48 protein-coding genes, 1 tRNA gene and 1 pseudogene (2 of these 50 running past the window's edge) are annotated in these 57671 nt (G+C 50.3%); 35 read left to right on the top strand and 15 right to left on the bottom strand.

Going from position 1 to position 57671, the window contains the following annotated elements; genetic code table 11:
• Positions 1-912, bottom strand: partial view of a type IX secretion system plug protein gene (locus Q4E40_RS17435; RefSeq protein ID WP_303413956.1) — the 5' portion only. The gene continues 411 nt to the left of window position 1, outside the view; the window shows 912 of its 1323 coding nt (coding positions 1-912); it begins with the start codon at positions 910-912; the stop codon falls past the left edge of the window.
• A 92-nt stretch (positions 913-1004) separates the two neighbouring features.
• Here Q4E40_RS17435 and Q4E40_RS17430 point away from each other — a divergent pair, with 92 nt between their 5' ends.
• From Q4E40_RS17430 to Q4E40_RS17395, 8 genes are all read left to right on the top strand, one after another.
• Complete coding sequence (locus tag Q4E40_RS17430) at positions 1005-1955, top strand: SDR family oxidoreductase (RefSeq protein WP_303413955.1); 951 nt, start codon at positions 1005-1007, stop codon at positions 1953-1955.
• A 139-nt stretch (positions 1956-2094) separates the two neighbouring features.
• A tRNA-Glu gene (locus Q4E40_RS17425) sits at positions 2095-2166 on the top strand.
• Positions 2167-2381: 215 nt separating this feature from the next.
• Positions 2382-2942, top strand: coding sequence for a helix-turn-helix domain-containing protein (locus Q4E40_RS17420; protein WP_303413954.1), 561 nt, complete (start codon positions 2382-2384; stop codon positions 2940-2942).
• A 131-nt stretch (positions 2943-3073) separates the two neighbouring features.
• Positions 3074-4792 carry an Ig-like domain-containing protein gene (locus tag Q4E40_RS17415; RefSeq protein WP_303413953.1) on the top strand — a complete coding sequence of 573 codons (1719 nt, stop codon included), beginning with the start codon at positions 3074-3076 and terminating at the stop codon, positions 4790-4792.
• Between the two features lie 11 nt (positions 4793-4803).
• Positions 4804-6813: an OmpA family protein gene (locus Q4E40_RS17410; protein WP_303413952.1), complete on the top strand. Its 2010-nt coding sequence runs from the start codon at positions 4804-4806 to the stop codon at positions 6811-6813.
• Positions 6814-7000: 187 nt separating this feature from the next.
• Positions 7001-8149, top strand: a complete 1149-nt coding sequence (locus Q4E40_RS17405) for a hypothetical protein (protein WP_303413951.1) — start codon at positions 7001-7003, stop codon at positions 8147-8149.
• Positions 8150-8167: 18 nt separating this feature from the next.
• Positions 8168-9832 carry a BCCT family transporter gene (locus tag Q4E40_RS17400; RefSeq protein ID WP_303413949.1) on the top strand — a complete coding sequence of 555 codons (1665 nt, stop codon included), beginning with the start codon at positions 8168-8170 and terminating at the stop codon, positions 9830-9832.
• Positions 9829-10707, top strand: a complete 879-nt coding sequence (locus tag Q4E40_RS17395) for a universal stress protein (RefSeq protein WP_303413947.1) — start codon at positions 9829-9831, stop codon at positions 10705-10707. The genes Q4E40_RS17400 and Q4E40_RS17395 overlap by 4 nt, the downstream gene beginning before the upstream one ends.
• 32 nt (positions 10708-10739) lie before the next feature.
• Here the strand turns inward: Q4E40_RS17395 and Q4E40_RS17390 are convergent, their stop codons facing one another.
• On the bottom strand, positions 10740-11144 hold the full coding sequence (locus Q4E40_RS17390; protein WP_303413946.1) for a hypothetical protein: 405 nt from the start codon (positions 11142-11144) through the stop codon (positions 10740-10742).
• Positions 11145-11152: 8 nt separating this feature from the next.
• Positions 11153-11413, bottom strand: a complete 261-nt coding sequence (locus Q4E40_RS17385; RefSeq protein ID WP_303413945.1) for a hypothetical protein — start codon at positions 11411-11413, stop codon at positions 11153-11155.
• 209 nt (positions 11414-11622) lie between these two features.
• Here Q4E40_RS17385 and Q4E40_RS17380 point away from each other — a divergent pair, with 209 nt between their 5' ends.
• The 5 genes from Q4E40_RS17380 to Q4E40_RS17360 all read left to right on the top strand — a co-directional run bounded on the left by Q4E40_RS17380 (position 11623) and on the right by Q4E40_RS17360 (position 15283).
• Positions 11623-12063: an RrF2 family transcriptional regulator gene (locus Q4E40_RS17380; protein WP_303413944.1), complete on the top strand. Its 441-nt coding sequence runs from the start codon at positions 11623-11625 to the stop codon at positions 12061-12063.
• Between the two features lie 83 nt (positions 12064-12146).
• The gene (locus tag Q4E40_RS17375; RefSeq protein ID WP_303413942.1) at positions 12147-12437 is read left to right on the top strand and encodes a DUF2061 domain-containing protein; all 291 of its coding nucleotides are present in this window, start codon (positions 12147-12149) and stop codon (positions 12435-12437) included.
• A complete protein-coding gene (locus Q4E40_RS17370) occupies positions 12403-13125 on the top strand; it encodes a phosphoadenylyl-sulfate reductase (protein ID WP_303413941.1) in 723 nt (240 codons plus the stop codon). The genes Q4E40_RS17375 and Q4E40_RS17370 overlap by 35 nt, the downstream gene beginning before the upstream one ends.
• A gap of 1 nt (position 13126) precedes the next feature.
• A complete protein-coding gene (gene cysD, locus Q4E40_RS17365; protein WP_303413940.1) occupies positions 13127-14032 on the top strand; it encodes a sulfate adenylyltransferase subunit CysD in 906 nt (301 codons plus the stop codon).
• Positions 14033-14035: 3 nt separating this feature from the next.
• Positions 14036-15283, top strand: coding sequence for a sulfate adenylyltransferase subunit 1 (locus Q4E40_RS17360; protein WP_303413938.1), 1248 nt, complete (start codon positions 14036-14038; stop codon positions 15281-15283).
• A 71-nt stretch (positions 15284-15354) separates the two neighbouring features.
• On the opposite strand, the gene Q4E40_RS20430 is transcribed toward Q4E40_RS17360, so the two are convergent.
• The gene (locus Q4E40_RS20430) at positions 15355-17334 is read right to left on the bottom strand and encodes a prephenate dehydrogenase (protein WP_368411177.1); all 1980 of its coding nucleotides are present in this window, start codon (positions 17332-17334) and stop codon (positions 15355-15357) included.
• Positions 17331-18506 (bottom strand): pyridoxal phosphate-dependent aminotransferase, encoded by a 1176-nt coding sequence (locus tag Q4E40_RS17345; protein ID WP_303413937.1) that lies wholly within the window; start codon positions 18504-18506, stop codon positions 17331-17333. The genes Q4E40_RS20430 and Q4E40_RS17345 overlap by 4 nt, the downstream gene beginning before the upstream one ends.
• A gap of 484 nt (positions 18507-18990) precedes the next feature.
• Here Q4E40_RS17345 and Q4E40_RS17340 point away from each other — a divergent pair, with 484 nt between their 5' ends.
• The 3 genes from Q4E40_RS17340 to Q4E40_RS17330 all read left to right on the top strand — a co-directional run bounded on the left by Q4E40_RS17340 (position 18991) and on the right by Q4E40_RS17330 (position 24622).
• Entirely contained in the window at positions 18991-20877 is a 1887-nt protein-coding gene (locus tag Q4E40_RS17340; protein WP_303413935.1) for a gamma-glutamyltransferase family protein, read from the top strand.
• 262 nt (positions 20878-21139) lie between these two features.
• Entirely contained in the window at positions 21140-22669 is a 1530-nt protein-coding gene (locus Q4E40_RS17335) for a DUF5723 family protein (RefSeq protein ID WP_303413933.1), read from the top strand.
• A 618-nt stretch (positions 22670-23287) separates the two neighbouring features.
• Positions 23288-24622 carry a serine hydrolase domain-containing protein gene (locus Q4E40_RS17330; RefSeq protein WP_303413931.1) on the top strand — a complete coding sequence of 445 codons (1335 nt, stop codon included), beginning with the start codon at positions 23288-23290 and terminating at the stop codon, positions 24620-24622.
• Here Q4E40_RS17330 and Q4E40_RS17325 read toward each other — a convergent pair.
• A complete protein-coding gene (locus Q4E40_RS17325) occupies positions 24612-25505 on the bottom strand; it encodes an endonuclease/exonuclease/phosphatase family protein (RefSeq protein WP_303413930.1) in 894 nt (297 codons plus the stop codon). The two genes, Q4E40_RS17330 and Q4E40_RS17325, sit on opposite strands and share 11 nt — an antisense overlap.
• 88 nt (positions 25506-25593) lie before the next feature.
• On the opposite strand from Q4E40_RS17325, the pseudogene Q4E40_RS17320 reads away from it, so the two are divergent.
• A pseudogene (locus Q4E40_RS17320) lies at positions 25594-26289 on the top strand (SIMPL domain-containing protein).
• Between the two features lie 195 nt (positions 26290-26484).
• Here the strand turns inward: Q4E40_RS17320 and Q4E40_RS17315 are convergent.
• Complete coding sequence (locus tag Q4E40_RS17315; RefSeq protein ID WP_303413929.1) at positions 26485-27153, bottom strand: NAD(P)H-binding protein; 669 nt, start codon at positions 27151-27153, stop codon at positions 26485-26487.
• Positions 27154-27203: 50 nt separating this feature from the next.
• Positions 27204-28034 (bottom strand): SDR family NAD(P)-dependent oxidoreductase, encoded by an 831-nt coding sequence (locus Q4E40_RS17310; protein ID WP_303413928.1) that lies wholly within the window; start codon positions 28032-28034, stop codon positions 27204-27206.
• A gap of 778 nt (positions 28035-28812) precedes the next feature.
• On the opposite strand from Q4E40_RS17310, the gene Q4E40_RS17305 reads away from it, so the two are divergent.
• Together Q4E40_RS17305 and Q4E40_RS17300 are read left to right on the top strand one after the other, a co-directional pair.
• Positions 28813-29496, top strand: coding sequence for an OmpA family protein (locus Q4E40_RS17305; RefSeq protein ID WP_303413926.1), 684 nt, complete (start codon positions 28813-28815; stop codon positions 29494-29496).
• Between the two features lie 101 nt (positions 29497-29597).
• On the top strand, positions 29598-30590 hold the full coding sequence (locus Q4E40_RS17300; protein WP_303413924.1) for a PRC and DUF2382 domain-containing protein: 993 nt from the start codon (positions 29598-29600) through the stop codon (positions 30588-30590).
• An 80-nt stretch (positions 30591-30670) separates the two neighbouring features.
• Here the strand turns inward: Q4E40_RS17300 and Q4E40_RS17295 are convergent, their stop codons facing one another.
• Positions 30671-31348: a hypothetical protein gene (locus Q4E40_RS17295; RefSeq protein ID WP_303413923.1), complete on the bottom strand. Its 678-nt coding sequence runs from the start codon at positions 31346-31348 to the stop codon at positions 30671-30673.
• 189 nt (positions 31349-31537) lie between these two features.
• Between Q4E40_RS17295 and Q4E40_RS17290 the strand changes: the two genes are divergently transcribed.
• The 3 genes from Q4E40_RS17290 to Q4E40_RS17280 all read left to right on the top strand — a co-directional run bounded on the left by Q4E40_RS17290 (position 31538) and on the right by Q4E40_RS17280 (position 34258).
• A complete protein-coding gene (locus tag Q4E40_RS17290; protein WP_303413922.1) occupies positions 31538-31843 on the top strand; it encodes a hypothetical protein in 306 nt (101 codons plus the stop codon).
• Positions 31844-32112: 269 nt separating this feature from the next.
• Complete coding sequence (locus Q4E40_RS17285; protein ID WP_303413921.1) at positions 32113-32916, top strand: hypothetical protein; 804 nt, start codon at positions 32113-32115, stop codon at positions 32914-32916.
• 532 nt (positions 32917-33448) lie between these two features.
• Positions 33449-34258 carry a hypothetical protein gene (locus Q4E40_RS17280; RefSeq protein WP_303413920.1) on the top strand — a complete coding sequence of 270 codons (810 nt, stop codon included), beginning with the start codon at positions 33449-33451 and terminating at the stop codon, positions 34256-34258.
• 175 nt (positions 34259-34433) lie between these two features.
• On the opposite strand, the gene Q4E40_RS17275 is transcribed toward Q4E40_RS17280, so the two are convergent.
• Positions 34434-34961 carry a YcxB family protein gene (locus tag Q4E40_RS17275; protein WP_303413918.1) on the bottom strand — a complete coding sequence of 176 codons (528 nt, stop codon included), beginning with the start codon at positions 34959-34961 and terminating at the stop codon, positions 34434-34436.
• Positions 34962-35190: 229 nt separating this feature from the next.
• Here Q4E40_RS17275 and Q4E40_RS17270 point away from each other — a divergent pair, with 229 nt between their 5' ends.
• On the top strand, positions 35191-36114 hold the full coding sequence (locus Q4E40_RS17270; RefSeq protein ID WP_303413916.1) for a DUF2167 domain-containing protein: 924 nt from the start codon (positions 35191-35193) through the stop codon (positions 36112-36114).
• A gap of 138 nt (positions 36115-36252) precedes the next feature.
• Here Q4E40_RS17270 and Q4E40_RS17265 read toward each other — a convergent pair whose 3' ends face one another.
• Complete coding sequence (locus tag Q4E40_RS17265; protein WP_303413915.1) at positions 36253-37329, bottom strand: hypothetical protein; 1077 nt, start codon at positions 37327-37329, stop codon at positions 36253-36255.
• A gap of 217 nt (positions 37330-37546) precedes the next feature.
• Between Q4E40_RS17265 and Q4E40_RS17260 the strand changes: the two genes are divergently transcribed.
• Both Q4E40_RS17260 and Q4E40_RS17255 read left to right on the top strand, forming a co-directional pair.
• Positions 37547-39163, top strand: coding sequence for a type I restriction-modification system subunit M (locus Q4E40_RS17260; RefSeq protein WP_303413914.1), 1617 nt, complete (start codon positions 37547-37549; stop codon positions 39161-39163).
• Between the two features lie 28 nt (positions 39164-39191).
• Complete coding sequence (locus Q4E40_RS17255) at positions 39192-39701, top strand: hypothetical protein (protein ID WP_303413912.1); 510 nt, start codon at positions 39192-39194, stop codon at positions 39699-39701.
• Positions 39702-39774: 73 nt separating this feature from the next.
• Here the strand turns inward: Q4E40_RS17255 and Q4E40_RS17250 are convergent, their stop codons facing one another.
• Positions 39775-41340 (bottom strand): reverse transcriptase/maturase family protein, encoded by a 1566-nt coding sequence (locus Q4E40_RS17250; RefSeq protein WP_303413910.1) that lies wholly within the window; start codon positions 41338-41340, stop codon positions 39775-39777.
• A 240-nt stretch (positions 41341-41580) separates the two neighbouring features.
• Here Q4E40_RS17250 and Q4E40_RS17245 point away from each other — a divergent pair, with 240 nt between their 5' ends.
• The 4 genes from Q4E40_RS17245 (at position 41581) to Q4E40_RS17230 (ending at position 47246) form a co-directional block, all read left to right on the top strand.
• A complete protein-coding gene (locus Q4E40_RS17245) occupies positions 41581-41853 on the top strand; it encodes a hypothetical protein (RefSeq protein WP_303413908.1) in 273 nt (90 codons plus the stop codon).
• 276 nt (positions 41854-42129) lie between these two features.
• Positions 42130-43368, top strand: a complete 1239-nt coding sequence (locus tag Q4E40_RS17240) for a restriction endonuclease subunit S (RefSeq protein WP_303413906.1) — start codon at positions 42130-42132, stop codon at positions 43366-43368.
• Positions 43349-46474, top strand: coding sequence for a type I restriction endonuclease subunit R (locus Q4E40_RS17235; protein WP_303413904.1), 3126 nt, complete (start codon positions 43349-43351; stop codon positions 46472-46474). The genes Q4E40_RS17240 and Q4E40_RS17235 overlap by 20 nt, the downstream gene beginning before the upstream one ends.
• Positions 46475-46586: 112 nt before the next feature.
• Positions 46587-47246, top strand: coding sequence for an SOS response-associated peptidase (locus Q4E40_RS17230; RefSeq protein WP_303413902.1), 660 nt, complete (start codon positions 46587-46589; stop codon positions 47244-47246).
• A 330-nt stretch (positions 47247-47576) separates the two neighbouring features.
• Here Q4E40_RS17230 and Q4E40_RS17225 read toward each other — a convergent pair whose 3' ends face one another.
• Complete coding sequence (locus Q4E40_RS17225) at positions 47577-50132, bottom strand: family 20 glycosylhydrolase (protein ID WP_303413901.1); 2556 nt, start codon at positions 50130-50132, stop codon at positions 47577-47579.
• 218 nt (positions 50133-50350) lie between these two features.
• Between Q4E40_RS17225 and Q4E40_RS17220 the strand changes: the two genes are divergently transcribed.
• The 3 genes from Q4E40_RS17220 to Q4E40_RS17210 are packed head-to-tail and all read left to right on the top strand — an operon-like array spanning position 50351 to position 52209.
• Positions 50351-50737 (top strand): c-type cytochrome, encoded by a 387-nt coding sequence (locus Q4E40_RS17220; protein ID WP_303413899.1) that lies wholly within the window; start codon positions 50351-50353, stop codon positions 50735-50737.
• A gap of 9 nt (positions 50738-50746) precedes the next feature.
• Positions 50747-51313 (top strand): YceI family protein, encoded by a 567-nt coding sequence (locus Q4E40_RS17215; RefSeq protein WP_303413898.1) that lies wholly within the window; start codon positions 50747-50749, stop codon positions 51311-51313.
• Between the two features lie 2 nt (positions 51314-51315).
• Positions 51316-52209 carry a DUF5777 family beta-barrel protein gene (locus tag Q4E40_RS17210; protein ID WP_303413896.1) on the top strand — a complete coding sequence of 298 codons (894 nt, stop codon included), beginning with the start codon at positions 51316-51318 and terminating at the stop codon, positions 52207-52209.
• A gap of 3 nt (positions 52210-52212) precedes the next feature.
• On the opposite strand, the gene Q4E40_RS17205 is transcribed toward Q4E40_RS17210, so the two are convergent.
• Complete coding sequence (locus tag Q4E40_RS17205) at positions 52213-53184, bottom strand: aldo/keto reductase (RefSeq protein ID WP_303413894.1); 972 nt, start codon at positions 53182-53184, stop codon at positions 52213-52215.
• A gap of 198 nt (positions 53185-53382) precedes the next feature.
• On the opposite strand from Q4E40_RS17205, the gene Q4E40_RS17200 reads away from it, so the two are divergent.
• Positions 53383-54480: a serine hydrolase domain-containing protein gene (locus Q4E40_RS17200; protein ID WP_303413892.1), complete on the top strand. Its 1098-nt coding sequence runs from the start codon at positions 53383-53385 to the stop codon at positions 54478-54480.
• Between the two features lie 72 nt (positions 54481-54552).
• On the opposite strand, the gene ypfJ is transcribed toward Q4E40_RS17200, so the two are convergent.
• Complete coding sequence (gene ypfJ / locus Q4E40_RS17195; protein ID WP_303413890.1) at positions 54553-55452, bottom strand: KPN_02809 family neutral zinc metallopeptidase; 900 nt, start codon at positions 55450-55452, stop codon at positions 54553-54555.
• A 505-nt stretch (positions 55453-55957) separates the two neighbouring features.
• Between ypfJ and Q4E40_RS17190 the strand changes: the two genes are divergently transcribed.
• Together Q4E40_RS17190 and Q4E40_RS17185 are read left to right on the top strand one after the other, a co-directional pair.
• Positions 55958-57040 (top strand): sensor histidine kinase, encoded by a 1083-nt coding sequence (locus Q4E40_RS17190; protein WP_303413888.1) that lies wholly within the window; start codon positions 55958-55960, stop codon positions 57038-57040.
• A gap of 266 nt (positions 57041-57306) precedes the next feature.
• A protein-coding gene (locus Q4E40_RS17185; RefSeq protein WP_303414040.1) for an MATE family efflux transporter crosses the window boundary here: on the top strand, positions 57307-57671 show its 5' end (the start). 1030 nt of this gene lie beyond the right edge of the window; only the first 365 of its 1395 coding nucleotides appear in the window; it begins with the start codon at positions 57307-57309; its stop codon lies off the right edge, out of view.

Below are 57671 nucleotides of genomic sequence, written 5' to 3'. Positions count from 1 at the left end.
GTAGGCTAATCCGGCACGGCTACGCTCCGGTTGCAGCTTAATGTGCACCGGCACCGCTTCCAGGTTAATCTGCTCTATACCTAGCCCTTTGAAGCGGATACTGCGAGAATCAAAGGAACGGAACTCACTCAGTCCCAGAAAATGGTCCTTGGCGTCGAAGAACACGTACTCCAGGCGGCGCTGATCGTCACGCACGAAGGCGGGCTTCGGGTATACCTTGGCATTGTCCCAGCGGTGGTTCTGGCGCATCACGGCTTTTACTTCCTGCGCCGGATTTACCAGGGCGTAGTCTTTGTAGAATACATTGAACTCGACCGGCTGACGGGCAGCTCTTCCCTCGGGACCGGTTGGGGCACCTAGCTTGGCTGTCACGGCAACCAGGTTCTGGTATACAAGTATACGCCTGGTCAGCAACAGATTACCTCCCTCCTCACTTACCTGAAGCACATAATTTCCACTGAGTTTCACGCGCGGCACCCGAAAACGACAATGCACGTAGGGCACCCGGGTGTTAATGGAGTTCTGCACGTCCGTAATAAAGAACTCGTTAAAGTCGCTGAGAAACTGCGCGTCATTCAGACCGGAAGGTGTCCAGTCGGCATTGCAATGCACGAGCTTGGCTACTAAGCGCTGCGGACCGGCATTCAGGCGGTCGAACTCAAGCAGGATGGGTTGCTCCTGCCCTATGGAAACAACGGCAGGCTCCAGCACGGCTTCCGGTCCGCCGGTGCCGCGGTAGCACTGCACCGAGCGTATACTGGTGTCATATATAAAGTCTTCGTAGCGCACCGACTGCTGTGTCGTACTGCCCGTTGTGGCATACCCCTGTTGCTCGAGCGGAACACAGGCCGCCAACCCCAGGCAAATGGAAGCAAGCGCGAAGGCGTTGCTGAACTTACTTAAGCGCATCATTCAGTATTTTCAGTTGAATTGGGTTTGATTTCGTCCCACACAAAGCATAGCCGAAGATAGGAATTTTTGAACAAAGCAAGCGAAACAACGTAATGCAGCATTGTATTTTTCCTTTAATACACTGCAAATCAACTGATTATCACGTATATGAATTAACGCAAAACAAACACCCCTTCTATATGAAAAAAGTTCTACTGGCCGGCGCTACAGGGCACCTGGGGAGGCATATTTTCCGGGAACTGAAACAACAAGGGTATGAAGTGCGTGTACTGGCGCGCAATCTGAAAAAGGCACAGTCACTTTTCCCTGATCCGGAAGAGCTCGTACTCGCCGATGCGACGAAGCCACAAGAACTGGAAGGGTGCTGCGCGGGCGTTGAGGTGGTGATATCTGCGCTTGGCAAAAATCTGAGCCTGCGTCACAAGGGCATTGGTTCTTTTCACGACATTAATTACGAAGCAAATCTGCATTTACTTCAGGAAGCCGAACAGGCTGGTGTACAACAATTCGTTTATATATCCGCCTTCGGGGCAGGTCAATTTCCCCAGTTGGCTTATTTTGATGCACATGCTGATTTCGAAAAAGCGTTGCGATACAGTTCACTAACCCATACCATCTTAAAGCCGGTTGCTTTGTTTTCGATGTTAGAAGAAATGGCGATCATGGCGCGCAAAGGACATATCGGGCAGCTCGGACAGGGCGACAGACTCATTAACCCAATCTACGATGGCGATGTAGCGGGCTTTGCCGTTTCCTGCATCGGGAGTCCCAGTCAAACGCTTGAGTTAGGCGGACCAGCCACCTATACCCGGCAGGAGCTGGCGCAGCTCGTTTGTGAAGCTGCCAGCTACAGCGGCCGTGTTACCGAAATTCCGCTCGACTACGTGGAAACGCTTCTGCCGTTTGTGCGTCTGCTCAGCAGAAACCTCTATGATAAACTCGCTTTTATGGCCGCCGTAAGCAAAACAGACTGTGTAGCACCAACAGTTGGCCAGTTCAGTTTGGAAGCGTATTTTGAATTGGAGCCTCAGTTAAGCAACTAATGCACCAATGAAGGACAAAATTTAGTGATTATAAATGAACCAGTTAGCCGGAAATGGACTTTTTATTCAGTAAAAATTGCCGGTGACTGCTTGCAATATAAAAGCAAGACGCTATATTTGCATCACAGTACGACAGAATGGTCCGTTCGTCTAGGGGTTAGGACTCCAGATTTTCATTCTGGCAACAGGGGTTCGATTCCCCTACGGACTACATAGTAATTTAGAACCCGCATATTTAGCTAAATATGCGGGTTTTTTTATTCCTGGGAGTACATAAAACAACACAGGAATTTAAATTCTAAAAAGAACACGGTACTGTAAAACTAGTCGGTATATTTATAGACAAACATAGATGTACGAATCACCTCACATTTAAAAAAAGACGCTTAGTTTCAAGATAGCGCACTAAGAGACATAAGGATTGCTATGATACTGTATATTAAATACATGGTTAGCCTGCGCTGTAAAATGATGGTGAAGGAAGAATTAGCTAAACTGGGGTTGCAGTATGTGGTAGTAGATCTGGGTACTGTTGAGATACTCGAAGATATTACACAGGAGCAGCGCTTGTTACTGAAAAATAATCTGCTGGTATCGGGGCTGGAGTTGCTCGATGACAAACGCAGCATCCTAATCGAAAAAATAAAAAATGTGATCATTGACATGATCCATCATTCAGATGAATTCCCGAAAGCAAATTACTCAGACTTTATTAGTGATAAGCTTAACCACGATTATACCTATCTGGCTAATATTTTTTCTGAAGTAAAAGGGATTACGATTCAGCAATTCATCATTTTCCACAAAATAGAAAGAGTAAAAGAGCTGCTTTTATATAAAGAACTCAACCTTACCGAGATCGCGCACAGGCTCCATTACAGCAGTGTCGCGCATTTGTCGAATCAGTTCAAGAAAGTGACGGGCCTCTCCCCTTCCTATTACAAACAACTAAAGCAGAAAAGACTGGCAAACCTGGAAAACATGTGATATATGTAATATTCTTTATTTACTGTGTAACATAGTGCCGTTTGATTATCCCCACCTTTGTAAAATCAAATACTGCCGTGCATTATATAGGTGCACGCACCCGCCAGTAACGGAGAATTAATAATCACCCATTGAATTTAAGAAAACTAGTGACTTCCCTTGCCTTCGCATCGGTAGTTGTGATTGCCGGATGTAAAGAAGATACATTCATTGAAGATTTTGGGGTATGCCCCGTTGTTTTAAGTACTACTCCTTTAGATGGAGCCATAGAAGTTCCGCGTGAATCACAGGTTACCGTTACCTTTAACGAGGCAATGAACCCTGCCACCATCAACCAGACATCCTTCACCCTATTAGGTCCGGATAAAGCAGAAGGTGCTATCACCTACAACACTGAAAACCACACGCTGACCTTTGTTCCCAAAAGCAAGTTAAAGTATTCTACTACCTACACAGGCAGAGTTGCCACTTCCGTAAAGGACATGCTGGGGAATGCCCTTCAAAAAGAATACGTCTGGACATTCAGTACCGGTGATCTTGTATCGCCAGTCGTTATCTCTACTGACCCTGTCAACAATGCGACCGGTATCCTGCTGAATAAAGCCATAGCTGCTTCTTTTAGCGTACCCATGGACCCGTCAACGATTAATACGACAACTTATACCTTGAAGCAAGGTGCAACGGCAATAGCCGGAGTGGTCACGTACTCTGGCACGACAGCCGTCTTTACACCTACTGGCAACCTGACGGAAAACACGGTCTATACCGGCACCATTACAACGGGCGCCTTAAACAAGGAAGGTAATCCACTGCTCAGTCATCATGTGTGGTCCTTCACTACAGTAGCCCATACCACTCCTACGATTACCTCTACAGACCCTGCTCATCAGGCTACGGGCGTCGCCCTCAATAAAGTAATCAATGCCACTTTCAGCGAAATGATGAATCCTGCAACGATCACCGCAACGTCCTTTACTTTAAAAACAGGCACTACAACGGTGGTTGGCACAACAAGTTACACTGGCACCAAGGCAAGTTTCACACCTACTAATAACCTGGCTGCCAACACAACTTACACGGTTACTATAACGACTGCTGCTAAAAGCACAAACGATGTCGCGCTAGCAAAAAACCATGAATGGTCTTTCACAACGGCAGCCGAAAACCAGCAACCAGGTACGCCAACAGTGGGAGTTAACCTGAAAACAGCCGCACGCTTCGGCATCTTCGCAGGGGTAGGCATCAGTAACAATGCAGGCCCTAGTGTGATCCGTGACCTGGATGTAGGCATAACACCTGGTGTTCGCTCATCTGTAACCGGCTTCCCGCCAGCCATCGTTGAGAACGGCGCAATTTATGCATCCGATGACATTACACCTCCGGGCACTGCAGCCATGCTGTTACAAGCGAAGAAGGATCTGTTGGAAGCGTATCTTTTTGCTGAAGGCGCCTCTGCTCCGGCACCAGCCACAGTAGCAGGCGACCAGGGTGGCAAAACACTGGCACCAGGTATCTACAAATCTACTTCTACTTTATTAGTACAGGCCGGTAACCTGACACTGGATGCAAAAGGCGACCCGAATGCCGTCTGGATTTTCCAGATAGCCTCTGACTTTACCACCGTAGGTGGTGCAGGCGGTAACATCATACTGACCGGTGGTGCACAGGCTAAGAACATCTTCTGGCAAATCGGAAGCTCTGCCACGATCGGCGACGGTACTTCCTTCAAAGGAAACGTACTGGCCTACACGTCTATCACCATGAACTCAGGTGCCAGAGCTGTAGGTAGAATGCTTGCCTTGAATGGCGCGGTTGTCATGACCAACACAAACATCATCGAGAAGCCTTAATCAACACGAAAATGATCATCAAAAATAATAATACCGGATCGCGCAAAGCGTGGTCTGCCCCTAAGCTTGCGCTCAAAAGTTTAGTCTTCAGCACCATTATCTTCACTGGGATACAGGCGCCAGTACAGGCACAGGATGCTCCGTTCACAAAACCATCCTGGTGGATCGGTGCAGCAGCCGGTGCAAACTTTAACTTCTACAGAGGTTCCACGCAAAAGCTGAACGCACAATTAACGCCGCCAGTAGCATTCCATAATGGAAATGGCATAGGCCTGTTTGCATCTCCGCTGATAGAATACCGTCGTCCGGAATCCAGATGGGGGCTTATGCTGCAAACGGGTTACGATAGCCGCAGAGGTACATTCGACCAACAGATTACGCCTTGTGATTGCCCTGTAGACCTTAGCACCAAGCTTAGCTATATCACTGTCGAGCCAAGCCTGCGCTTCGCCCCATTTAAAGCATCTGGTTTCTATCTGATGGGTGGCCCGAGACTGGCTTTCAATGTAAAAAAAGAGTTTAGGTACGAACTCGGGATTAACCCGGCTTACCCGGATCAGCAAAAGAACCCTGTTGTTAAAGGTGACCTGAGTGATGTAAAAAAGACACTGCTCTCCATGCAGATTGGTGCCGGATACGACATTCCGCTTAACTCACAGGATAATCGCAACCAGTTCATACTTTCTCCTTTCGTGACGTACCAGCCATACTTTGGCCAGTCACCACGCACCATCGAATCCTGGACAGTAAACACCTTGCGCGTAGGCGCTTCCATAAAGTTCGGACGTGGAAAAGCGAACACGGCTACAGCTGTAAACGATGTACAGTTCTCTGTTAACTCCCCTACCAACATCACGGCAGACCGAAGAGTAAGAGAAACCTTCCCGCTTCGTAACTATGTGTTCTTTAACCAGGGCTCCACTACCATTCCGGATCGTTATGTGTTGCTAGATAAAAACCAGGTAAAAGATTTCAAAGAAGATCAACTGGAAGTGTTCACGCCTAAAACACTATCTGGCCGTTCGGAACGCGAAATGACGGTTTACTACAATGTGCTCAACATTCTCGGTGACCGTATGGGCAAGAATCCGGAATCCACGATTACCTTGGTTGGCTCGTCCGAAAATGGCCCGCAGGAAAGTAAAGTAATGGCTGAAACGGTGAAGAGTTACCTGGTGACCACATTCGGTATTGAAGCTACACGCATCAGCATAGAAGGACGTGACAAACCAAAGCTGCCTTCTGAACAACCGGGTGGTACCAAAGAACTGGAACTGCTCCGTGAAGGCGACCGTCGGGTGTCTATTGAAAGCAACGCACCGGCCTTGCTGATGGAGTTCCAGAGTGGCCCGGAAGCTGCCCTGAAGCCAGTGGAAATCACGGCAATACAGGAAGCACCGCTTGACAGCTATGTTACTTTTAACACAGTTGGCTCAGACGAGGCCTATACCTCCTGGTCTATGAACCTGACAGACGACAAAGGTACAGTCCAGAGTTTCGGACCGTTTATGCAGGAGAGTGTCAGCATGCCCGGCAAATCCATTTTAGGAGACCGACCGAAAGGCACTTACCTGGTCACCATGCTTGGTACGAAAGAAGATGGCACCATTGAGAAGATGGAAACTACTGTGAACATGGTACTCTGGACCCCGGCAAAAGACGAAGAAGGACAGCGCTACAGTGTGCTGTATGAGTTCAACGACTCCAAGACGATCAGCACCTATGAGAAATACCTGACTGAGATCGTGACGCCCAAAATACCCCAGGGCGGCAAGGTCATCATCCATGGTTATACAGACATCATCGGTGATGAAACCAATAACAGGAACCTGTCATTAGCAAGAGCCAATGATGTGAAAAGAATCATCGAAGCCAGCCTGGCGAAAGCAGGCAGAAAAGATGTGACTTTTGAAGTACAGGGGTTTGGCGAAGATCAATCCCTTGCCCCATTCGACAATAAATTTCCGGAAGAGCGCTTTTATAACCGTACCGTTATAATCGACATTATCCCCGGAAAATAGTTAAGCCGTATATTCATTGCTTAAAAGCTGCCTGGTTTATATCAGGCAGCTTTTTTGTTTCATACATAATACAAATGCCAGGCTGAATAGCTGCACTTGTCAGCCTTGCCTCAAACTGAGCAACGTTTCTGCCCTGAAACCGTCTAAATAGAAGGGATTCCTAAAGTTTCCAGTAGTCCCTTGATTTATGGTGAGAATATTTTTACTCTCAACTCTTCTCCTAATCAGTGCGAATTGCCGGGCACAAGCCCCGGAGGAAAAGCCTGAGGAGAAGCCATACCTGAAGCTGGGCGGTGCAGTGCGCTTTAACTATAACCTCTCTACCTGGAAGCAGGACCAGCTGGAACGCGGCGGCGATTTCGGGTTTGATATGTTCCGCATCAACGCCGAAGCTGAGTACAGGGGCATCAAGCTCAACGCCGAATTTCGTCACTACTCCCAGGCCTTTGGTGGTTCTTTTCTAAAACAAGCCTGGTTCCAGTACGACTTTTCAGAGCAATCGCAGCTACAGGTCGGGCTGAACCAGGTACCCTTTGGCATTCAGCAGTATAACTCCAACAACTGGTTCTTTAACATTACCTACTATGTTGGCTTTGAGGATGACCACGACATGGGCGTGAAGTATATCCTTGACTACGGCAAATGGCAATGGCAGGCGGCTTACTACAAAAGCGCAGAGGAGTTTGTCTTTGCCTTGACAGACCCGAGTCCCAACCGCTACTCCTATGATGTAACCGGGCGGAACAAGGAAAACAACCAACTCGACATTAAGGTAATACGGCGCCTGGGCGACAGCCTGGCCCATGAACTGGGAGTTTCGCTACAGGGCGGGCTGCTCTACAACTTGGACACTGAACGTAATGGCACCCACTACGCCGGGGCAGTCCACTACGAGTATAAAGCCGAACACAGCCCCTGGAACATCAAGCTGCAGGCCATGCTCTACCATTTCAATCCAAAGTATGCTGCCGGAGCCAATCTGGACTTCGTGGAAATGGGCGCTTACGGGGCCAACTATAACGTGGCCAATCAGGGAGAAATTTACACGGCAGGCGTCGCCTACCATATTCCTTTAAACACGCGCCTCGTACAAAGTATAGATATTTACAACAATTACGGCTTTTACCACAAAAGTATAAGCGGTTACGAAAACGCTCATATGAATGTGCTTGGAGCCCTCTTCACCGTAGGCCCAATGTACATATACACCGACGCAGCCTTAGGTTACAATCAACCCTGGCTGGGACCCGATTGGACGAACGCACTGGCCGCAGGCACGCCCGGCGACACCAAATGGCACATGCGCTTCAACATAAACATGGGGTACTATTTCTAAGCTTTGAAGACAGGATGTATGGGTAAAGTAGGAAATGTTGCAAAGAAATCATTCGGCCTGGACGTAAACGGCCCCGTGTTCTGGTCCTCCATTGTGTTCCTGGTGGTCAGTATAGGCCTCGTGCTACTTTTCAGGGAGGATGCGGAGGCGTTTTTCAGTGACGCGCAGTCAGCCATCACAGCCAACATGGGCTGGCTGTTCATCCTTAGTGCAAATATCTTCGTGGCTTATTGCCTGTACATGGCCTTCAGCCGGTTTGGTAAAATTAGACTCGGGGGCAAGGACGCCAAACCGGAGTTCAGCACCCCGGCCTGGTTTGCCATGCTGTTCAGTACAGGTATGGGCATCGGTCTGCTGTTCTGGAGTATCGCAGAACCCATCAATCATTTCCAAACCCCTCCGATCGAAGACCCCGGCACGCCTGCCGCCGCCCGGCAAGCCATGAACTTCACTTTTCTGCATTGGGGGCTACATGCCTGGGCTATCTATGGGTTGATGGCACTGGCGCTGGCTTACTTTACTTACAATCGGCATCTGCCCCTTACCGTGCGTTCGGCCTTTTACCCTTTCCTGGGGGAGCGCATCCATGGAATTGCGGGGCATGTGATCGATATTCTGGCCGTGATCGCAACGCTTTTTGGCCTGGCGACTTCGCTGGGGCTGGGTGTACAACAGGTAGCGGCAGGCCTGAACCATGTCTTCCCGGCCATTGCCAATAACATCACCACCCAGATCATCCTTATCGTGGTAATCACGGGAGTGGCGACGCTATCCGTTGTGAGCGGCGTGGATAAAGGCGTGCGTATCCTGAGTGAGTGGAACCTCCGCATCGCTTTGTTTATACTTGTTGCTGTCATTTTCCTGGGGCCAACTGTTTTTATACTGGGCTCCTTTGTACAGAACACCGGCTCCTATATCGGTAACTTCCTGCAGCTCGCGTTCTGGAACGAATCCTACACCACCCGGAACTGGCAGGGCAGCTGGACCGTTTTCTACTGGGCCTGGTGGATCTCCTGGGCGCCGTTTGTAGGCATTTTTATTGCGCGGGTTTCCAAAGGAAGGACCATAAAAGAATTTATACTTGGGGTGCTCATTGCCCCTTCCCTGCTCTGCTTTCTGTGGATGACGGCCTTCGGCAGCACCGCGCTGCGCGAGACATTGACTGGCAACACAGTTATCGCGGACGCCGTGGCATCGGATATGTCCACAGCGCTGTTTGTGTTCTTTGAGCAGCTCCCTTTTTCCATCGTCCTTAATGTGATCGGTATCATTCTGGTGGCCTGCTTCTTCGTCACCTCCGCCGACTCTGGTTCGCTGGTGGTGGTTAGCCTGACTTCCGGCGGCAAGCGCGACCCCTCGGTGGCCATCCGTTTATTCTGGGCGCTTGGGGGCGGGGCCATTGCAGCCGTCCTGTTGCTCGGCGGTGGTTTACAGGCGCTGCAGGCAGCTGTAATTATGACCGGCCTGCCGTTTGCCATCATCCTGCTGCTGATGTGCTACAGCCTCTACCTTGGCCTTGATGAGGAGGCCGAGCAGGAAACAAGACTCAGCAAGGCACAACAGCGCAAGGATTACCAGCAACTGGTAGCCGAAATGCTGGCCAGGCGCGCCCAGAGACAGGATTTAAGAGTAACTGAGAACAGAAAAGATAAGCCAGTATCACCAAATCCCGATGCGTTATGACCCCGATAGATGCCATGATGGTCTGCCTCGACCTGAGCGACCTCGACGAGAAACTCGTTGCTTTCTCCCGCTCCGTCTGCGAACGCCTGCAGGTGCGGAAAGTATACTTTGTTCACAACATCAGGCTCTATGAGCTGGCCGATGACTTCAGGGAGATGATCGGGGACCTGGACCTTAGCAAGGAGGTAGAAGGCAACATAACTGACATTGTAGCCGAGCAATTTGGAAACATCACCGACCACGAAATACTGGTAAGCGAGGAGCCCAACAGCGAGGTGATACTAGCGGACATAGTAAAGCGCTATGGCATAAAGCTGACGCTGCTGGGTAAGAAAATCAGCGACAGAGGCACCGGCGCTTTAGGCACAAAACTGTTGCGCATACTTCCCTGCAGCGTACTGGTCTTCCCCGAAACAGCAAGCTTCAACATCCGGAAAGTGCTCGTGCCAATTGACTTTTCGGATACTTCGCTGCACGCACTCCGGCTCAGCAAAGAACTGTCGGACCAGTTGGGGCTAGAGCTGGAGATCATGCACGTATACCGGCTCCCGACGCAGTTTTTCCCGCTCATATCGGAAGAGGAGGCCGTCCAAAAAGCACTGGAAGTAGTAAAGACTAGGTTTGCTGACCTGCAGAAGCGGTACCCGGAAATAGCCGGCATGCCGTATACGTTGGTGCGCGCGGCCAACAAAAGTATAGCCGAGCGCATTGCCCTGCACCTGGAGAAAGGCCGCCACGACCTGTTGGTGCTGGGCCTGAGAGGCACCAACCCGCTGCCTATGCTAAACATGGGCAGCGTGCCTACCGAAGTGTATAACTCAGATATTGACGTACCGCTGTGGCTGGTATACGCCGAAGGGACAATCCGAAAATAGAAGGTAGAGCATGAAGTGTGATTGGCTATGATTTATAACGGCACCCTGGGATAATTAAAAACTTCCACCTCTTCGCCGTTCTTCGTGTGAAGCAGTCGGCTCGGACGATGGCTTTCCGCTAATACGTGCGCACGGGCAAGTGCTTTATCCTCGTCATGAAAGGTTTCCACTACGTTTTTGTTATCCAGCACTTGCCACTGCTCTTTCTCTTTATTCCACTGTATGCGGTAAATATTCTCATCTAGGGGCCGGTTGCGAATCAGGCCGAGGATGTATTTGCCATCGCTGTAGCTGCCGTCCGGGTATGGCATGGGCAGCAGCGCAAAGAAGATGTAGTACATGGAGAAGTAGGTGAACTGGTAGGTGAGCATACCCGCCTCTACTGTACCCGCTTCCACCAAGTACATCACCGCCAGGGCTGATAGTGCGTTGAACAACACGCCCCCTAAAAGACAAGGATGTTGGCAATGCGTTGATTACGCTTCAGGTTATCAAAAGAACAGTGGCCGTACCAAAAGTAGTACTGCCGTACTTCCAGCATGCCCAGTCTAAAAAGCATATCGCCGGTGCCCACTGTGACCTTGATGTTTTTGCCGCCCATCAGCCAGGCAAAAAACACATGACCTCCCTCGTGCAGAAAGGAAATGACCGGAAGCACTACAAAGAAGGCCAGGAAAAACTTCGGTATATCCTGAAATCCAAACATGACTATACCTGTTACGGGAACTGAGAATTGAGTTGTGCTAGTCCTTAACGACAGGTATAGGCTAAAGTGGTGAAACTGAAATACAGTTTGTCACTGTCTTTTACTTTATCGCTTCCTTAGACCGTACCTTGTTGAAATACTTCTTAGTTTTGTATCGCAACCGGATCCATACCTTCGGATCTCTCCGGTTATTATAAATAATACGGTACATGCTATCGAAAAAGACAAAGTATGCGTTTCATGCCCTCTCCTACCTGGCCGAAAACCAGGATAAGGGCGCTGTGCTTATTCAGGAAATCGCATCCAGTAAGAATATCTCGCACAAATTCCTCGAAAACATTCTGCTCGAATTGAAGAAAGCAGGTATACTGGGAAGTAAAAAAGGTAAAGGCGGGGGCTATTACCTCATCAAAAAACCGGAAGAAATCACGCTGGCCAAAATCATCCGCCTACTTAACGGCCCGATTGCCTGGCTCCCCTGCGTGAGCCTGAACTATTACGAGAGATGCTCCGACTGTGCTGACGAGGCTACCTGCAACATGCACATCATCATGTGTCAGGTAAGAGATCAGACTTTGGCAGTTGTCGAGAACAAAACCCTGTCCGATCTCATCGCAAAAACCACTGATAAACAAGCTCTTAAATATTAGATATACAAAATTTTAGTTTTTTTTGATGCATTACCCTACTTAGTTTGTAGGTTTTATGTAGTTTTGATCCTCAAAGCAGCCCTATGCTATTAGATCAATACCTTCAAAAAGCTTTCAACAGGAAGCAGGGTCCCAAAAAGGACAGCAAGTTCAAGAGTGTCGCCAAGGCGTTTTCCTGGCGCATCCTGGGTACCCTGGATACCATTGTAATCTCTTACTTCATTACCGGTGAGCTGAAAATGGCCTTTTCGATCGGTTCCATTGAGGTCTTCAGCAAGATCCTGCTCTATTATGTGCACGAACGAATCTGGGAGAGATTCACTGTAAAAAAACACGCCCATGAACTTGAAAGATCAAATTCCGTCCCTGCTTGAGGAACTGGCGGACTTGTCGCTCTCCGAAGCGCTGGCCTGCATGGCGAACCGGTTTCCCGGTGGCATAGCATTTTCGACAGCACTGGGCCAGGAAGACCAAACCATCACCCACGCCATCTTTTCAGCTAGGCTTCCCATCCGCATCTTCTCCCTCGACACCGGGAGGCTGTTCCAGGAAACATACACCCTCTGGAGTGAGACGGAGCAAAAATATAACAGCAAAATTGAACCCTTCTTTCCGCAGGCCAGCGATGTAGAGGCCTACGTCGCCCACGATGGCATCAACGGTTTTTACGACTCTATCGATAGCCGGAAAGCCTGCTGCCATGTCCGCAAGGTACTTCCACTGACAAGAGCGCTGCAAGGGGTGGACGTCTGGGTAACCGGGCTGCGTTCGGGCCAAAGCGCCAACCGAAGCAGCTTCAACCTGCTGGAATGGGATGAAACTTTCCAGGTTATCAAGTTCAACCCGATCATTAACTGGTCTTTCGACGAGATGATCGCCTACTTGCAAGAGCACCAAGTTCCTTACAACAAGCTGCACGACCAGGGATTCGTCAGCATCGGCTGTGCGCCCTGCACCCGGGCCATACTGCCGGGTGAAGAACCACGCGCCGGCAGGTGGTGGTGGGAACAAACCCAGAAAGAGTGCGGACTTCATGCAAATTATTTCAACCAAAAAAATTAATATGGCTACTCACATCACGGCATTCCCCAGAGAACTGGAAGACGAGGCCATTTACATCCTGCGGGAAGTGGCCGCGCAATTCGAGAAACCGGTTCTCTTGTTCTCCGGCGGAAAAGACTCTATCACGCTGGTAAGGCTGGCCCAGAAAGCCTTCTACCCGGCCAGAATTCCCTTCCCCCTGCTGCACGTCGATACGGGGCATAATTTCGAGGAGACCATCCGCTTCAGAGATGAACTGGTGGAAGAGCTGGGTCTGGAGCTGATCGTGCGCTACGTGCAGGACAGCATCGACCAGCAGAAGGTGGTGGAAGAAACCGGAAAATACGCCAGCCGGAACGTGCTGCAAACCGTCACGCTGCTGGATGCCATCGAAGAGTTCGGCTTCGACGCCTGCATTGGCGGCGCCCGCCGCGACGAGGAAAAAGCCCGCGCCAAAGAGCGGATATTCTCAGTGAGAAACGATTTTGGCCAGTGGGATGCGAAGAAGCAGCGCCCGGAGCTCTTTGATATGCTGAACGGCAGAATCAACCTGGGCGAGAATGTGCGCGTCTTCCCGATCAGCAACTGGACCGAGCTGGATGTGTGGAATTACATCAGAGAAGAACAGTTGGCTATACCTAGCATCTACTACTCACACGAGCGCGAAACATTTGAGCGCGACGGACAGATTCTCCCCTATTCCAGCTTTATGATGGTGTCGGAGGACGAACCCGTGAACACCCGCATGGTCCGCTTCCGGACTGTGGGCGATATGACCTGCACCGCCGCTGTGGAATCTACAGCCGTTGCGATCGAGGACATCATAGCGGAAATACTGAGTGCCACGGTATCAGAAAGAGGTGCCCGCATAGACGACAAGCGCTCCGAGGCAGCCATGGAAAAAAGAAAACAGGCAGGATATTTTTAAGGTATGGACGTTCTAAAAATTGCAACCGCAGGAAGTGTGGACGATGGGAAAAGCACCCTGATCGGCCGCCTGCTTTTCGAAACCAACTCGATCACCACCGATAAGCTGGAAGCCATCATGGCCAGCAGCAAAAAGAAAGGCCTCGACTATGTGGATCTTTCACTGCTCACCGACGGCCTGATCGCCGAGCGTGAACAAGGCATCACGATCGATGTCGCGCACATCTACTTCTCCACCCCAAAGCGAAAGTTCATCATCGCCGATACGCCGGGGCACTTTGAGTATACCCGCAACATGGTGACGGGCGCATCCAATGCTAATGTTTCGATGATTTTGGTAGACGCCCGCAACGGTGTGGTGGAGCAAACGTTCCGGCACTTTTACATCTCCTGCCTGCTGCGCATTCCGAATGTGGTGGTGTGCGTGAACAAGATGGACCTGGTGGACTACGCGCAGGACGATTTTGAAGGTATACAGACTGCCTTCATGGCCTTTGCCGAAAAAGTGCGCTTCACAGGCCAGCAGATCAGCTTTATACCTGTGTCATCGCTCTACGGCGAAAACCTGGTGCGTCAGTCAGAGCACATGCCCTGGTACCAGGAGGCGACACTGCTTAGTCTGCTGGAGGCGATACCGTTGGAGCAGCAGTTGTCAGAGGAACCGAGTCGTTTCCCGGTGCAGTATGTGGTGCGGCCAAAGTCTGAGGAGTTCCATGATTACAGAGCCTATGCAGGCAAGGTAGCCAGCGGGCTGCTCCGTAAGGGTGAACGGGTAGTCGTGCTGCCAAGCGGCCAGGAAACCACCATTGCCCGCATCGAGAAGTTTGGCCGTGAGATAGAGGCGGCGCAGGCCAAAGAGTCTGTCAACGTACTGCTGCAGGATGACGTGGACATCAGCCGGGGCGACATGATCGTGCCTATTAGCCAGTTGCCACAGCAAAGCCGACAATTGGAAGCCACCATCTGCTGGATGGATAAAAAGCCGCTCCGCGCCGGTGGTACCTACCTGCTGCAGCATGGGGTAAACGTTGCCAGGGCGAAAGTAAGCGCCCTCACTAATTTAATTGATGTAGTAACGCTGGAAAACAACAGGCAAGTCAGCGAACTCAAGCTGAACGAGATTGCCGATGTACAGCTGAAGACAGCAAAGGAGTTCTTCTATGATGCCTTTGCTGAAAACAGAGCCAACGGGTCCTTTATCCTCATCGACGAGCAGACAAACTCAACAGTCGGGGTTGGCTTGATCAGGTAACACCTGGCTTTAACATAAAAAGGGCTTGGAGCGACAACTGGCCGCTTCAAGCCCTTTTTCAATTTCATCGCCTAGTGCGCATTCATAATGGCGCTTTGGTGGTTGATGGATTCCTGGTGCACAGCTTTGAGATATTTCTCAATAAAGTCCTTGCTAAGCCCCAGTTTCTCTCCCCGCTTAAAAGACTGCGCCAATACGTCGTTCCATCGGGAAGCCTGCAGAATGGTCAGCTTGTTTTCCTTTTTATACCTACCGATATGTTCCACCACCTGCATCCTCTGCGAGAGCAGGGTAAACAGCTCACTGTCGAACTGGTCTACCTGACTGCGAAGCTCCTGCAAGGTGTCGTCCACCTCCACTTTACCGGTATAGCCGTTTCGGAGCACCAGCCCGTCGATGATTTCCGCTAACCGCTCCGGCGTCACCTGCTGCTTGGCGTCGCTCCAGGCCTTGTCCGGGTCTATGTGGCTTTCCAGCATCAGACCGGTATAGTTCAGGTCCATCGCCTGTTGCGAAATTTCTGCCAGCAGCTCCCGGTTGCCACAGATATGGCTAGGGTCACAGATCATGGGCAGCTCGGGCATCCTCCTTTTCAGCTCGATGGGTAGTTGCCACTGCGGCGCATTGCGGAACCTGGTCTCGCCATACTTGGCAAAGCCGCGGTGGATGGCACCCAGTTTGGTGATGCCTGCCCCGCTTAAACGCTCCAGCGCCCCGATCCACAGCTCCAGGTCCGCGTTGATCGGGTTTTTTACCAAAACCGGCACATCTATACCTTGCAGTGCATCCGCTATTTCCTGCACCGAGAAGGGATTGACTGTCGTGCGTGCTCCGATCCACAGAATGTCCACGCCATATTTCAATGCTTCCTCCACATGCTGCCTGTTGGCTACCTCCACTGCTATTTTCATACCGGTTGCCTCCTTTGCTTTACGCAGCCACTCCAGGCCAATTGTGCCAATGCCTTCAAAATTATTGGGACGGGTACGTGGTTTCCAGATACCAGCTCGCAGCACATCCACCTTACCGGTTGCGGCCAGCTGTCGGCAGGTCTCCATCACCTGCTCCTCTGTTTCGGCGCTGCAAGGGCCGCTGATCACCAAAGGCCGTTGCAGATCAGGCAACCAAGTGGTGATCGGAGCAATCTCTAGTCTGTCTTTTCCGGCGAGAGGCTGAGCAAAGGGCTTCTGCCGGTTCTTGAGCTCGATACCATCAAGTATCCGGCTGATCTGGTTGGCGTTCGAGATCATGTCGTAGGTTTCGGAGCTGAGTCCCTCGTCAATCGTTTCTTTGAAGAGCAGCAGCTGCTCGATGTAGGCATCGAGTGCCGCCGATACGTGGCTGGCATTCTGCCCGAAGATGGGTGCCCACATATCCGGAGAGCTTTTCGCCAGTCGCACGGTAGACGCAAAACCACTGCCGGCCATGTTGAAAATGCTTTTCTCGTCTTTCTCGATCTTCAGCACCGTCAGACCAAGGGCAAAGGAAGTGATGTGGGATAAGTGCGAGACAAAGGCGATGTGCCGATCATGTTCGCGCGCCTCCATATACACCGTTTCCATTTTCAGGACGGCAAACATGGCCTCCGCTTTCCGTACTGCTTCCTCGCCTGACGCCTCTGCGTTGCAGATGATGTTCACTTTGTTGTCGAAGAGCTTGTGGTGCGCCGCTCCTGGACCGGTATTTTCTGTGCCGGCAATCGGGTGGCAAGCAATGAACTGCTTTCTGCGGGGATGGCTCGCGACGGCCTTGCAGATTTGCTCTTTGGTAGATCCCACGTCCAGCACGACAGTGTCGTCCTTTATCTGGTCTAAAAGTGCCAGCACGATGCCCGGGGCCACATCCACCGGCGTCGCGACGATGATGAGCTCACAATTGCCGGCCAGCTCTGCCAGACTGCCTTCTTCCTGTATAATGCCTGTACCTTTTGCTAGCTCAATGTGCTCCGGGTTATTGTCTACACCGATTACTTTACTGGCAAAACCACGCTGCCTGAGGTCCAGGGCCATGGAGCCCCCTATGAGTCCGGTACCTATTACGCCTACGATCATGTTGATTTTATTTTAGTATTTTTAAATGCTTTTATTCTTTCCAAAGCTGTTTGCAACTGTTCGGCGTCAGCACACAGCGACACCCGGATATAGCGATCCCCGTTCGATCCGAAAATGAAACCCGGCGTGATAAAGACACCTGCTTCATAGAGCAGTTCATCCACCAGCTGCCCTACTGCTACTCCTTCGCGTGTGCGACCCCAAACAAACAAACCGACCTGTTCGGTACTGTAGGCGCAATCCAGTGTGTCTAACAGCTGCCAGACAATGGATCTTCGTGCTGCATAGTGCGCATTCAGGTTATCAAACCACGTTTGGGTCTGTTTTAAAGCCTCTATAGCGGCCTGCTGTATCCCCAGGAACATGCCCGAGTCAACGTTGCTTTTAGCAACCAGCACATTCGATATATGACTACTATGCCCAGCCAGCATTCCAACACGCCATCCGGCCATGTTGTGGGATTTGCTCAAAGAGTTCAGTTCCAGCACATGCGCTGATACACCCTTAACCGATAAAATGCTTTCAGGATTGTCATTGAGGATAAAACTATAGGGATTGTCATGACAAAGCAGGATGTCGTTGCGCTCCGCAAAGTCCACCAATTGTGCCAAGGCGGCTTGGCTTGCCTTTGCCCCGGTAGGCATGTGCGGGTAGTTCACCCACATGAGCTTCACTTTGCGCAGGTCTTGCTGCTGCAGATACTCCAGGTCAGGCAGCCAGCCTGTCTCTTCCTGCAAGTCATAGTAGCGCACGACACCACCGGCCACTTTTGTCGCAGCGGCATAGGCCGGGTAACCGGGGTTTGGCACCAACACTTCATCCCCTTCATTCAGGTAGGCGTTGGAAATATAGGTGATGCCCTCTTTAGAACCCAGTAACGGCAATACTTCTGTTTCAGGGTCCAGAGCAACCGCATAGTAGTTGGCGTACCAGTCACTGAAGGCCTGCCGGAGTGCGGCTATACCTTTGTAGTTCTGGTAGCCATGTCCGCTGTCTTGTTGGGCGGCGGCGCACAGCGCCTCCACGGCTTCCTGGGGCGGTGCCATATCGGGACTGCCTATGCCAAGGTTGATAATGCTTTTGCCTGATGCGTTGAGCTGGGCGACCTCCCTTAGTTTGTGGGAGAAGTAGTACTCCTGTACATCCCCGTACCTGTTTGCTATGTTCACCATCTGCTTGTTTCAGAATGCTTTTTAATGCGTTTAGAATAAAAAAGAGTCCGCCGGTAGGGGGACTCTTTACTAGTGAAAAACAACAGCCTGTTTTTACCATAAAAATCCCGCCTGCTTCCAGCGATAGAAGTAGTAATAGTAAAAAGAATATGAGCTGTTTAATGTCATGATCATGTTATTACATAAAAAAAGCCTCCGATCGGGAGGCCTCTGATTTATAGCTGTTTATCAACCTATAGCATCGCCACCCTTATTTACATAAAGTAAAATAGTAATAGCTATAATAGGCGATATGAGTTTGTGCGATGTTCATTTCTGTGGGCTAATATCTGATATAATCCTTACAATCAAAAAATTATAGCCGGAAATATTTTTAAAGGTAATTTTTTTACCGTAGTCCATCTGGAAAACAGGACAAATGATGCCGGCCCCATGGGTCTCCTCTGAGAAAATTCACTAAATTGATCTCCTAAAACCTAAACGAATGAAACGACTCCTATCCCTTTGTCTGCTGGCCTTGCCCCTGTTCCCGGCAGCGGCGCAGCAGACCCAGAAGCCGGTGCTGCACGGCAAGAACTGGGTAGCCATTACAGGCAAACCGCTCGCTGCCACCGCCGGCGCCATGACCTTCCAGAAGGGCGGCAATGCCGTGGATGCGGCCTGTACCATGCTGGCGGCCACCTGCACTATGTGGGACGTGCTGAGCTGGGGCGGCGAAACGCAGGCGCTCATCTACAACCCAAAGACCAAAAAGGTAATCGCCCTCAATGCCCTGGGCGTAGCCCCTACCGGCGCTACTGCCAAATTCTTCAAAGACAAAGGCTATAATTTTCCGCCTGAAAACGGACCGCTGGCTGCTACCACACCCGGTACCCCGGGCGGACTGATGCACATGCTGGCCAATTACGGCACCCTGAGTCTGGAAGAGGTGCTTGCCCCTGCCATGGAAATGGCTGCCGGCTACCCGATCGAGGCGCAGACGGCCAACAGCATCGAGAAGAACAAGGCACTCATCAAGCAGTGGCCTTACAGCAAAAAGGTATTCCTGACGCATTTGGGCGAAGAACGCGAAGCGCCGGCAGCAGGCGAGATCTTCGTACAAAAGGACCTGCTGCAGACGCTCACCAAACTTGTGGAGACTGAAAGAGCAGCTCTTAAGCAAGGCAAAAGCCGGAAGGAGGCGATCATGGCCGCTTACGATCGTTTCTACAAAGGGGATATTGCCGAGGAGTTCGTGCGCGGCTCCAAAGAACAGGGTGGCCTGATCACCATGCAGGACCTGGCCAGGTGGAAGCCGATCGAGGAAGAGCCGATGATAGTGAATTACAAAGGCGTTGAGGTATACAAGATGCAGCAGTGGACGCAGGGCCCTGCCATGCTGCAGGCCCTCAACATCCTCGAGAACTTCGACCTGAAAGGCATGGGCTATAACAGCCCCCGCTACATTCATACCGTCTACCAGGCCATGAGCCTTTCCTTCGCCGACCGCGACTTCTATTACGGGGACCCTTATTTCAAACCGGAAGAGCCGATGAAAGGCCTGCTCAGCAAGGACTACGCCAGGCAACGGGCCAGCCTGATCCGCCAGGACAAAAACGACGCGACCATTGGACCCGGTGACCCCTACCCTTTTGAGGGCCGCAAGAACCCCTACCTGAAAATGCTGAAGAAAAGAGGCTACGAACCGGACACCGTGCGCCGCAACTTTGCCCCTACACACGACCAGCGCACCGGCTTATTGCAGGAAGAGGCCGAATACCAGGACCGGCTGTGGCGCGGCACCACCACCATCGAGGCGGCAGACAAAGAGGGATGGATCGTTTCCATCACACCGAGCGGGGGCTGGCTTCCGGCTACTATAGCGGGCAACACAGGCATCGGTATGAGCCAGCGCATGCAGAGTTTCGTGCTCGATGCGGAGCTCAATCCTTTTAATGTAGTGGAGCCGGGCAAGCGTCCGCGGGTAACCCTCACGCCTTCCATGGCGCTGAAAGACGGACGCCCCTACCTGTCCTTTGCGGTGCAGGGCGGCGATACGCAGGAGCAAAACCTGCTGCAGTTCTTCCTCAATGTGGTGGAGTTTGATATGAACGTGCAGAAAGCAGCCGAGGCGGCCAACTTCAACACCAACCAGCTCTGGCTCTCGCTCGGCGGTACCAAGACCGACGACCGCAAACCGAAGCACGGCCATATCCTGCTCAACGAAAGCACACCGGACTCGGTGCGCAACGAACTGAAGAAGATGGGCTATACTCTGAGTTTCGGCGACCGCACCAGCGGGCCGATCAACGCCATTTTCTTCGACTGGAAACACGGCAGCTTCTGGGGTGGCTCCAGCAACCACGGCGAAGACTACGGCATCGCCTGGTAAGGTATAGCGACTGCCTACTTATCTTCAAAGCCCCTTCCAAAAGAAGGGGCTTTTTTTGGCCAAATACCCACAACTAGGTATTGGCACAACTAATCCGGATTACTACCTTTGACGCCACTATATATGCCTAATCTAATTTATTTTATGATCTTTTATTGCAACCACCAGTTGCCTTAATTGATCAGCCTTGCTTGCACACGTCTCTTCATACTATGCTATACAAACCTGACACTTACCATCTCATCACCCTTATACACAACACATGACCCGAAACTTTTACGCATTGAAGATTGCCCTCGGCCTCTGCCTGCTCGCCATAACAATGCTGCCTGAAACAGCACAGGCACAACAGCTAGGTATAGCCAACAGCAATTATGCCGGCACCAACAGCCTCTATACCAACCCATCAGCTATTGCTGACTCACGCTATAAGTTCTACCTGAGCCTGTTCTCAGCTGAATTTGGCGCTACAAACAACTACCTGCGCTACGATGCACCGATGTCGCTTTTAAAGCTGGCTCGTCAGGGTAAGGAGTTTAAGAGCGAGTACATCCAGGAAAATCTAAACGGCAAGCAGAAGCTCGTGATGGCCGGTGCAGATTTCAGGGGTCCTGCGCTGATGCTGCAGCTAAGCCCGCTGCACAGCATTGCGGTAACAACCCGTGTACGTGCCGCTGCGCAAGCAAACAATCTGTCAGAGGAAGTGGCACGCCTGTATAAAGTAGCGGATGGCGAAGACGACAGCTACCTCTACAAACCGTATACCGGCAACAACATGAATCTGAATGCTAATGTGTTTTCGGAGTTTGGACTGAGCTACGCCCGAGTGGTGCTAGAGCAGGGGCCGCACTTTGTAAAGGCAGGTATAACCCTTAAGCGCCTCAACGGCGGCTCAGCCGCTTTCCTGAATCTGGAAGACACCGACCTGCAAGCCGAGGAAAGAATGGTGGAAGGCTCGGACGAAGCAGACTATGTAGTGAAACTGGATAAAGTGCATGCCCGCTACGGTTATGCCGCCATGCCAGCGTTTGATGCGGCTGAGAGCGGCGACCTGCTCGGTTTGTTGCTGGGAAGCAAAAGCGCTGGCAGCGGATGGGGCGCTGACATGGGCTTCACGTACGAGTACCGTACCAACAACACGGATTACCAAATCACGCGCAATGAACAACAGCTCACCGACCGGGAACAAAACAAGTACAAATACCGTGTGGCTGTTTCCCTGATGGATATTGGTAGCATCAACTACAATAACCCGGATCTGGTTTGGGCCTATGATGTGAAGCGAACCAACAAAGAAGTGAACCTCTCTGAAATAGGAGATGCTGAGACAACAGAGGACATGCTGGACTACCTGAACGGTCAGCTGGATGTGAGCGAAAACGAAAAGCAGACTTCTTTCCGCGCTGCCTTGCCTACTGCCCTGAACATCAATATAGATTACCGCCTGACGCGCCATCTCTATGCCAATGCCACTTTGACCCAGGGTGTACGTGGCCGCAATACAATTGGCATGCGTCAGAACTCACTGTTTGCCATTACTCCACGCGCTGAGTTCAAAAAGTTCGAGCTAGCGATGCCGGTGGCCTTGCAAAACAACTACTCGGTGCTGACGGTGGGTGCCATGGTACGTTTCATGAACTTTTACATCGGCTCCGATAACATCGGGGGCGCCCTTAACCTGGGCAAGCCCTACGGCGCCAATGCCTATATTGGCGTGTCGTTGCTGCCTATCCTACAGCGCAACCCAAAAGAGAGGAAATCGGCCCCTGCTACCGTCCAGCAGCCGAGCTAAGAACATCAGCATCTTATACCTTAAACCCCGTAGCCAAATTGGTACGGGGTTTTTTATTTACTGCTATCTTAATGAGCTGGTAGTACTCCCAATCCATAAATGTTCAATTGTATTTAACCCTAAAACTGATTTTTTTCAAGGCTACCAATATTTAAACATATAAAGATAATCCTACACATCAATTACTTCATTTATATATAGTCAGATCATTATTGAGGAGTGTAAGATAGGATCCCCAGTTCCAGATTGGCTTTGGAGATTTTATTGCAATCAGGCAGTTAAAAGCTAAATTTTCAATAATCAGACTCAGGTATACGCATCTTCATTTATGAATTAAAATCAAATCAACCGAAGCTTGTTGCTCAAGGCTGATGATTAAATTCACATATCAAACGTATTTTCAGTGGACTAACTCCATTGGAAAAGTGCAATTACGGTTTACAACATTTTTTGTTTCAGAAAAAAAGACAATTTAAATTAGCATCAGGATCATAGCATTTGCGCTGTCAGATCCTTGCTCCCATACCTGCACTATGAAAATCGGCTCAGCCCGGGTTCGTATTTCTTCCCAGTTGCGCTGCTTTAATGAATCTTTAGTACCTATTACCATTTTACAGGATGCACAGAAGGTTGTGTGTCGTATTGCTTCTGTTTTGCATCATCGCATGCCAGGCCGGAATCAAGCGACCTACAAATTCACAGATCAAACTACTGAAGGCGGGCTTTTTCACTTCATATATTTTCCCCGAGAGCACTTCGACGAAGCCCGTTGCCGCTACTACAGGGGGCGTAGTATCTCTCTCACCTGCCACTTCGCAACTTAGCAGTAGCGGAATCTCTGGGGGTGGCACCGAAAGCACAGTAACGGAACGTGGCATCTATTACAACGTGGTAGCGGCGGACGGAACCGTCGTACAGCAACAGGCAATCCCGGGGTCTGCTTACAGTGGTTTTGACGAGGCGCTCGACCATATCATGCAGCGCTACAACGTACCAGCTATGGCTGTCTCCATCACCCGAAATGGGGAGCCGGTTTTTGTCAGAAGCTATGGCCATGCTGACAAAGAAAAAGAAGAACTCGTGAGCGACCAGAGCCTGTTCCGGATTGCCAGCCTTTCCAAGCCCATCACCAGCGCCGGCATTCTCAAACTGGTACACGATGGGAAGCTTACGCTGGCAGACAAGGTTTTTGGTCCGGAGGGCATTCTCGCTGACGATTTTCCGGAGCCAGCTACTGACCCGAACATAGCACAGATCACCGTATACCATCTGCTCACGCACACTGCTGGCTGGTCCAGCGACGGAGCCGATCCAATGCTGGTCAAAGATTCTGTTACAGCCCGGGAAATCATAACTGATCAATTGCTAAACGGGGTCCTGGAGCACCAGCCCGGCTCCACCATGGCATACTCTAACCTGGGGTACAGCATTTTGGGCCGCATAATCGAAAAAGTGACAGGCAAAACGTACGAAGGTTTTATACAGGAAGAGATACTGCACCCGGCGAAGGTTTTCGGAATGCGGATAGCGGGCGACTCCGTAGAAGAACAGGCTTCGAAAGAGGTGAAATACTACCAGCAGCAATACGACCCCTACTCGTATAACATGGCACGTATGGATGCGCACGGCGGCTGGCTGGCAAGCACAGGCGACCTGATGCGCTTCATGGCCCTGATCGATCGCAATCCGGCTATACCTGATCTGATTGAGGACAACCTGCTGCAGGCCACTTATTTCGGTGGCGACACCTGGACCCACTATGGTTCCCTGCCCGGCACCACGGCCGTGCTATCCAGGGTCAACGACGAGTATAGCTTTGTCGTACTGGCCAACACCCGCTACAATCGCTCGCCTAACCGGATTGCAGATGAGGTAAGCGATGCCCTCAGGCAGAATATACTCTCTATGGAGAACTGGCCTAGCGGTGCGGAGCAACTGGCTGCTAACGACTAACAGGAGCTGCCGGAAGCTCAAACACCGCCAGCACGGGCCGATGGTCAGAGGCATAGCTTTCAGGCACCACCTGGTGCGACAGAACTTTCAGAATGGACGTGCGCGAAAAGACGATGTAATCGATGATGCGGTCCGGTGTGTCCTGCGGGAAGGTCGGTTCGCAATCGGTCTGGCAGGTGCGCTGGAACACCCGGTCGAGCGCCGCGATGGCGGGGCTGTCCGGAAAATCGTTGAAGTCGCCGGCCAGGATGAAGGGCACCTCATCAGCGGCGGCAATGGTGTTGATGGTTTGTACCTGCTGCAGCCGGTTGGCACTGCTCAGCACATCGAGGTGGGTGCTGCCGAAACGGATACGCTGCCCATTTGGTATTTGCACGGTGGCAAACGCTACGACTCGATCCTCTGCTTTCGGTTCGGCCTCCTCGGGGAGCGGCACTTTCCGGGCGTCAGTCAGCGGATAGCGCGACAGGATCGCCACGCCATACTCTCCTCCCCCAAAATCAATGGCCCTTGCAAAGTAGAAGTGCATCCCGAGCATCTTGGCCAGTGCTTCGGCCTGGTTGACATTTCCTGAACGTCCAATGTTCACATCCACCTCCTGTAAAGCCACCAGATCAACTGCTTCTTTTCTGATCACTGCCGCAATCGCTTCCAGGTCGATCACACCTTTTTTACTCGGTGGATTGGCGTGGTGAATGTTATAGCTCATGACGCGCAATTGCGTCTGGGCGGTTTCCGGTTGGCCATTCCCTATACCTTGCCGTGCAACAGGTGCGCAGGTTGTCAGCAGGAAGAGGCAGCCTAGTAAGAGAAGAATTGGGTTGAAATCGCTCATAGTTTCAGGTATAGCTTCGTAAATATAGTCATCTGCTGTTAAATGCATAACCTGCTTATCCCTTGTTTCCAGGTATAGCCTATCCCCAAAGGTCAATCCCGGCATATCGCATGGAAACTGTCAAAATATTCCACTTATGCTATATATTAGAGCTTTATTTCATCTAAGCTATACCTGCGCTATGAAACGCAAACTACAGATTACGGGCCGCGGCAAGCTTTCCGTTTCACCCGACATCATGATCCTTTCTTTCAGTGCCGTGGCGCAGGAATGGGAATATGACAAAACCGTTGATTCGCTCAACGCCAAAGTGGAAGACCTGCGCAGCCTCGTCGAAGCACAAGGTATAGCCCGGAGCAGTCTCAAGACAAAGGATTTTGGCGTGCGCAAAGAATCGAAGTGGAACCGCAAGACCGAAAAGTCGTAGTTTAATGGCTACAGTGCCACGCACCGCCTGGAGTTAGAGCTACCGCTCGAGAAAGCACTTATCAATACCCTGCTAGGCCAGGTTGCCAAAAAGCTTGACAACCTGGATTTCAGCATTTCCTTTGGTGTGAAAGACGCCAGCGGGCACCAGCAGCAATTGATCCTGCAGGCCATCGCCAAAGCCAAAGAAAATGCAGCGCTCATTACTGAAGCCACCGGTGTGGAGCTTCGCGAAATCCTCGATATCGACTATTCTTACCGTGAACTCACCATCCGGTCGCAGCACTACGACTACCCGGTATATGACAGCGAGGTGCTGATGGAGGCTTCCGCCCCTGCCCCCGACTTCGAACCCGATGACATTGACGTGTCCGAAACTGTAACGATCACCTGGCGGATCGGGTAAGCTACTCAGTAAAGCAAGCGCTATACCTGAGAGGTCCATACCTGTGGTGAACAGCCCGGTCAACGACCGGATACTAAACAAATGTGCCAGAACCCTAGATGAGTTCTGGCACATTTGTTTTATACCTTGCCCCACCCTTCCAGGCACGAACGATGACGCTCACCCCATGGGCTTTTACAAAAGTAGCGGCATTCACTACCGGCTCAAATGCTCTCTTTCCGCCAGCTTGAAGATTTCGCCCAAGGTATAGGTATGCACGCCGGGCTGGGCGGCTATACCTGCGTTGATCATGGCCTGCGCTACCACCTTGTCTTCGTAGGGTTTGTACTTGCCCGCTATACCTAGTTTATCCAGAAAGTGCATCACTTTATAGGCCACCTCCTCGCCGGTGCGGCTCTCTTTGCGGTCGCCGTGCAGCAGGCCGGGCTGGATGATGTTAATACTCTGGAAATCGAGCTTTTTCACGTTCTCCTCCAGCGTACCTTTCATGCGCGAGTAGAAGATCATGGAATCCTTGTTGGCCCCTGACGAGGAAACCAGCACATAGGCCGGCACCCCGTTCTGGGCGGCAGCTTCGGCGAACTTGTACTGGTAGTGGTAGTCTACCTTGTACTGCCCGTTCTGCCCGCCGGCCTGCTTAAGGGTGGTGCCCAGCGTGGAGAAGAGCACATCACCCTTCACCAGGTGCTGCCATGCTTCCGGCTGGTCAAAGTCGATCAGGTGTTCTTCCAGTTTGGTGTTGGCTATACCCAGGGAGCGTCTGCCAAACACGATCACTTTACTGAAGCGTTCATCTGCCAGAAGTTGTTGTACCAGTTGCGTGCCCACCAGGCCGGTTGCGCCAATTACGAGTGCTGTTTTCATAGGATGGTTTCTTTATCGGTTCATATTCATTTCTATACCTGCTCGACGCGCTATTGTTTTCCAGTCCCGGTCAGTTGCAGGGATGCCTCCCATAGTTTAGCGGCCATTTCCGGGCTGACCTGCGGATTCCGGCGGCCGGGTCTGCGTTTGTAATAGTATTCCCCGTCCTGCCAATCTTTGCCGGGCAAGGTGCTGATCAGCCAAAGCAGTGTGTCGGCTCCTTGCTCAGGAGAGATCATCAAGAAACGCCCCAGCAAACCTTCATACGCCCACCTGATCAGGCCGCCCCCTTCCCGCGCAAAACCTGTACCGACCACACCCGGATGAAACGAAGCCGCCCAGACGCCCTTAAAGCGCCTGCTGATTTCCATAGCATGCAGGATGTTCATGAGCTTTGCGGCCCCGTAGGCCGACATGCTTTTGTAGTTCTTCTTGTTTTCAAGGTCGTCAAATTTAACGCGTCCCATCAGATTGGCTGCGCTGGAGGTATTGATCACGATCGCCTTGGAGGACTCGAGACGTTCCTGCAGCAGCAGCGTGAGCAGAAAGCCTGACAAATGGTTGACCTGCAAGGTGGTTTCGTGGCCGTCTTCGGTCAGACGCCTATCTGCAATAATGCCGCCCACGTTGTTGACCAGCACGTCGATGCGGGGGTATTTTGCCAGCAGATCCCGGGCAAATGCACGCACCTCCGCAAAGCGGGTATAGTCCACCAGGTAATAGTCGCAGCCGATCTCTTCCGCCAGTTTTTCGGTTTCGCCGGAGCGGCCCGTTATCACGACCTGTGCTCCCTGCTGGCGCAGGGTTCTGGCCGCCGCTGCGCCTATACCGGAACTGCCGCCCGTAATGATGATGGTTTTGCCACTGAGGTCTGCCCGCATACTGGTGTATCTTTACAAATTAAAAAGCCTGGACAAAACTGTCATTGTCTTGCTGTAGCTGTCAGGTATAGAAGTTCTGATGCGGACTTATACGATCGATTTGGCATTTGCGCTAAGTGGCGATGGGGTGCTTGCGGATGTTGTTCGTAATAATACATCCATCCTCTTATAGGGAAGATGCGGGTGTTTACGTTTGTTGGCTTTTCATTTATAAAGTCGGGTTTCTCGCAATAGCACTTCGCATTTACAGCCCTGCAGTACCCTAAGGAGACAGTTTGGATAAGGAACTTTTCCAGCACCTAGACAAAAGTGCCAAAAGCTCTTAAACTGCTCTTTCGGACATCCATGTCCAGAAGCCTTATCAAGGGTTCCACCCCCACTGTTAGAGATGTCCACATCCCCGTGCGTTTATGTAATGATCAGGTATATGGGACAAGGATGTCCCCGGCAGAAATACTTTCTGACATGGATGTCCTAAAGAGCAATCTTAGAGAAATACTCTCGGACCTGGATGTGTGAAAGAGCGGCCTTAAAGCCGTCAACCAGGTAGCCCGAACAAGTATCCTGAGCGTTCATCATGTAATGCAGGTTTGGAGCACTTCAGGAGACCAGCGGCAGTGAATCGCTCACACTTAAATTAGATTTTTTTAAGCTAGCAAATTAATATATAGAACTAAGTCAGCAGGCAAGTCGTAATCTTTCTATTGCGTATTAGTTTTATCAAAGCTGGCGCAATGCTGATCTAAATCTTTTTTAACAAAATAAAACGACTGAAAAAATGGCTGAATTAAACGTTGAACCAAAACAAAATAAACCCTGGTGGTTGTGGCTGCTGCTAGCTATTCTGGCCTTGCTGGCAATTATATTTTTACTCCGCGGATGTGACGACGAAAACGATGTTGACCGTGACATGGACACCGATACTACAACGGCCACTACCGCTGCCACAACTGCTGGAGCTACCACCGGCGGGACAACCGGCGCCATGGACACAGACCGCGGCACAGCAACTGACGCTGACTGGAATGACATCGACCGCAACGTACCGGTTGCTACCTACCAGGAGATCACTGACAAGGACGTAACGGTGCGTGGAAATGATGACTATGCCATTTATAGCCTCGACGAGACGATCCTGTTCGATACCGATTCGAAGGAGATACGCTCCGGAGCAGCACCTAAGTTAAAGCAGGTGGCACAGTCGCTGAACCAGCGCTACAACGACGGGCAGATACGCGTCTATGGCTATACCGACTCCCGGGCCAGCAAAAATTACAACGAGCAGTTGGCCGAAGAACGTGCGGAGGCCGTGCGTAACTGGCTGACACAAAACGGCAACATCAGTGCCGCCCGCATTACGGTGCATGCTGTCGGAGAAGCCGACCCGACTGCCTCCAACCAAACGTCTGAGGGACGTCAGCAGAACAGACGCGTGGAGATCGTGGCACGACGCGGAAACTAGGCTTCGGTTCACTACAGAAAAGCAAGGTATACGTGCGCCACAATCACGCGTATAACTAAGTAACGCGAAGCCAACTTATTAATTATTAACCAATTACTACGATGAACATAAACGAAAATTATAATGATAGAAACCGTCTGCAGGAGTTGGGCGGCAGTGATTTCCAGATAGCAGAAGGAGAGCCTAACATCAAGGGCTGGACTGTGAAGGACCCGCAAGGGAACACCATCGGCGAAGTGGAAGAACTCCTGTTTGATCCGCAGACCCGCAAGGTGCGCTACATCGTACTGGACCTCGAAGGTAACTACTTTGACCTGGATCCGCGCCATGTGCTTATACCTATTGGGGTGGCTGAGTTACAGGATTCTGACGATGATGTGATCTTACCAAATATTACCGCTGATCAACTGCAGGCCCTACCGGTTTACGAGAAAGGCAGCCTGACACGCGATACAGAAATGTCGGTGCGTAACGTATTTGGAGGTATGGGAGCAGCTGGTGCTGGTGCCGCTGCTGCTGTGGCAAGCCGGGACACCCGCGATACGGAAGATTTCTACAACGACCCTGCCTACGACGAAGACAAGTTTTACCGCAATAGGCCTTCTACAACCGGCACACAGGAAGGCGACAAAACGATCCCGATCATCAAAGAGGATCTGAATGTAGGTAAACGGGAAGTGGAAACGGGTGCTACCAACATCCGGACCCGCATTGTTGAACGACCTGTAGAAGAGCACATTAAACTGCGCGAGGAGCATGTGGATGTGGAGCGCAGACCGGTTAACCGTCCTGCGACGGAAGCCGACATGGCAAATGCCAAGGAAGGTGAGCTCAACATCACGGAGCGTGCCGAAGAGGCCGTGGTCAACAAAGAAGCTCGTGTGGTGGAAGAGATAAACCTGCGCAAGGAGGTAACCGAGCACGACGAGACCATCCGGGACACCGTCCGTAACACGGAGGTGGACATAGACAAACTGGACCCGAATGATCCGCGCCGGAAGAACGTAGATCCGAATGCTCCGCGTAGGCCAACTGATCCAAATGAGCCCAATAACACGCGCCTCCGGGAAGACCCGACTGATCCGCGTCCGTAATTAAATCGCATAAAAAATCCCCCTCGCTTTAACGAGGGGGATTTTTTATGTGTAGTTGCGTGCTTTCAAAACCTTGCTGACTACAAACTGCTCACATCACTCTCCAGTTGTAGCAGGATATTCTTAAGCGACTCCTCCCCCATGCGGCTGGCCTCCAGTTCAAACTGATCCAGGTATAGCCAGGTAAATTTCTTCGACGACTTCCAGAGGTTGCGCAAAGGCTCCTGTGTGTTCTTTACCTGTTGCTCGCCACTGGCTACCACGGCACCGTTTTCGAGCAATTGGTAGTGCAGCACCAGGTCGGTCGGGCGCGGCGTAATGGATTCCTCACCCGATGTGATGTGCGCAAAGACCAGGAAAATGACATTGCCCTTGTTCACGTACATAAACTGGCCGGGCGTCTGCCGGATATCGACCACCAACTGTTTGCCAGCCAGCCTATCCTGTAAGCTGAGCTTGTCCGCCGCCTGGTACATACCGCGACGTACAGAGGCTGCCACCATGGCCGGATCGAGCTCGCAGGAGATGGTAGAGTTCCAGCCCCAGTATACCAGCGCAGGTATAAATGAGCGCTCCAGCTGTTTGAACTGATGGCCCGTATGTTCGGTGGCAGGTGCATTCACCACCAGCGCTTCTAGCTGTGGCAGTGCTGTCTGCTCTATCTGCACCCGTTGCTCCACAAACGAAGCGTATTTCTTGGTGCCCATGCAGCTCGTCAGGGCCAGGGCTGCCACCAGCAACCAGCTAAAATTTTTCATAAGAAAAGTTAATTGAGAAATACCCGCTGTGTGTACGCCCGGCCTGTTTCATCCCAAACAAAGGTATAGCCAGCGAATAATCAACAAATATAGCACTTTAACCATAATGCCAAAACAAGTCCGTATACCTGCTGTTATTTTTCTTACCTTAGGTATCATTTCATATCAGCAACCCTCTACCCTTTTCTGATGGCACAAGTATCTATCCAAGACTTTGACTGGAACCGCGACTATTACGCCTATGTGTGCATCGGCGGTTATGAATGCTACAGCGGGCGTTTCCGTGCCTGGAAACTCTACAGCCTCACCAGCGACGCCGTAAAAACCCTGAGCCAGCGACCGGAAGAAGTGCACGCGCTTTTCGAAACACAGGAAGAGCTCGAAGCCTACATCAAAGCGCTGTACGAGCAGCCGGCAACGGACACCGAAGAAATAAAGCTGAACAAGATCGGCAGGGAAGGCGGCGATCAGCTGATCATCAGCTCGATACTGTAAGCTATACCTGCCTGCAAGCTGTACCTTAGAGGATGGGGCTATACCTGAGAGGATCGTGCTATTCCTTCCATGGAAGACATACCCAGACCTGTCCTTTCGACGGAAGGAGAAATCTGGATTAAATTCCCGACCTCGTCGATATAAGGGTGCAAACGGTGAATGATAATGCTGGGTATCGGCACCAGATTTCTGAACATTCCAGGTGGCGGTTGGTTAAGTATTTTTCTTTTGCGTAAAGAGAATTTTCCTGAAATAACGCTCTCCGGACAATGAAAAATATCAAGACGCTTGCCATCCTGAACGCCGTGTTTTTCCTGCTGCACCTGGTGCCTTCGCAACTCACGCAGCTGGAGCTTTTCAATAGCCAGACCATCGGTGAGGTGTCGGCCAAGTACCCGGCACTTTTCACGCCGGCGGGCATCACCTTCGCTATCTGGGGCATCATCTACCTGGCACTTTCCGTCTTCTGTATTTACCACCTTGTCAAAGCGTTTAAGGAACCCGCCCTGCACGAGGCCAACGCGGACCTGAAGCGACTCGGCTTTCTCTTCATGCTCAACAACCTGGCCACCGGCGCCTGGACCATCGCCTGGGTACACGAGCGCCTGGTGCTTTCGGTGGTGCTGATCCTGATCCAACTGGTTACTTTGCTGCTGATTCACCTGCGGTTGGGATTTTTTGACAGGAGCCGCTCGGCAGCTTCCATCTGGTTTACACAGGTGCCGCTGAGCTTATATTTGGGCTGGATCATCATCGCCACGGTCGCCAACATCAGTTCTGCTTTGGTAGGTTTGGGCTGGGATGGCTTTGGGTTGAGCGCAGGACTCTGGACGATGAGCATGATCGTAGCGGCTACTCTGATCGTGGTGTTTGTGGTCTTTAGTCGATCCAACCCTATGGTCGGCCTGGTCGGTGTGTGGGCGCTTTATGGCATCATCCTCAAACACCACGAGCTGAATGCAATGGAGAGTCCGCAAATCATTACGACAGCCTGGATCTGTTTGGCGGCAATAGGGTTGGTGGCGCTGCTGGTATTTTTCAGGTATAGGAAAGCGCTGCAGGTGCAGGTATAGCCAGCCTATACCTGACAGATCCTATACCTGACAGATTTGGTAGCCACTTCAGCAACTGCCAAGCAGCTGAATTTACGTGTCCTCAAGTACTGATGAACTAAAAAGCGCTAAGCTACTTTAGTCGATCATCAGCTCGATAACAAAATAAGCGACTGAGCCTACCAGTAGCAGTGCAAGTGCAGTATTCGGTGTCATAGGCGATCACAATTATTGGTGAAACATAGAACCAATGCGGTCCCTCTACTATAGCTAACCAACTAGTTTACAGAAAGTTTGGGAGGATAATACACCATTTTTCAATTTCGACCAGCTTTCCATTTCGGCGATAGGAGAAATCTGAATTCCTATACCTGCTGCGTAAACCTTGCTCCCCCCTCACAAATAATTAAAATTAGCTAGCCACCCTTCCTGACCTTCTAATTTTCCTTACCTTAAGCCTCTGAATTAAGGTATACAGGTGCCAGACCTGGCTGAAGAAAAAACCGCTCGTAACAGACACTGCAGCATTACAAGCCTGCAGACTGATAAAAAAATGAAACGATTCCTCTGCTTTTCCTTGCTACTGTTTACATTGTCTTGCACCGCGCCTAAGAACCTCTCTCTACCAGCCCGTCCGGCAGCTGCTTTGTCGGGGGCAGCCTTTTACCAGCAAGCAGCCGCCTATACCTGGCAGCAGCGCGATTCGCTGGCCGTGCGGGAAATCCTCAGTGGCAATGTGCCGGACTTCCTTCGAAAATTTGTGGCTATACCTGTTTCCGCTGTAACCGCCGAAGGCAAAACAATACAGGCCACCTTCTATGCCAGTCCGGATTATGTGAGCGTCGGTCACAACGCCGATTGGGCCCGCATCCCCCTCACTCCCACGGCCGCACAGCAAATGGCCGACAGCCTGGGTTGCTTTCTGCCTACCCGCAAAATGGTAGACGCCATTTATATGCAAGCCACCGTGAAGTTGGAGCCGCTCCCGCTCTACGCCCTCCGGGACAGCACCCCTACATTCTACCACCACCACCTCATGATCGAAGGGCAGCGCCAGGGACGAAAGGGACTTATTGCCGGCATCAAGAAAGATGTGGTGATCAGTAGCAAAGTGAGCCAGGACACACGCCCCAACCGGGTGGCCATTTACGGCTGGCACCGCCCAAGCGGCAAACCCATCCAGCCGCTCTATACCGGGCACATTAACTGGTATGTCGACTACAGCCATGGCATCCGGCTTATTCACCGGAAGCTGAAGGTTAACGGCAAGTGGATGGATTATACCCAGGTGCTGCAGGACCCCGAACTCCGGCAGCTGCTTTGCGATGAAGAATTGTGCGATTTTACAGCTTATCCTTACTAAGCAGTAAACGCTCTACAGAATCATCTTTAAAACCTCGGACTGAATGAGGCGGAAAGCCAGCAGTTTATCTTAACGGATTGGTTCTTTTTCTCCAGGTAGGTTAGATGGTAGTGCTGGGTTTTTCAGGTATAGGAAAAGCAGTGCGGCAGTGGGCCCTCTAATTCAATTCTCAACTTTAGTCTTTTCTGAGTTTATGCTTCAGATCTGGTTGAGAGGCTATCAAGGTTCTTATGGCAAGAACCTGCTCTTTTGAATCGAATGATTTTTTGGGTACCAGGTTGGCAGCTACGTTATTCTGGTAGAAAACAAAGTATGCTTTCGTCTCCACAATTTTGTATAAGCCAGACCAGTTAAGCTCCGACTCAAAAGTCTTTCCTTTCAGGTGAACACCTGCATCAGAAAAGGTATAAGCAATAGGTTCGTGCACGGCATTGGTCGTCTTGTAGACGCGATTGCTCTGCGCGTAAACAGACCAACAGACAAGACCCATTAAAGCGGACATAATGAACATGGGCATCAGCTGCTCAAACGGCCTGGACTGTTCGTAGTCTGTCAGGAGGATCAGGAAAAAGCCCAACAGGGACATCAGCGCTACAAAACCAGAAAATGCAAAGAACACCTTGACAAATAGCTTACTAAAAAAGTGGCTGAAATTGAATTTCAGAAAATCCTGCTGCGAAAGTTGGGTGTCTACCTGTACCATGTTTTAGAAATCAACTTCCTAATATAGTAGTTTTAAAATAATTAGGAAATGTCCCTATTGCCATATTGATTTATTTTTTACTTTTAGCCAGCAAACCACCACCCTCTTTTTTATCACCAGCCTCCCCTTTTGGAAGGGCTCTGGTCGCCGATCCTGATGCAGCACTGCGGCACCAGCATTTCTTACCTTGTGCCCAAAGCCGCATTACTCAACCTTTTTAATATTTTTTATGAAACAAGTTTACTTTACCATTGCGCTCTTCCTGAGTGCGCTCACTTCTTTTGCCCAGACAGAGACAGAGGTCGATTCGGCTCAGCTCCAGATACAGGAGATCGAAGCGTCGCTCACCTACCAGTATGGCGAAATCACGCTGGGAAATGGCCTGGCCAAGATCACGGTACCGAAAGGCTTCAAGTACCTCGACCCTAAGCAGTCGGAGTTTGTGTTGACGGAGCTGTGGGGGAACCCGGCATCTGGTTCTACACTGGGCATGCTCCTGCCAGAAGACAAAGGCGTGCTTGATGCCAGCACCTGGGTGTTCGACATTGAGTTCGATGAGATCGGCTATGTGAAAGACGCTGATGCCAACGAGATCGACTATACCGAGCTCCTGACCACCATGCAGGAAGAGACGCTGGAAGGCAACACTGAGCGTCAGGCCAACGGTTACGATGCCATCCAGCTAATCGGATGGGCTTCCAACCCCTATTACGACAACGACAAAAAGATCCTGCACTGGGCTAAGGAGCTCCGGTTCGGTGAGATGGAAAGCCATACGCTGAATTACAACGTCCGCATACTGGGCCGCAAGGGCGTACTGATGCTCAACGCGATCGCCAACATGGAAGACTTGCCGGCCGTGAAGGCGAACATCCCGTTGATTACGAGCAGCGTGAACTTCGAGCAGGGACACAGCTACTTCGACTTCGACCCGAACGTGGACGAAGTGGCCGCCTGGACGCTGAGCGGCTTGGTAGCCGGAAAGGTGCTCACCAAGGTAGGTTTCTTCGCCGTGTTGCTTAAATTCTGGAAGGTGATCGCGGTAGCAATTGCTGCCGGTGGCGGTACCCTATGGAAGTGGTTCAAAGGCAGACGCGAAGAAGAACAAACAGTATATGTGCAGGAAAAGGAAGACGAGAAAGTAACGAACTAGTCCGCCAATCCCCTGAAATGACAAAGCCCTAACACAGGTTGTGTTAGGGCTTTTTTGATAGTATGTTATGAAAACAGGTACATACCTGGTTCCATATCGACTGAATAAAACTATCCAGAACGGTGGATGTTAATCGGATTACCGAAAAGTATATTTGTAAAACATGGTTTCGGAAGGCTCCCCCCGGATGGAGGTTTTAACTTCATGGGTGAGCAGTCCCTCCTTGTTGTAATAACAGCGCGAGATCGTTCCACCTGCTCCACCTGTGTGGCGTTCTCTTTTGGCCGTCGCTCTCCCATCCGCATCACGTTCATAGGTTATTTCTGTATTGTATTCATTCGCCAGTATCAGCTGCCCCTTGCCGTTGTATTGGTACGTCATTGTAGGCTCCAGCCTGCCTGTTGTCTGACGCGCCAGTTCATCCAACACCGTGCTGTACCCGTGTTTGGAGAACATGAAGCGCTGCTTACCCGGGTTCTTTTCCATGAAAGCATACAGCTCATACTCGTAGTCCACGTTTCCGTGTTCTATCACTTTGCCATCTTCTATTTTTGTATACCTATACCTTGGCTCCGACATTCCTTTTGGCGAGAAGGTAAGGTGATCCTGTCGCAGGACATTAGGGTCACCGTCTAGCAAGTAGGCTCTGGTAAGATCACGTAACTGACCTTGTGTCCCATAAAGGTTGCGCTGCTCGGTATAGGTCGTATCATGCTGCTCCCAGGTGCGCAACTCGTACTCCTGGTGCCATTCCTGCTTAACATGACTCCAGGTATATTTACCGGATGTCTCTTTGCCGTCTGACTCGTGTAGCATTCTTTCTGAATAAACCCAGTCAATGCCCTCCCTGCCGGATCGGTCTTTTGAAGTGCCTGGTTTTATTTCGTAAGAAATAGTTGAAATGACCTTCCCTTCCGCATCATACGCCGTATCCAGTCTTCTGCTGATGCGGTCGTTATGGGATGTCTCTTTCCGGATGACCCTTCCCTCATCGTCCAGGAGTAAGTACAACGACAAGTAGCGCGGGTAGACAAGTTTGCGTTCGTAAAACTGCTCCCGCTCCACATGCACTTCCTTTACCCCTTTCTCTCTGTACAGCTCGTCTAGGACAACCCCATATACCGGGTCAATTTCTGATATCGTGCTACCAGATTGTGTGCAGGCTGTGAACTGAAAAGAAAACAGCACAAGAAGGTAAGCGGGTTTAATGGTCATGGTGTGAAATAGTAAGCAGGTGGAAGGCTGGTGATGCCTACAAGATATGTTATGTAACTGAAAACGCTATACCTGATAATTGTTTTATCTTCCAACTAAGAAATCAGAAGTGCACTGGTCATCAAATACATTTTAAGTAAACTATATTTTCCTCCTAACATATCTGGATATTTCCCTACCTTGTACCTTTGTTTTAACACAGAGTACATTAGCTTACATGGCCAAGAAGAATACCCCTACTGCCTCTCCCAAGGCGGATATAGATTTTGAAAACGAACTCTGGAATGCCGCCAACGAACTGCGCGGCGCTGTAGCCGAGAACCAGTACAAAGACTATGTGCTCTCGCTGCTGTTTCTGAAGCACCTCTCCGAGCGCTTTGAGATACGCAAGCAGGAGCTGCAGCTTTCATTCTTTGACCCGCAAAGCGACTACTATAACATAGAACAGCACGAACAGAATGAGGTGCTGGAAGACGAGCTGGAGTACCAGGTAAAGAACGTATACCGCATGCCAAATGAAGCGACCTGGACCTACCTGCGCGAGAACGCCGAGCAGGACGACATCAAGGTGAAAGTGGACCAGGCTTTTGTGCTGATCGACGAAATATTGAGCAAGCGCAACCCTGACTACAAAGGCGTACTGGAGCCGATCTTCGTGAAAAGCCAGCTCTCCCCTACGCAGGTGGCCGGGCTCATTAACCTGTTCTCTAAAGAGAAGTTCTCTGAGATCAACAACCCCGAGTCCGACATCTATGGCCGTGTGTATGAATACTACATCGGCAAGTTTGCCATGGCCGAAGGCTCCGGTGCAGGACAATTTTTTACGCCGGGCTCGGTGGTGCGTTTGCTCGTGGAGATGCTGGAGCCGCTCAAGGGCCGCATCATGGACCTGGCCTGCGGCTCGGGTGGTATGTTCGTGCAAAGCCTCAAGTTTCTGCAGGCGCATGGCGGCGACAAAAATGACATCTCCATTTACGGGCAGGAGCGCTACGAAGGCACGCTGCGCCTTTGCAAAATGAACCTGCTGCTGCGCAACCTCTCCTTCGACGTGAAGCTGGGCGACTCGCTGCTGCAGGACCGCTTCCCCGACCTGAAGGCCGACTACGCCCTCATGAACCCGCCATTCAACATCAGTAACTGGCACCCCGAGCTGCTGCCCGACAACGACCCGCGCCTCTTCGGGGCCAAAGACACCTTTACCACGCCCGGCAATGCCAACTACATGTGGTTCCAGACGCTGTGGCACCACCTCTCGGAGCGTGGCACGGCAGGCGTAGTGATGGCCAACGGCGCCATGACTACCGGAAGCGCCGGCGAAAAGAACGTGCGCGAGCACATGATACAGCAAGGCATGGTAGACTGTATTGTGCAGATGCCCGACAAGCTTTTCCTGACCACTGGCATACCGGCCTGTATCTTTATTTTGAGCAAGAACCGCGACGGCCGCGATGGCGAGCACCGCGAGCGCAAAAACGAGATCCTCTTCATTGATGCCCGCAAACTAGGCACGATGGCGAGCCGCCGCCTGCGCGTGTTCGAAGATGCCGACGTGGCCCGCATTGCCGGCACCTACCATACGTGGCGCAACCTGAGCGGCAGCTACACCGACACCGAAGGCTTCTGCAAAGCCGCTACCTTAGCCGAAGTGGCCGCCAATAACTACGTGCTCTCGCCGGGCCGCTACGTGGGCTCCGAAGCCGAGGAAGACGACGGCGTGCCGTTTGAAGAAAAAATGAAGGGCCTGACCACCGAACTGGCAGCTCAGTTTGAAGAAAGCGCCCTGCTGGAGAAGCGGATTCGGGAGAATCTAGAGGTAATTGGATTTGGGCTGTGATAATTTGAACACCTAATTAATTTTAAAGATGAGTCTATTAAGTAAAATATTCAGCAGCTCTAGTAGGGAAACAAAATTAGCTAAACAGCTATTAGATGATACTATACATTATATCACTGGCACAAAGCAATCACTTTTTACTAACGCTTATTTAAAGAAATATGAGAACAGTAAGGAGTTAGAATATTGGGCAATGTTAGTTGCTCTTTCTGCTGCTGACATTGGTGCAATTATGAATTTTGGTATTGATAGTACTCTTAGAATAAAGCTTCTTGCAACAATGATTAAAGAATTCGAGCAGATTAATCCACACATCAGACAAAACTTAATGTATAATCAAGCTTATGTAAAACAACATACAAATTCCAATACAAAGCCAAATGGTGAAAAGCCTTTAACAATTACAGAGGCTAACGGAGCATGGATTCTTTATTCATTAGACCAGGAAAATTTCTCATTATCTAGCCAAGAAAGTAGAATCGCAGCTAAAGAAGTTGGAATGTGGATATTCGACAAGTATGTGAAATACTGGGATTGAATTATCTAGAACCAAAGCCTAAGTTGCTGTTTGAGATATACTAAAATAAAAAGATAAGGAGGTAAACTACCTTTTACCTCCTTATCTTTTTAAGCTTCTTCTTTTTATGCTTGTGCTGTATTCGATCGCTTGTTTTCTTATTTAACTCAGCAAGTAGAACATCTAAGTGCTGCGCTATTTGCCCTCGGATTTCAGGAGCGCCCATTCCTTCCTTCTTTTTACCCTTATTATTATAGTAATACTTTTTGGAAGCATTCAAAGCATATGACAGGAAGTTTCGCTTTCCTAAATGTGTGTACCTTTCAAATAATTGTCTTTTGAAAATTTTCTCTCCTTTAGCATTAGGACTATAAGACATATAGACTGTCTTTATAATCCGTTTATGCATTTTTCGGAAATATCTAGACAAACTGGTGCTACGAATGAAGGTCTTATGGCCGTTAAACTCAAAGCCTAAATATTGTAGATTTTTATAGAAAAGCTCTTCATTCACAGCTTCATCAAAACCGGAAGCAAAGCCTATCTTATCAAAATTAAAACCTCTGAGCTTTCCTAACTTATCTTTAGAAAATAGTATTTTCTCTGTTTTTTTAGACTGAATTTTGAGATGATATTCTCCAATTCGATTTACAATCAGTTCATGATAATAGGCAACTTTGCTATTAGGTACAATTAGAATTATATCATCACAGTACCGCCTGTAGAAGAAGTTATCACTCCGGCTCAGCCTATAAATCTCTTCATCAAAGTCTATTAAATATATATTTGAAAGAAGAGCACTTATAGGAGACCCCTGAGGTATACCGAAATAGCGCATAGTCCCATCTGGTAAGGGTTCATAAGAATTATTCTGAACTATAATGTTCTTTTCTCTTAACTCGGCAAACTTATTTCTAAATTTTAGTCCGGGCACTAAGTCTGTTAGTGTAGGTTTTTTTTTAGTGCTCTTTTTATATTCTTCTAAGTCTACTTTATAGTGTTTTAACAAGGAAACATTGTTAACATAGCTGTACTTTGTAAGAGACCTAAAGACGTTATATTGATCATTGGGAAGCTCCTTATTAGCAACACCAATTACTTTACACCACTTTTCATTTAATTTTTGATGATCTATACTATCGAAGTAACCTTTTATATCCAAAGCTATGGCTGTACATGATCCAGTTCTTTTCACATAATCAAAAACTTCTTTAGCGAACTGGATATTACATTTACCATCAAGATCATTTCGATAGGCATAGACACAATTATCGAACCCCTCAACTTTTATATATTCCTGGTACCTCTGGGTTAAACAAAAAGAGTAAAAGCTATAGATGTACCTATCAAAATGAGAGGCAAATGAAATGGGTCTAGTTTTAGTTTCTAGACCGTAATTTTCTTTTCTTTCTTTAGCAGATAGGTGTGGACTGCCAGCAAATTCTTCTTGATACCTGTAACGTGGTGTCTTTAATTTGATTTTTACGAGCGGCTTGAATGAGTGTGCTGCAGCCTTATCTATAGAACTTACAATTTCTTTAATTTCTCCTTTGGATTTAGGAAAATCGAAGGGATGGTCGAAATGCAGGTAGGTCTTTTTCTTAAAATTCTTTAGGGTCTTCCTTTCCCAATCTTCCCAAAGTTGATCTGTATACAGCATTAGTAAAGGATATGTGATTTAATGGGAGCTTAGGCTACGGACACTCTTCGAGTCTTCATCCATGCTTACAAATTAGTACCCAAAGAAAATGCAAAGCATCCTCCCCGGTCCGCAGAGGAATTTCACCTCTTAGAAGCCCTATCTCCACTCTTAGCTAAGCATCACTGCTTCGCACTACAGACTGTAACTACCTCACAAGTCTTCACATAACAGCCCTCCAAGGAATTTAACCCTCAGACGTTGGCATTCACCTTCGGCATTAAGGCCAATTACTTGGCCCTGGGGAATTTTAATAGAAACAAGATGACGGCAGTAAACTTAATCCTCAACCTCACATCTCTGGCGACCTGCATGGTGGCGGGAGATACATATGGTTCAATCCTTGCCATGCTAAGTAGTCTCAGCGTGGTTTTGGAAATGAGCACTAAATTGCGTACCTTTAATCCTGTACCCTTGAATCAACATCAAGGCGAATATGCCATAGCTATATATATGCCAGTTCTAATAAGCTAACAAATTTCAATTCGATATTTATTAGTTCAATCTTTTACCGCTTCTCTTCACACACCTCAAGTGACTAATAATCAACGACATATAAACATGTTCTCTGGTAAAGATTATTTTTAACTACAATATTAGCATCAAGACATATTGTCATATAAACTATGACAATGCCAAATATTATACATAAACTATAGCTTTATCTATATAGTTTGATTAAGTCATGTAAATTTGTCATCTTTTGAATTGGGACACCAGATTAAATGTTAATCTGGATGAATAAAGCTAATGATGTCAAATTGGATTACATACAAACTATCTGAAGTATGCGTTAAAATAGGCAGCGGAGCCACACCAAAAGGTGGTAAATCTGCTTATATCTCTGAAGGTATCACATTAATCAGAAGCCAGAATGTGCTTGACTTTACTTTCACTGAAGATGGCTTAGCTTTTATAAATGAAGCACAGGCCAAAGCTTTAGCTAATGTAGAAGTTCAGGAGCGCGATGTGCTGATAAACATTACTGGCGATTCTGTTTCTAGAGTATGCCAGGTGCCGAATGCTTATTTACCAGCAAGGGTGAACCAACACGTTGCTATACTTCGTACTAATACTTCTAAACTTTCTCCTGAATTCCTGAAGTACAGCTTGCTGACAAAGTTTAATAAAGACAGACTTTTATCACTCGCTTCTACTGGTGCGACACGCAATGCCTTGACCAAAGGTATGCTAGAAGAATTTGAAATTTTAGCACATGTGGAGGTGTCAGTTCAGAACCGCATAGCCGAAATCTTAACCGCGCTGGATGACAAAATAGAGCTGAACTGCCGCATGAACGAAACGCTGGAGCAAATGGCGCAAACGCTCTTCCGGAAGTGTTTCGTGGATGGTATTGATGAAGAAAACCAAGAGGCAATCAGTCTGCTAGATTTTGCAAATCTAATAGGTGGAGGCACACCTAAAACATCAGTGAGTGAATACTGGGACGGAGACATACTTTGGGTATCTGCTAAAGATGTTACTCCGAATGACGGCACATTTATAATTGCGACAGAAAAGAAGATTACAGATATTGGTTTATTTAAAAGTAGTGCTAAGTTTATTCCGCAGTTCTCAACAATAATCACAGCAAGAGGAACCGTAGGAAAACTATGTATAGCCTCAGTTGAAATGACGATCAGCCAATCAAACTACGCTCTTAAAGCAAAGTATAAAAATGCTGATTTTGTGCTCTTTCAGATCATTCAACATCAAATAGAAGAACTACAAAGAAATAGCTACGGAACAGTATTCGATACAATCACAACCAACACGTTGCGTGACATCAAAATTACTGTTCCTGCTCAGGACAAAGTAATTGCACTTGAAGAAAAGCTCAAGCCACTATACCTGAAAATTCACGCTAACTTAAAGGAGAATATTACTTTATCTAATACTAGAGACGCGCTCCTCCCCAAACTCATCTCGGGAGAAATTGATGTAATGCAAATCAAACCGGAAGAGCTGCATGAGCCAGTACTTAGCTGAAGAAGCCATTGAGCAAGCGGCCATTGACTGGTTGCGCGAACAGGAGCCCTATACCTATCAACACGGCTCCGAGATAAAGCGCGACCTGAGTAAAGTCGTGCTCGAAGACGTGTTTGAGGCCTTTCTGCAGCGCCGCTACCCGCAGGTGCCGCAAAAAGTGCTGGCCGAGCTGAAGCAGGAGTTCCTCTACAATTCCGGCGCAGACCTGCACCAGCGCAACCACGCCTTCCACCTCAAGCTCAGCAAAGGCATCAGCAAAACCTGGAAAGACGAAACCGGCAAACAGCACTTCGGCCACTTCTACCCCATCGCCTACGACGATATTTCGCAGAACGAATTTCGGGTGGTCAACCAGTTTACCATCATCGGCAAAAGCAAGCGCATCCCCGACCTCATCATTTTCGTGAACGGACTGCCGCTGGTGCTCTTCGAATTCAAAAACCTGTTCAGCCAGGACGCCACCGTAGAAGCTGCCTACAACCAGGTGCAGCACTATACCTACCAGATTCCGCAGCTCTTCGAATACAATGCCCTGACCGTCGTGAGCGATGGACAAACTACCCTGCACGGCATGTACAGCAGCGGCTTGGAGTGGTTTGCCGCCTGGAAAAGTATAGACGGCAAAGAGGTGATCCCGTCTGGATTCGCACTGGAGACCCTGATCAAAGGTTTGCTAGTGCCCGAGCGCCTCTTGCAATACGTGCGCCACTACATATTCCACGAGGCCGACAAAGGCCAACTGATCAAGAAAGGCGCCAAGCACCACCAGTTCTTCGGTATACAGTACGCCCTGCAGCAAACACTGCAGTCCGTAAAGCCCTACGGCGACGGCCGCATTGGCGTGGTGTGGCACACTACCCGCTCCGGCAAAAGTATTACCATGGCCATTTACACCGGCATCCTGCGCCAGCTGCCCGAGCTCAAGAACCCGACTATTGTGGTGCAGGTAGACCGCTTCGACCTCAACCGCCAGCTCTTCGACGATTTCGTGGCCGCCAAAGACCTGGTAGGTGAAGTGCGCATTGCCAACACCACCGACGAGCTGCGCAGCCTGCTCAGCGGTGATAGCGGCGGCGTGGTGTTTAGCACCGTGCAGAAGTTCAACCTGAAAGACAACGCCAACGGCCGCGAGCTGGAGCACCCCGTCCTGAGCACCCGCGACAACATCATCGTAATTGCCGACGAGTGCCACCGCACGCAGTACGGCCTGGTGCAGGGCTTTGCCAACAACCTGCGCCGCGCCCTGCCGCAAGCCAGCTTCATCGGCTTCACCGGCACGCCCGTCGACAGCAAAGACGCTGACACCGTAGCCGTGTTCGGCGATATCATCCATACCTACGACATCCGCCAGGCCACCGAAGACAAAGCCGTAGTGCCGATCTACTACGAGCCGCGCCTGGCCAAACTGCACCTCGGCAACGAGCAGCTCGAAGAAGAAGCAGAGGAGATTACGGGCGGGCTGGAAGAAAACGAAAAGAACAAAATACTGTGGGCCGCCATGGAAGATGCCGCTGGTTCTGCCGCCCGCGTCGAAGCCATCGCCAAAGACATCCTGCAGCACTATATCTCCCGCACCAGGTATGGCGCGAGTGTGGAGGGCAAAGCAATGATCGTGTGCATGAGCCGCCGCAACTGCGTGAAGCTCTATGATGCCCTCACAGCGCTGGAAGGCTGCCCTGAAGTGGCCGTGATCATGACCACGAACATTGCCAAAGACCCACCTGCATGGAATCCGCATGTGCGCTCCAAAGAGCAGATGGAGGAAGTAAAATCCCGCTTCAAAAATCCAGACGATCCGCTCAAACTCGTGATCGTGCGTGACATGTGGCTCACAGGCTTCGACAACCCTGCCATGCATACCTTATATGTCGACAAAGTGATGAGCGGCCACAACCTGATACAGGCCGTCAACCGCGTCGCCACCGTATTCCGTGACAAGCCCAGCGGCCTGATCGTGGACTACATAGGTATAGGCAACCGACTACGTGATGCTACCAAGAAGTATACCTCCGCAGGAGGCGAAGGCAAAGTAGCTTTTGATATTGAAGAGGCATTTGAACTGGCGAAGGAAACGATTTCGCAGTTGCGGGAAATGCTGCCGGGTGGGCCTGTTACCATCGCAGGAAAGCTTGCAGTAGATCAACAGCCATCTACACCCCTATGGTCCCCTCAAGGGGACAGTTTGGTCTTTGCTTCGGTGCACGCAGCTATACCTTACTTCTCGGCTATACCTAAAACCGAAAAGTTCAAGCTGGTACAGCACGTCGTGAACCACCTTGTAGCCGAAGATGAGCTTAGCAAGGTTTTCATGCTGAACGAAAAGAAACTCAGCAGCCTCGCTCCTATCATCAAAAGCCACGACAACATTAATGAGCTTGCAGCAGACATTGTATACCTGCAGCATGTAGGCGCAGCCTTACGCAAGGCTAAGAATCCGGATCGTAACATCCGGAAAGCAGCTACCCAGGTAAAAGATCTGATTCACCGCTCCATCGAAAGCGAAGAAGTAGTCGATGTGTTCCAGATGGCAGGTATAGAGCGCTTCGACATTTCCATCATCAACGATGATTTCCTGGCAACTGCCAAAGAACAGAAGACCGGTAATGAGCTGAAGTTGGAGCTTCTGCGTCAGATCATGAACAATGAAATAAAATTGCGATCCAGCAAAAACCTGGTGAAGTATAAGAGGCTGAAAGAGGAAGTTGAACGCATAATAGCCGACTACCACAACCACTTTTTCGACAGTCTGGTCGCCATGGAGAAACTCCGTGAAGTAGCCCGGCAAATGCAGGAAGAAGACGAGCGCCGCAACCAGCTCGGCATCACAGACGAAGAAGAAGCCTTTTACGAGATTCTGGCTAACCACCCCAACGCCGTGCAGGACTTCGACCTGATCAAAGAACTCGTGCAGAAGATTCTATCCGAAGTAAAGAAAAGTGCCCGTCAACCTGACTGGTACAAAAAAGAGGATACTAAAGCCCAGCTACAACTCGCCGTTAAAAAGGTGCTGCGTTTTAAAGTAAAATACGAGCTGCAGGAGATACTCGATGAAATCATGGAGCAGGCCGAAGCTAGGTATAGGGAGTTTGGGATGAGTGTCGCGTAACAACATCTTTCGTAGGGACAAGTCGCGACCTTTCCCTACTTGCTAATAGACTCAACAGCCAATCTACCCCCAACATCGTAAAACATAATCTATACCAACAACACCATTCACCATGTGCGGCAGATACTCGGCACTAGCTAAACCAAAGGGAAAATCGAAAGCGGCGAAGCTTTTGGCGAAAAGCCTGAACGAAGCCCATTACAATGCGGCTCCTTCGCAGACCCTGCCCGTTGTCACAAACGATCATCCTGATGCTATCCAGTTCTTTTCCTGGGGGCTGCAGCCTTTTTGGGCGAAAGATGCAAAAGCGGTGAAGCGGGCAATCAATGCCAGGGCTGAAACGCTCGCTGAAAAACCCTCCTTCCGCAAACTGCTGGACTCGAAGCGCTGCCTCGTGCCGGCTGATGGTTTCTTTGAATGGCAAGTAACGGAACATGGTAAGGTTCCCTACCGCATACTCCTAAAGGAAGAAGATACGTTCAGTTTTGTCGGTCTTTGGGATGAGTGGTTGGATAAAAGCACGGGGGAGCTTCTGCATACCTACACCATCATCACGACCGAGGCCAATGAGCTGGTGAAGCCGATCCACGACCGCATGCCTGTCATCCTTTCACCGGAAGCAGAAGAACTCTGGCTGGATGCACATGAATCGCAGGAAGAGCTACTTTCGTTGCTCAAACCCTATGATGCAAACCAAATGAAAGCCTACCCGGTGTCCCCCCTGGTAAACGCAGCCCAAAACAACGTACCGGAAATACTGAACTCCCTGTAGCCGCAGGGGCGTTTCCCTCTCCTTTCTGTCATCCTGAAAGGATCTTGGTAGCGAGTAGCATAGGCTTAACCTCCCTTCTCACAAGATTCTTTACAGAATGGCAAGAGAATTTTAACCTGTCTGCTTAAAATGAAACGAACCGGTTAACAGCCAGCAAAACAATCTCCTCTAAACTTCTGTATTAGTCAGAACAAGCTGCAAGCTCGCACTAGCAAAGGACGTAAAAAAGCCCCTCCATAAATGGAGGGGCTTTTATTTTACTACTTGTATCTCGGTATCTCGCCGCCAAAAAAAACTCCGCCGCGGGCAGAAAACCCTTCTACCCCACTCTTAACTCGTTTTATTCCCAACCTTCACGACACGGCCAGACCGTCCCGAAGGTGAAAACACCTTCAATTTCACCTCCCCTTTTGCGCTGAGCGGGCCTGTGTATACCTTGCTCTTTTCAGTTGGCTCCGAACCGTCTGTGGTATAGCGGATGATGAAGCCAGGCAGCTGCACATTGGCCATTACTTTTCCGTTTTCCAGGACAGCCCCGGCGGTCGGGATGCGATACTGGAAGCCTCCGGCATAATGGCTTAGGCGCGGGAGCTCCCTTTTACCCAACACATTCACAAAGGCAGACCAGGCCTGGTTGTAGGCAGCTTCTGCTTTGGCAGCATCGGGCTCTGTTGCCCATGCCGGGTCGGGTGCCCAGGCGCGCTCAGCCAAACCCAGCAGTTTAGGCAGAAGCATGTACTCCAGTCTCTCCGGGGTTTTGATCATCTCAGACCAAAGCGGCGCCTGCAAGCCCACAATATTCGTCCGTCCAAAGGCAGTCAGTCGTTCTTTCCCTTTGAAGACTACTGCCGGGTTGATCGGATCGTTGTTTGTATCCACCTTTTGGTTCTTCATGTAGTCGTACGGAATGAAGTAGAAGGGCTTGTCCAGGTCCAGGTAACCGGCCCAGTACAGTCCCGGCTCTTCGTAGGCTTTCTGGTAAGTCAGATCCAGGTATAGGTTGGAGGCGTTGGTCAACACAACCTTGTAGCCGGCATTCGCCATGCGATAAGCCAGATCCTCGGCGCCCCACAGGTTGTTCCAGACGTCCACATGAAAGTTTTTGGCCTTGAAATCCTGGTTGGGCACATACACTTTCTTTCCGTTCTGCTCCACCCTTGTCAGGCCAATTTCTTCCCAACCCGACAGGTATAGGTTACGGGCATTCAGCATGTCGTTCACCTTGCCGAAGTAATAATCCCAAAGATCATATTTACCCTTTACCTCCGGGTTAGCCGCCATCAGAGCCTCTACGGCAGGAGACTTCTCCCACACGCCATTGGGCACTTCGTCGCCGCCCATGTGGATGGTCTGGATTGGGGCACCGGCTTCCTTATACATCACCAGGATCTCGTCTACCACCTTTTCGAGGAAGGCATAGGTAGAGGGCAGTGCCACATTGATCACGTTATCGTTCCAGTTCTGCACCGAGCGATACACCGATTTATCCTCCAGGTCGCGGAGCAGGTAGCGTTTTGCTTCTTCAGGTTTCCCCTCCTGCATCAGGCGGGCATAACGGGAGTCCATTGATTTAATAGCGGCCCGGGCATGCCCCGGTGTTTCGATCTCCGGAATGACCTTGATGTGGCGTTCCGTCGCATACTTCAGGATCCCGATAAAGTCCGCTTTAGTATAGTGCCCGCTGCCGCTGGTTTTATCGGCATCCGGACCTGAACCCAGCGAAGGCTGCAGCTGATTCATTTCATCCATGGTATGGCCTCGTCTGCCGCCCACTTCTGTCAGCTCTGGCAGGCCCGGAATTTCCAGGCGCCATCCTTCGTCATCATTCAGGTGAAAGTGCAGCACGTTCAGTTTGTAGAGCGCCATCAGATCGAGCACCTTCAGCACCTGTTCCTTCGACTGAAAGTTGCGGGACACATCCATTATAAAGGCCCGGTGCCCAAAACGCGGGGCATCCGAAACACGCACGCCAGGCAGTGAAACAGATCGTTGTAGTTTAGTCAGTGCCACTGCTGGTATCAGGGTTTTCAGCGATTGTGTTCCGTAAAAGGCACCAGCCGGTGTAGAGGCGGCAATCACCATTTCCTGCGGACTCACCTGCAGCTCATAGGCTTCAGGCCCCAGCCCTTTTTTCTGCTGCAAACGGATCGCCTTGCCCGTACCCAGCATACTGATCACCGGCTTTTTGCCGAAAACGGTGCCCAGGTGGTCAGCCAGCAAAGAAGCCTCGCGCATGAAAGCCGCATCTGTTACAATAGGTATAGCTGAGGTCATCGTAAAAGGCTGGCCGGTTTCATGGTAGACAGCCGGCGTCGGAAATACCTTGGTTAGCTTTTCCTCCGGGATGTCGGCGATCACCTTGTTTTGCGCATAGACATCTTTCGCCTGCAGCCAATCTACCCAGGGCTGGTCCGGCTTTTTTACGCTGATCTGCGCGGTAGCATGTCCTTTGGACTTGTCATGGTCCCAGACCAGATAAAACCCATGTGGTGTCCGGGAGTCGTTCACGACCAGCCCGCCGGAAACAAGCTCGATGCGCTGCGAAGCCCCCGGTGCAAGCTCCTTGAAGGAAGCAGTCGGTGCCAGGTAACGCAGGTCGCCATTCACATGCTCTACCTTAACAGGTGCATTTTCGGCTTTGGGTTTCAGGGCTGGGAAAGAATGAAAGTACAAGGCCCACCCGCTGGCCGGTAAAGGCAATTCGCCTGTGTTGGTGAGGGTGAGTGTTGCCAGTGTCTGCGGCTTGTTTTCATACTTTCCATCGGCTACTTCATAAGTCAGCTGCAGATTCTTTGGGTCGAAATGGCTTTTGTTTTCCTGCGCAAAGGCATTTGCAAAAAGCAGGGCAAAGAGGGCGCATAAAACGGCCGGGAGGTTCTTTCTCATGTTATCTAAATAAACAGGCGTGTCGATCTATGCTGAAATATAGCACAAAATAGGTAGAACGGAAATCCTATACCTGCACAAAACCGCAAGATTGATGTGACAACTCAATTTAGCTTGTCAGGTGCATGGATTTTATTTCAGACCAAGGCAACCATCCGGAAAAAGTCTCCGTGATGGGGGCACCAGGATGAAAAGGACGAGAACTAATCAAGGGAATCATGACAACAACTTATACTGCGATAAACAAACTGATGCTGGGCATCCTCCTTTTGGCTGCTGCGGCCTGTGCTGACGACAATGAAGAAGATCTGATGCCGCAGCAGCCCGCTCAGCAATGTGACACAAACACGGTTACTTTTTCGGGTAGCGTGGTGCCCATACTGGCTACCAACTGCTACGCCTGCCATGCAGCCAACATCGCAGAGGGCGGTGTGGTACTGAGTAATTACAGCGGTGTAAAGACAAAGGTAGACGAAGGCCGGCTGATTGGCGCTATCACACATGCGCCGGGCTTCGTTCCGATGCCACAGGGCGCTTCAAAACTCTCAGCTTGTGATATTGACAAAATAAAGAAATGGGTAGCTGACGGCGCCCCGAACAACTGATCTCGCATCATGAAACACCTCATCCTGGTCATATTTCTCGTGCTAACCATTTTTGCTGATGTGGTGGCACAAACGCGTTTCATCACAAAAACAGGCCATATCTGGTTCTTTTCAGATGCTCCCCTGGAAGACATTGAAGCACATAACAAAAAGGTGGTTTCTGTTCTTGATATCAGCACCGGCGAATTGGTCTTTTCGGTACCGATGAAGGAGTTTCAGTTCCAGAAGTCCCTGATGCAAACGCATTTCAATGAAAATTATGTGGAGTCGGACAAGTATCCGAAGGCCACTTTCAAGGGGAAAATAACGAACATGGGGACGGTTGACCTAACCAGGGATGCGGCCTATCAGGTGCGGGTTCAAGGCGTGCTGAACATTCATGGGAAGGACAAAGCCATCGACACCCCGGGCACACTTGAAGTGAAGGATGGGCGACTTTATGGCAGATCCACCTTCTCCGTCACGCCCCAGGAGTTCGACATAAAGATCCCCCGGCTTGTACGAAACAACATCGCCAGGCAAATAGACATAACCGTGGATATCCTGTATGCACCCCTAACCGGTAACAGCTTATAACGATGATAAAGAAATGGTTTCTCGTGGTGCTGGTTTGCCTGCCGACAGTCTTTGTGCAGGCACAGGACGAACTGCTCAAAATAGCGGAAGCCAGTGATAGTACAAGCTCCGACCAGGTGACCGGAACCTTTAAGGCCACACGCCTGGTCAACGGGCATACGGTGGAAACGAACAGCGAGGGCGTGCTGCTTTTTCTGATCTCCCACCGGTTCGGCACCCTGAACAGCGGCGCCTATGAACTTTTTGGGCTCGACCAGGCCACCATACGCCTCGGGCTGGAGTACGGCATAACAGACAGGCTTGACATTGGTGTAGGCAGGAGTTCGCTGGAAAAGACCTTTGACGGTTTTCTAAAGTATAAGCTGCTGCAGCAACAAACCGATAAGGGTTGGCCGGTCACGCTCACACTCTTTTCCAGCGCGGCTGTCCGGTCGCTGAAATGGCCGGAAGAAGAAAACAATTTGGAATTCAGGCACCGCTTAGCGTATACGCAACAGGTACTCTTAGCCCGGAAATTTACCGAGCGTCTCTCGCTCCAACTGTCCCCCACCCTCGTTCACCACAACCTCGTTCCACTTCGTCAGGATGAGAACAATGTGTTTGCCTTGGGTGGTGGCGGACGCTACAAGATCACCAAACGGACTTCTTTCAACGCAGAATATTATTACCTGCTCTCTCACCAGACCCGCCAGGATTTCCGGAATGGCCTTTCTCTTGGGTTTGATATCGAGACCGGCGGACACGTTTTCCAGCTTATCTTCACAAATGCCCAGGGCATGGTCGAGAAGTTCTTTGTCTCCCGGAACACAGGCTACTGGTCTGACGGGGATATCTATTTTGGCTTTAACATTTCACGTGTTTTTGATCTGAAGGGAAAAGAGAAACAGGAATGGTAAGCACTACTGCGACCACTCCGTAGGCTTCCGGTCCCAGCGGTGCGTTTTGAGCTGCTCCAGCAGTTCGTCTGGCAAACCTTTCCCTTCGCTGGCCTGCAAATTGGCCTGCACGTGGTGTGCTTTGCGCATACCAGGTATAGTGGTGCTCACATCCGGATTGCTGAGGATAAAGCGCAGCGCCATCTCCGCCATGGTCATGCCAGCAGGTATAAGCGGTTTCAGCTGGTCGGCATGGTCCACGCTGGCTTTCAGATTTTCGGGCACAAAGTAAGTGCTGCGCCAGTCGTCTTTCGGGAAAGTGGTTTCAGTTGTAAAAGTGCCTGTCAGTGTGCCTTCATCAAAAGGAACGCGGGCGATGGTGGCGATGTCCAGTTCGCGGCAAAGCGGGAAAAGGCTGTCTTCCGGCGCCTGATCGAAAATGTTATAGATGACCTGCACGCTGCTGATGTGGCCGGTGTGCAAGGTTTGGAGCACATTGTCAGCTTCCCAGCGATTCACGCTCACGCCCATGTGCTGAATTTTGCCATCTGCTTTCAGCTTCTCCACTGCCCGCTGCCATTCTTCCTGCTGTGCCCAGCTGTCTTCCCAGACATGAAACTGTTGCAGGTCGATCGTTTCCACCCCCAGGTTCTGCAGGCTTTTCTCGGTATAGGCAATGATATGGTCGGCAGGGAAACAGTCTTCGAGCTTGTCAGATGCTTTCGATGGCCACTTCATATTTTTAGGTGGAATCTTCGTCGCCACGTAGAGGCGCTTTTCCGGGTTACGCTTGAGCAGGCGGCCGAGTATCTGTTCGCTCCTCCCCTTGCCGTAGCCCCAGGCGGTATCAAAAAAGTTGCAGCCGCCTTCCACGGCCAGGTCCAATGAGCGGTCTGACTGCTGGTCATCCGAACCGGTCCACCCAGCCATCCCCCACATCCCGTACCCTATTTCGCTCACTTGCCAGCCTGTGCGGCCGAATCTTCTGTACTCCATACCTTGCTTCTTTATCTGCTTTGTTCTGCCCTAATACTGGTGTAAATATACGAGAGTTGTCGTTCTCCCCGGCTTAAGTTAAAAGGCATTGCGATTTTCCGGGGCAGATGCTTATATTAGGCTTCTCATATACCACACCCCATGACACCCATGCTGAAAAACCTTTGGAAAAAAGCTACGCTTACAACACTTGCATTAATGACTCTCACTCTCTCCGGCCATGCACAGGAAGCAAAAACCGAAGCGGATCTACAGGCCCTCATGAAGCAGCATGATATGGTCGGACTGGCGGTGGTCGTGGTGAAGAAAGGTGAAATTGTCTACAACAAATCCTTTGGCCTGAAGGATGTCGAAAGCCAGACACCACTTTCCAACAACGACATTTTCAGGATCGCCTCGATCTCCAAGTCCTTTACCGTGACAGGCCTGATGCAATTGATCGAAGCGGGAAAGCTTTCATTGGATGATGATGTGAGCAAGCTGGTCGGCTTTCAGGTGCGCAACCCAAAATATCCCAATAAGGTTATTACCCTGCGGATGATGCTGTCGCATACCTCCAGCATAAACGACAGCCAGGGCTACTTTACCCTTGATACCATCGATCCTGCCAAGAACCCGAACTGGGCTGCCTGCTACAACAACTACGAGCCCGGCACAAGCTATGAGTACTGCAACCTGGGATTCAATATAGCCGGCACTATCCTGGAGAAACTATCCGGTGAGCGCTTCGACCAGTACGTGAAGCACCATGTCCTGAACCCACTGGGACTGTACGGCGGCTATAATGTAGACTCCCTGGACACCAGTCGCTTCGTGACCTTGTATGAATACAATGCTGACTCCAGCAGCTTCACCCCCTCACCCTCGGCCTACAACCCGCGCCGGCAGGAAATACAAAACTACAAAATGGGACAAAGCACCCCTATTTTCTCGCCTACCGGCGGCATGAAAATGTCAGCCACCGACCTGGCAAAGTACATGACCATGCACCTGAACAAAGGCGAGTACAAAGGCACCCGGATCATCTCGAAGAAGAGTGCCAAAAAGATGCAGGAGAAGATCGCCGACAATGGCTACGGTCTGGCGCTCAAGACCGAGAAAAACCTGATTCCCGGTAAGGCCCTGGTTGGGCACACAGGCAACGCTTACGGACTCTACAGCGCCATGTTCTTTCAGCCTAAAGAGCAGTTCGGGTTTGTGGTGATCACCAATGGGACTAGCGCACCGGAAGTGAATGAGTATAACCTGGCACTGGCAGAAATCATCAACAGCCTCTACAACAACTTCATTAAATAACATAAAAAAAGCCTCTCCATTTCCGGAGAGGCTTTTCTTTTACTACCGATCTATACCTGCTATGAAGTTGCCTTACAACGTAGTGGCGTTAAAGGTATCGCCCTGATTGACATCGCCTGTCTCAAAGCCTTTTTTGAACCAGCGGACGCGCTGTGCAGAGGTGCCGTGAGTGAATGAGTCTGGCACCACCCTTCCGGTGGCCTGCTTTTGAAGACGGTCATCGCCGATAGCGCTGGCTGCATTCAGAGCTTCTTCCAGGTCGCCGGGCTCCATTATACCTTTTTCTTTTTGGGTATGGTGCGCCCACACGCCGGCATAGAAATCAGCCTGCAACTCTACTCTCACCATAAGCTGATTAAATTCCGTTTGGGATAACTGGCCCCGCATGGCGTTTACCTGGTCCATGGTACCGGTCAGCTTCTGAATGTGGTGCCCCACTTCGTGGCCCACCACATAAGCCTGCGCGAAGTCCCCGTCGGCACCCAGTTTGCGATCCATTTCGCTGAAAAAGCTCAGGTCAATGTACAGTTTTTCATCGCCGGGGCAGTAAAAGGGTCCGGTGGCTGCGGAAGCAAGTCCGCAGGCCGAGTTTACCTGATCCGAAAACAGTACCAGCGTAGGTTCCCTGTAGCCTTGTATCATCGTGTTCCAGACATCCTCAGTGTCAGCCAGCACCACAGCCGTCTGATCGGCCAGTGCTTGCTCTTCCGGGCTCGGCTGGTAATCGGTAGATTGGGCGTACTGGGGTTGGCCACCTACAAACTGCTGCAGGAGCGTCAGGGGGTTGGTCCCTGTCAAAAACAGGATCAGTAGCAGCACCCCCACTATGATGAGTCCTACTTTTGAGAAGAGGAGACGGAACAAAGGGATGAGCAGCATGGGACTAATGCCCCTGCCACCACCGAAACCGCCCGCTGACTGACCTCTACGGTCTTCTATATTGCTACTTTTTCTTCTGCCTTGCCATTTCATATTATTCGATTTCTAATGCCAGGATGATACTATAAGTGTATACCTATATGCGCAGTATAACGTGTAGCAGCTTCTATTGGATATGGCATTTTTTGAAGCGTGCTTCTACCGGCCCACGGAAGGGGTTCTGTTGGAGACAAGGAAAGACAACAGCCCAAAAACAAAACGGGCAGGCGCCCTATAGTAAATCACCTGCATAGTACGGAAACTAATAGTTTCAACTACTTAGGGTAAGCCGCAGCATTACTTTCTCAATCCCGTGTACCCTTCCATTCGAGGCACCGACACTCGACATCTTTATGCTGCCCGCTTTGATTTTCCACGCTACTACCTTTCACCATTACCATAAGCCCCAACTTAAAAAAATGTTATTTTCAGGACCCTGGTCCAAACGTTTTCATTTTCCTTCGTATACAGGTCATTTTCATTCATCTGCTGTTTTCGGTTTTGCCGAACGAATAATGCTTACAGGGAGGAAGCAGGCAGATAGTCAGACACCCGGTTTATGGATCATACATACAATAGAAAGGCGCACAGCAAACTGATCGATTTGAACGATGAACTTGAGAATTACTTTAACAACACGATCATCCCGCAGCTGTTCGTAGATGCCAACATGATCCTGCGTAAGTTCACGCCCCCCGCCATGCGGCACTTCAAGCTGACTTCTGACGACATTGGGAAGCACATCGTGGACGTTTCCAGCAATATCCGCTTCCCTACTTTCATCGAGAACATCACGGAGGTGATCGAAAGCAGCAAAGACCTGGAAAAGGAGATCCAGACCACTGACAAGCGCTGGTACCAGATGAACATTCTGCCGTACATCGTGCGCAAGGATAACAGAACCAACGGCGTCATCGTCACCTTCATCGACATCGACGACCGCATCCAGATTCTGAAAGGCTACGAGAGTCTGAACAGAAACTATGAGAACATCATCCACTCCATTTCCCACGACATAAAAGGTCCCCTTTCGAACATAGAAGGGCTGATCAGGCTAATGCAGGAAGAAACTGAAGACGAGGAGGATAGCCAGCGGATAAAAGACATGCTCAGCGAGTCCGTGGCCAACCTACGCCAGACAGTGGAGGAACTTGCCGACATTCAGGCAAGCGACACGGGCTTTGCCCAGACACCGGAGCGGGTGAACTTCGAGAACATCATTGAAGATGCCAAACTAGCGCTTCGGGACAGGATAGCCGAAAGCAACGCTGAGATCAGAACGCACATTGAGGAACCGGAAATCAGCTTCTCCCGAAAGAATGTGCGGAGCATTATCTACAACCTGCTCAACAACGCCATCAAGTACCAAAAGCCGGGCAATATACCTGTCATTTCCATCCGTACGGAAAAGGCAGACGACTACATACTGCTGACCGTGACCGACAACGGGATAGGTATTGCGGAAAATAAAAAATACTCTATTTTTGAGCGTTATACCCGCCTGCACAGCGAGGTGCCGGGCACGGGTGTCGGACTGTTTATTGTGAAAGGCATGGTGGAGCAAATGGGTGGTGAGATCCAGTTGGAAAGCACGTTAGGCGAAGGGTCTACTTTCAAGGTATATTTCAAGGCTTTGCGATAGGCTGTCACTAGCGGGTTAGGCAAGAGGAGCCAGCGTTCGGGATGTCTCTCCTATCCTGAACGTCAAACATGGTTCACCTACTATTAAACAGGTATAGCCAGGGATAGGGATTGAAACTCGCGCGAACTTCTTACGCCGCAAGCTATACCTATACCTATACCTATACCTATACCTATACCTGCGAACGATTCAGTACCTGTCCTGCACGTATACCCAAACCCCACTCCTTCCTTCTGTCGTACCCCTGCTATACCTGCACTCCGCACATGAACAACCTGAAAGACTTTCTGCAGCTCGTCTGGTCGGCCGTGAAGGGCAAGGAGCAGGACTTTACGACGCTTGGCATCCGGACGAGTATTGTGCTGCTGGCAGTGCCCATGATCCTGGAAATGATGATGGAGTCGCTGTTTGCCGTGGTCGATATTTTCTTTGTCGGCAGGTTGGGGCCGCATGCGTTGGCTACCGTCGGACTCACCGAAACGGTGCTGATGGTGATCTACTCGGTGGGGATGGGTGTGAGCATTGCCGCCACGGCCCTGGTGGCACGCCGCGTTGGTGAAAAGAACTACCATGAAGCCGGAAACGTCACTTACCAGCTTCTGGTCACGGGTGCAGTGCTGGCCGTGCTCAT

The organism is Pontibacter coccineus, from assembly GCF_030546575.1.
GTDB classification, from domain to species: Bacteria; Bacteroidota; Bacteroidia; order Cytophagales; family Hymenobacteraceae; genus Pontibacter; species Pontibacter coccineus.
Note: the sequence above shows the minus strand (reverse complement) of the source record. Positions and strands in the feature narration are given on the sequence as shown.

Coding starts and splice junctions, on each gene's coding strand:
- Q4E40_RS17430 (WP_303413955.1), top strand. CDS start 1,005: ATGCAGCATTGTATTTTTCCTTTAATACACTGCAAATCAACTGATTAT.
- Q4E40_RS17420 (WP_303413954.1), top strand. CDS start 2,382: ATGATACTGTATATTAAATACATGGTTAGCCTGCGCTGTAAAATGATG.
- Q4E40_RS17410 (WP_303413952.1), top strand. CDS start 4,804: ATGATCATCAAAAATAATAATACCGGATCGCGCAAAGCGTGGTCTGCC.
- Q4E40_RS17405 (WP_303413951.1), top strand. CDS start 7,001: ATGGTGAGAATATTTTTACTCTCAACTCTTCTCCTAATCAGTGCGAAT.
- Q4E40_RS17400 (WP_303413949.1), top strand. CDS start 8,168: ATGGGTAAAGTAGGAAATGTTGCAAAGAAATCATTCGGCCTGGACGTA.
- Q4E40_RS17395 (WP_303413947.1), top strand. CDS start 9,829: ATGACCCCGATAGATGCCATGATGGTCTGCCTCGACCTGAGCGACCTC.
- Q4E40_RS17385 (WP_303413945.1), bottom strand. CDS start 11,413: ATGTTTGGATTTCAGGATATACCGAAGTTTTTCCTGGCCTTCTTTGTA.
- Q4E40_RS17380 (WP_303413944.1), top strand. CDS start 11,623: ATGCTATCGAAAAAGACAAAGTATGCGTTTCATGCCCTCTCCTACCTG.
- Q4E40_RS17375 (WP_303413942.1), top strand. CDS start 12,147: ATGCTATTAGATCAATACCTTCAAAAAGCTTTCAACAGGAAGCAGGGT.
- Q4E40_RS17370 (WP_303413941.1), top strand. CDS start 12,403: ATGAACTTGAAAGATCAAATTCCGTCCCTGCTTGAGGAACTGGCGGAC.
- cysD (WP_303413940.1), top strand. CDS start 13,127: ATGGCTACTCACATCACGGCATTCCCCAGAGAACTGGAAGACGAGGCC.
- Q4E40_RS17360 (WP_303413938.1), top strand. CDS start 14,036: ATGGACGTTCTAAAAATTGCAACCGCAGGAAGTGTGGACGATGGGAAA.
- Q4E40_RS20430 (WP_368411177.1), bottom strand. CDS start 17,334: ATGATCGTAGGCGTAATAGGTACCGGACTCATAGGGGGCTCCATGGCC.
- Q4E40_RS17345 (WP_303413937.1), bottom strand. CDS start 18,506: ATGGTGAACATAGCAAACAGGTACGGGGATGTACAGGAGTACTACTTC.
- Q4E40_RS17340 (WP_303413935.1), top strand. CDS start 18,991: ATGAAACGACTCCTATCCCTTTGTCTGCTGGCCTTGCCCCTGTTCCCG.
- Q4E40_RS17335 (WP_303413933.1), top strand. CDS start 21,140: ATGACCCGAAACTTTTACGCATTGAAGATTGCCCTCGGCCTCTGCCTG.
- Q4E40_RS17330 (WP_303413931.1), top strand. CDS start 23,288: ATGCACAGAAGGTTGTGTGTCGTATTGCTTCTGTTTTGCATCATCGCA.
- Q4E40_RS17325 (WP_303413930.1), bottom strand. CDS start 25,505: ATGCATTTAACAGCAGATGACTATATTTACGAAGCTATACCTGAAACT.
- Q4E40_RS17315 (WP_303413929.1), bottom strand. CDS start 27,153: ATGAAAACAGCACTCGTAATTGGCGCAACCGGCCTGGTGGGCACGCAA.
- Q4E40_RS17310 (WP_303413928.1), bottom strand. CDS start 28,034: ATGCGGGCAGACCTCAGTGGCAAAACCATCATCATTACGGGCGGCAGT.
- Q4E40_RS17305 (WP_303413926.1), top strand. CDS start 28,813: ATGGCTGAATTAAACGTTGAACCAAAACAAAATAAACCCTGGTGGTTG.
- Q4E40_RS17300 (WP_303413924.1), top strand. CDS start 29,598: ATGAACATAAACGAAAATTATAATGATAGAAACCGTCTGCAGGAGTTG.
- Q4E40_RS17295 (WP_303413923.1), bottom strand. CDS start 31,348: ATGAAAAATTTTAGCTGGTTGCTGGTGGCAGCCCTGGCCCTGACGAGC.
- Q4E40_RS17290 (WP_303413922.1), top strand. CDS start 31,538: ATGGCACAAGTATCTATCCAAGACTTTGACTGGAACCGCGACTATTAC.
- Q4E40_RS17285 (WP_303413921.1), top strand. CDS start 32,113: ATGAAAAATATCAAGACGCTTGCCATCCTGAACGCCGTGTTTTTCCTG.
- Q4E40_RS17280 (WP_303413920.1), top strand. CDS start 33,449: ATGAAACGATTCCTCTGCTTTTCCTTGCTACTGTTTACATTGTCTTGC.
- Q4E40_RS17275 (WP_303413918.1), bottom strand. CDS start 34,961: ATGGTACAGGTAGACACCCAACTTTCGCAGCAGGATTTTCTGAAATTC.
- Q4E40_RS17270 (WP_303413916.1), top strand. CDS start 35,191: ATGAAACAAGTTTACTTTACCATTGCGCTCTTCCTGAGTGCGCTCACT.
- Q4E40_RS17265 (WP_303413915.1), bottom strand. CDS start 37,329: ATGACCATTAAACCCGCTTACCTTCTTGTGCTGTTTTCTTTTCAGTTC.
- Q4E40_RS17260 (WP_303413914.1), top strand. CDS start 37,547: ATGGCCAAGAAGAATACCCCTACTGCCTCTCCCAAGGCGGATATAGAT.
- Q4E40_RS17255 (WP_303413912.1), top strand. CDS start 39,192: ATGAGTCTATTAAGTAAAATATTCAGCAGCTCTAGTAGGGAAACAAAA.
- Q4E40_RS17250 (WP_303413910.1), bottom strand. CDS start 41,340: ATGCTGTATACAGATCAACTTTGGGAAGATTGGGAAAGGAAGACCCTA.
- Q4E40_RS17240 (WP_303413906.1), top strand. CDS start 42,130: ATGATGTCAAATTGGATTACATACAAACTATCTGAAGTATGCGTTAAA.
- Q4E40_RS17235 (WP_303413904.1), top strand. CDS start 43,349: ATGAGCCAGTACTTAGCTGAAGAAGCCATTGAGCAAGCGGCCATTGAC.
- Q4E40_RS17230 (WP_303413902.1), top strand. CDS start 46,587: ATGTGCGGCAGATACTCGGCACTAGCTAAACCAAAGGGAAAATCGAAA.
- Q4E40_RS17225 (WP_303413901.1), bottom strand. CDS start 50,132: ATGAGAAAGAACCTCCCGGCCGTTTTATGCGCCCTCTTTGCCCTGCTT.
- Q4E40_RS17220 (WP_303413899.1), top strand. CDS start 50,351: ATGACAACAACTTATACTGCGATAAACAAACTGATGCTGGGCATCCTC.
- Q4E40_RS17215 (WP_303413898.1), top strand. CDS start 50,747: ATGAAACACCTCATCCTGGTCATATTTCTCGTGCTAACCATTTTTGCT.
- Q4E40_RS17210 (WP_303413896.1), top strand. CDS start 51,316: ATGATAAAGAAATGGTTTCTCGTGGTGCTGGTTTGCCTGCCGACAGTC.
- Q4E40_RS17205 (WP_303413894.1), bottom strand. CDS start 53,184: ATGGAGTACAGAAGATTCGGCCGCACAGGCTGGCAAGTGAGCGAAATA.
- Q4E40_RS17200 (WP_303413892.1), top strand. CDS start 53,383: ATGACTCTCACTCTCTCCGGCCATGCACAGGAAGCAAAAACCGAAGCG.
- ypfJ (WP_303413890.1), bottom strand. CDS start 55,452: ATGAAATGGCAAGGCAGAAGAAAAAGTAGCAATATAGAAGACCGTAGA.
- Q4E40_RS17190 (WP_303413888.1), top strand. CDS start 55,958: ATGGATCATACATACAATAGAAAGGCGCACAGCAAACTGATCGATTTG.